At 73.4% G+C, this 56724-nt stretch carries 52 protein-coding genes (2 of these 52 running past the window's edge); 28 read left to right on the plus strand and 24 right to left on the minus strand.

Annotated elements, in window-relative coordinates; genetic code table 11:
- A protein-coding gene (locus SLAV_RS35345) for a response regulator transcription factor (protein WP_051840980.1) crosses the window boundary here: on the minus strand, positions 1 to 680 show its 5' portion. The gene continues 70 nt to the left of window position 1, outside the view; 680 of the gene's 750 nt are visible here — the first part of the coding sequence; it begins with the start codon at positions 678 to 680; its stop codon lies off the left edge, out of view.
- A 49-nt stretch (positions 681 to 729) separates the two neighbouring features.
- Positions 730 to 2172: an MFS transporter gene (locus SLAV_RS35350; RefSeq protein WP_234333618.1), complete on the minus strand. Its 1443-nt coding sequence runs from the start codon at positions 2170 to 2172 to the stop codon at positions 730 to 732.
- A 276-nt stretch (positions 2173 to 2448) separates the two neighbouring features.
- Here SLAV_RS35350 and SLAV_RS35355 point away from each other — a divergent pair, with 276 nt between their 5' ends.
- From SLAV_RS35355 to SLAV_RS35370, 4 genes are all read left to right on the plus strand, one after another.
- On the plus strand, positions 2449 to 2853 hold the full coding sequence (locus tag SLAV_RS35355) for a hypothetical protein (RefSeq protein ID WP_030230203.1): 405 nt from the start codon (positions 2449 to 2451) through the stop codon (positions 2851 to 2853).
- A gap of 62 nt (positions 2854 to 2915) precedes the next feature.
- On the plus strand, positions 2916 to 3557 hold the full coding sequence (locus SLAV_RS35360) for a TetR/AcrR family transcriptional regulator (RefSeq protein WP_037687359.1): 642 nt from the start codon (positions 2916 to 2918) through the stop codon (positions 3555 to 3557).
- The gene (locus tag SLAV_RS35365; RefSeq protein ID WP_051840982.1) at positions 3557 to 4945 is read left to right on the plus strand and encodes a carotenoid oxygenase family protein; all 1389 of its coding nucleotides are present in this window, start codon (positions 3557 to 3559) and stop codon (positions 4943 to 4945) included. The genes SLAV_RS35360 and SLAV_RS35365 overlap by 1 nt, the downstream gene beginning before the upstream one ends.
- A 76-nt stretch (positions 4946 to 5021) precedes the next feature.
- Positions 5022 to 6146: a PP2C family protein-serine/threonine phosphatase gene (locus SLAV_RS35370; RefSeq protein WP_030230211.1), complete on the plus strand. Its 1125-nt coding sequence runs from the start codon at positions 5022 to 5024 to the stop codon at positions 6144 to 6146.
- A gap of 151 nt (positions 6147 to 6297) precedes the next feature.
- On the opposite strand, the gene argG is transcribed toward SLAV_RS35370, so the two are convergent.
- Together argG and SLAV_RS35380 are read right to left on the minus strand one after the other, a co-directional pair.
- Positions 6298 to 7746, minus strand: a complete 1449-nt coding sequence (gene argG / locus SLAV_RS35375; RefSeq protein ID WP_030230241.1) for an argininosuccinate synthase — start codon at positions 7744 to 7746, stop codon at positions 6298 to 6300.
- A 223-nt stretch (positions 7747 to 7969) separates the two neighbouring features.
- A complete protein-coding gene (locus SLAV_RS35380) occupies positions 7970 to 8272 on the minus strand; it encodes a muconolactone Delta-isomerase family protein (protein WP_030230250.1) in 303 nt (100 codons plus the stop codon).
- A gap of 287 nt (positions 8273 to 8559) precedes the next feature.
- Here SLAV_RS35380 and SLAV_RS35385 point away from each other — a divergent pair, with 287 nt between their 5' ends.
- Together SLAV_RS35385 and SLAV_RS35390 are read left to right on the plus strand one after the other, a co-directional pair.
- Entirely contained in the window at positions 8560 to 9624 is a 1065-nt protein-coding gene (locus tag SLAV_RS35385) for a chitinase (RefSeq protein WP_030230253.1), read from the plus strand.
- Between the two features lie 73 nt (positions 9625 to 9697).
- Entirely contained in the window at positions 9698 to 12223 is a 2526-nt protein-coding gene (locus SLAV_RS35390) for a bifunctional serine/threonine protein kinase/MFS transporter (RefSeq protein WP_051840983.1), read from the plus strand.
- A gap of 16 nt (positions 12224 to 12239) precedes the next feature.
- Here SLAV_RS35390 and SLAV_RS35395 read toward each other — a convergent pair whose 3' ends face one another.
- On the minus strand, positions 12240 to 12896 hold the full coding sequence (locus SLAV_RS35395) for a TetR/AcrR family transcriptional regulator (protein ID WP_030230258.1): 657 nt from the start codon (positions 12894 to 12896) through the stop codon (positions 12240 to 12242).
- 70 nt (positions 12897 to 12966) lie between these two features.
- Here SLAV_RS35395 and SLAV_RS35400 point away from each other — a divergent pair, with 70 nt between their 5' ends.
- The 4 genes from SLAV_RS35400 (at position 12967) to SLAV_RS35415 (ending at position 17686) form a co-directional block, all read left to right on the plus strand.
- Complete coding sequence (locus tag SLAV_RS35400; RefSeq protein ID WP_037687362.1) at positions 12967 to 14376, plus strand: FAD-dependent monooxygenase; 1410 nt, start codon at positions 12967 to 12969, stop codon at positions 14374 to 14376.
- 76 nt (positions 14377 to 14452) lie between these two features.
- Positions 14453 to 14938, plus strand: coding sequence for a DUF6328 family protein (locus SLAV_RS35405; protein ID WP_030230264.1), 486 nt, complete (start codon positions 14453 to 14455; stop codon positions 14936 to 14938).
- A gap of 88 nt (positions 14939 to 15026) precedes the next feature.
- Positions 15027 to 16643, plus strand: a complete 1617-nt coding sequence (locus SLAV_RS35410; protein WP_030230267.1) for an outer membrane protein assembly factor BamB family protein — start codon at positions 15027 to 15029, stop codon at positions 16641 to 16643.
- Positions 16640 to 17686: an alpha/beta hydrolase gene (locus SLAV_RS35415; protein WP_051840984.1), complete on the plus strand. Its 1047-nt coding sequence runs from the start codon at positions 16640 to 16642 to the stop codon at positions 17684 to 17686. The genes SLAV_RS35410 and SLAV_RS35415 overlap by 4 nt, the downstream gene beginning before the upstream one ends.
- A 96-nt stretch (positions 17687 to 17782) precedes the next feature.
- On the opposite strand, the gene SLAV_RS35420 is transcribed toward SLAV_RS35415, so the two are convergent.
- From SLAV_RS35420 to cseB, 5 genes are all read right to left on the minus strand, one after another.
- A complete protein-coding gene (locus SLAV_RS35420) occupies positions 17783 to 18028 on the minus strand; it encodes a hypothetical protein (protein ID WP_199922170.1) in 246 nt (81 codons plus the stop codon).
- Positions 18029 to 18198: 170 nt separating this feature from the next.
- Complete coding sequence (locus tag SLAV_RS35425) at positions 18199 to 20748, minus strand: FtsX-like permease family protein (RefSeq protein WP_030230285.1); 2550 nt, start codon at positions 20746 to 20748, stop codon at positions 18199 to 18201.
- A gap of 73 nt (positions 20749 to 20821) precedes the next feature.
- On the minus strand, positions 20822 to 21619 hold the full coding sequence (locus SLAV_RS35430) for an ABC transporter ATP-binding protein (RefSeq protein WP_030230287.1): 798 nt from the start codon (positions 21617 to 21619) through the stop codon (positions 20822 to 20824).
- A 116-nt stretch (positions 21620 to 21735) separates the two neighbouring features.
- Positions 21736 to 23007 carry a HAMP domain-containing sensor histidine kinase gene (locus SLAV_RS35435; protein ID WP_234333619.1) on the minus strand — a complete coding sequence of 424 codons (1272 nt, stop codon included), beginning with the start codon at positions 23005 to 23007 and terminating at the stop codon, positions 21736 to 21738.
- Between the two features lie 5 nt (positions 23008 to 23012).
- A complete protein-coding gene (gene cseB, locus SLAV_RS35440) occupies positions 23013 to 23765 on the minus strand; it encodes a two-component system response regulator CseB (protein ID WP_030230292.1) in 753 nt (250 codons plus the stop codon).
- A 282-nt stretch (positions 23766 to 24047) separates the two neighbouring features.
- Here cseB and SLAV_RS35445 point away from each other — a divergent pair, with 282 nt between their 5' ends.
- On the plus strand, positions 24048 to 24293 hold the full coding sequence (locus tag SLAV_RS35445; protein WP_037687365.1) for a hypothetical protein: 246 nt from the start codon (positions 24048 to 24050) through the stop codon (positions 24291 to 24293).
- Positions 24290 to 25234 (plus strand): ATP-grasp domain-containing protein, encoded by a 945-nt coding sequence (locus SLAV_RS35450; RefSeq protein WP_030230295.1) that lies wholly within the window; start codon positions 24290 to 24292, stop codon positions 25232 to 25234. Before SLAV_RS35445 ends, SLAV_RS35450 begins: the two co-directional genes overlap by 4 nt.
- Positions 25235 to 25312: 78 nt before the next feature.
- Here the strand turns inward: SLAV_RS35450 and SLAV_RS35455 are convergent, their stop codons facing one another.
- Entirely contained in the window at positions 25313 to 25789 is a 477-nt protein-coding gene (locus tag SLAV_RS35455; RefSeq protein ID WP_030230296.1) for a lamin tail domain-containing protein, read from the minus strand.
- 214 nt (positions 25790 to 26003) lie between these two features.
- Between SLAV_RS35455 and SLAV_RS35460 the strand changes: the two genes are divergently transcribed.
- From SLAV_RS35460 to SLAV_RS35470, 3 genes are all read left to right on the plus strand, one after another.
- Positions 26004 to 26960 carry a GlxA family transcriptional regulator gene (locus SLAV_RS35460; protein ID WP_030230299.1) on the plus strand — a complete coding sequence of 319 codons (957 nt, stop codon included), beginning with the start codon at positions 26004 to 26006 and terminating at the stop codon, positions 26958 to 26960.
- A 111-nt stretch (positions 26961 to 27071) separates the two neighbouring features.
- A complete protein-coding gene (gap, locus tag SLAV_RS35465; RefSeq protein ID WP_030230308.1) occupies positions 27072 to 28070 on the plus strand; it encodes a type I glyceraldehyde-3-phosphate dehydrogenase in 999 nt (332 codons plus the stop codon).
- Positions 28071 to 28254: 184 nt separating this feature from the next.
- Positions 28255 to 28668: a nuclear transport factor 2 family protein gene (locus SLAV_RS35470; RefSeq protein WP_030230311.1), complete on the plus strand. Its 414-nt coding sequence runs from the start codon at positions 28255 to 28257 to the stop codon at positions 28666 to 28668.
- An 18-nt stretch (positions 28669 to 28686) separates the two neighbouring features.
- On the opposite strand, the gene SLAV_RS35475 is transcribed toward SLAV_RS35470, so the two are convergent.
- The 3 genes from SLAV_RS35475 to SLAV_RS35485 form a co-directional block, all read right to left on the minus strand.
- Positions 28687 to 28902 carry a hypothetical protein gene (locus SLAV_RS35475; RefSeq protein ID WP_030230313.1) on the minus strand — a complete coding sequence of 72 codons (216 nt, stop codon included), beginning with the start codon at positions 28900 to 28902 and terminating at the stop codon, positions 28687 to 28689.
- Positions 28903 to 28975: 73 nt separating this feature from the next.
- The gene (locus tag SLAV_RS35480; RefSeq protein ID WP_051840985.1) at positions 28976 to 29689 is read right to left on the minus strand and encodes a dioxygenase family protein; all 714 of its coding nucleotides are present in this window, start codon (positions 29687 to 29689) and stop codon (positions 28976 to 28978) included.
- A gap of 127 nt (positions 29690 to 29816) precedes the next feature.
- The gene (locus SLAV_RS35485; protein ID WP_030230317.1) at positions 29817 to 30650 is read right to left on the minus strand and encodes a class I SAM-dependent methyltransferase; all 834 of its coding nucleotides are present in this window, start codon (positions 30648 to 30650) and stop codon (positions 29817 to 29819) included.
- A gap of 143 nt (positions 30651 to 30793) precedes the next feature.
- On the opposite strand from SLAV_RS35485, the gene SLAV_RS35490 reads away from it, so the two are divergent.
- Positions 30794 to 31777, plus strand: coding sequence for an LLM class flavin-dependent oxidoreductase (locus tag SLAV_RS35490; protein ID WP_030230318.1), 984 nt, complete (start codon positions 30794 to 30796; stop codon positions 31775 to 31777).
- On the opposite strand, the gene SLAV_RS35495 is transcribed toward SLAV_RS35490, so the two are convergent.
- A complete protein-coding gene (locus tag SLAV_RS35495; protein ID WP_030230321.1) occupies positions 31746 to 32399 on the minus strand; it encodes a DUF4232 domain-containing protein in 654 nt (217 codons plus the stop codon). The two genes, SLAV_RS35490 and SLAV_RS35495, sit on opposite strands and share 32 nt — an antisense overlap.
- A 217-nt stretch (positions 32400 to 32616) precedes the next feature.
- Between SLAV_RS35495 and SLAV_RS35500 the strand changes: the two genes are divergently transcribed.
- Entirely contained in the window at positions 32617 to 33228 is a 612-nt protein-coding gene (locus SLAV_RS35500; protein ID WP_030230323.1) for a 2'-5' RNA ligase family protein, read from the plus strand.
- A 28-nt stretch (positions 33229 to 33256) separates the two neighbouring features.
- Here the strand turns inward: SLAV_RS35500 and SLAV_RS35505 are convergent, their stop codons facing one another.
- Positions 33257 to 33904, minus strand: coding sequence for a class I SAM-dependent methyltransferase (locus tag SLAV_RS35505; RefSeq protein WP_030230325.1), 648 nt, complete (start codon positions 33902 to 33904; stop codon positions 33257 to 33259).
- Between the two features lie 187 nt (positions 33905 to 34091).
- On the opposite strand from SLAV_RS35505, the gene SLAV_RS41225 reads away from it, so the two are divergent.
- From SLAV_RS41225 to SLAV_RS35520, 3 genes are all read left to right on the plus strand, one after another.
- The gene (locus SLAV_RS41225; protein ID WP_037687367.1) at positions 34092 to 34598 is read left to right on the plus strand and encodes a hypothetical protein; all 507 of its coding nucleotides are present in this window, start codon (positions 34092 to 34094) and stop codon (positions 34596 to 34598) included.
- 470 nt (positions 34599 to 35068) lie between these two features.
- Positions 35069 to 35665, plus strand: a complete 597-nt coding sequence (locus SLAV_RS35515) for a hypothetical protein (protein ID WP_158740680.1) — start codon at positions 35069 to 35071, stop codon at positions 35663 to 35665.
- A gap of 52 nt (positions 35666 to 35717) precedes the next feature.
- Positions 35718 to 36401 (plus strand): M15 family metallopeptidase, encoded by a 684-nt coding sequence (locus SLAV_RS35520; protein WP_030230330.1) that lies wholly within the window; start codon positions 35718 to 35720, stop codon positions 36399 to 36401.
- 26 nt (positions 36402 to 36427) lie between these two features.
- On the opposite strand, the gene SLAV_RS35525 is transcribed toward SLAV_RS35520, so the two are convergent.
- The 3 genes from SLAV_RS35525 to SLAV_RS42745 all read right to left on the minus strand — a co-directional run bounded on the left by SLAV_RS35525 (position 36428) and on the right by SLAV_RS42745 (position 41642).
- Complete coding sequence (locus tag SLAV_RS35525) at positions 36428 to 37591, minus strand: serine hydrolase domain-containing protein (RefSeq protein ID WP_030230331.1); 1164 nt, start codon at positions 37589 to 37591, stop codon at positions 36428 to 36430.
- 218 nt (positions 37592 to 37809) lie between these two features.
- Positions 37810 to 39087 (minus strand): MFS transporter, encoded by a 1278-nt coding sequence (locus SLAV_RS35530; RefSeq protein WP_030230336.1) that lies wholly within the window; start codon positions 39085 to 39087, stop codon positions 37810 to 37812.
- Positions 39084 to 41642, minus strand: a complete 2559-nt coding sequence (locus tag SLAV_RS42745; RefSeq protein ID WP_234333620.1) for an ATP-grasp domain-containing protein — start codon at positions 41640 to 41642, stop codon at positions 39084 to 39086. Before SLAV_RS42745 ends, SLAV_RS35530 begins: the two co-directional genes overlap by 4 nt.
- 295 nt (positions 41643 to 41937) lie before the next feature.
- Between SLAV_RS42745 and SLAV_RS35545 the strand changes: the two genes are divergently transcribed.
- The gene (locus tag SLAV_RS35545) at positions 41938 to 42825 is read left to right on the plus strand and encodes a TIGR03619 family F420-dependent LLM class oxidoreductase (RefSeq protein WP_030230339.1); all 888 of its coding nucleotides are present in this window, start codon (positions 41938 to 41940) and stop codon (positions 42823 to 42825) included.
- An 89-nt stretch (positions 42826 to 42914) separates the two neighbouring features.
- Complete coding sequence (locus tag SLAV_RS35550) at positions 42915 to 44909, plus strand: PE-PGRS family protein (RefSeq protein WP_100661134.1); 1995 nt, start codon at positions 42915 to 42917, stop codon at positions 44907 to 44909.
- A 34-nt stretch (positions 44910 to 44943) separates the two neighbouring features.
- Here the strand turns inward: SLAV_RS35550 and SLAV_RS35555 are convergent, their stop codons facing one another.
- Entirely contained in the window at positions 44944 to 45549 is a 606-nt protein-coding gene (locus SLAV_RS35555; protein WP_030230351.1) for a TetR/AcrR family transcriptional regulator, read from the minus strand.
- 89 nt (positions 45550 to 45638) lie between these two features.
- Between SLAV_RS35555 and SLAV_RS35560 the strand changes: the two genes are divergently transcribed.
- Positions 45639 to 46505: a class I SAM-dependent methyltransferase gene (locus tag SLAV_RS35560; protein WP_030230354.1), complete on the plus strand. Its 867-nt coding sequence runs from the start codon at positions 45639 to 45641 to the stop codon at positions 46503 to 46505.
- 98 nt (positions 46506 to 46603) lie between these two features.
- On the opposite strand, the gene SLAV_RS35565 is transcribed toward SLAV_RS35560, so the two are convergent.
- From SLAV_RS35565 to SLAV_RS35580, 4 genes are all read right to left on the minus strand, one after another.
- On the minus strand, positions 46604 to 46963 hold the full coding sequence (locus SLAV_RS35565; RefSeq protein WP_078950345.1) for a subtilase-type protease inhibitor: 360 nt from the start codon (positions 46961 to 46963) through the stop codon (positions 46604 to 46606).
- A gap of 393 nt (positions 46964 to 47356) precedes the next feature.
- The gene (locus tag SLAV_RS35570; protein ID WP_030230360.1) at positions 47357 to 47917 is read right to left on the minus strand and encodes a DinB family protein; all 561 of its coding nucleotides are present in this window, start codon (positions 47915 to 47917) and stop codon (positions 47357 to 47359) included.
- A gap of 98 nt (positions 47918 to 48015) precedes the next feature.
- On the minus strand, positions 48016 to 48399 hold the full coding sequence (locus SLAV_RS35575) for an ArsR/SmtB family transcription factor (RefSeq protein WP_030230363.1): 384 nt from the start codon (positions 48397 to 48399) through the stop codon (positions 48016 to 48018).
- A 220-nt stretch (positions 48400 to 48619) separates the two neighbouring features.
- Entirely contained in the window at positions 48620 to 48994 is a 375-nt protein-coding gene (locus SLAV_RS35580; RefSeq protein ID WP_030230365.1) for a hypothetical protein, read from the minus strand.
- 298 nt (positions 48995 to 49292) lie between these two features.
- Here SLAV_RS35580 and SLAV_RS35585 point away from each other — a divergent pair, with 298 nt between their 5' ends.
- The 5 genes from SLAV_RS35585 to SLAV_RS35605 form a co-directional block, all read left to right on the plus strand.
- A complete protein-coding gene (locus SLAV_RS35585; RefSeq protein WP_030230368.1) occupies positions 49293 to 50867 on the plus strand; it encodes a purple acid phosphatase family protein in 1575 nt (524 codons plus the stop codon).
- A gap of 444 nt (positions 50868 to 51311) precedes the next feature.
- Positions 51312 to 51836: a hypothetical protein gene (locus SLAV_RS35590; protein WP_030230369.1), complete on the plus strand. Its 525-nt coding sequence runs from the start codon at positions 51312 to 51314 to the stop codon at positions 51834 to 51836.
- A 412-nt stretch (positions 51837 to 52248) separates the two neighbouring features.
- Complete coding sequence (locus SLAV_RS35595; protein WP_030230371.1) at positions 52249 to 54393, plus strand: hypothetical protein; 2145 nt, start codon at positions 52249 to 52251, stop codon at positions 54391 to 54393.
- Between the two features lie 106 nt (positions 54394 to 54499).
- Complete coding sequence (gene pelF / locus SLAV_RS35600; protein ID WP_078950346.1) at positions 54500 to 56188, plus strand: GT4 family glycosyltransferase PelF; 1689 nt, start codon at positions 54500 to 54502, stop codon at positions 56186 to 56188.
- On the plus strand, positions 56185 to 56724 hold the start of the coding sequence (locus tag SLAV_RS35605) for a hypothetical protein (RefSeq protein WP_030230376.1). It continues 915 nt past the right edge of the window; 540 of the gene's 1455 nt are visible here — the first part of the coding sequence; its start codon is at positions 56185 to 56187; the stop codon falls past the right edge of the window. The genes pelF and SLAV_RS35605 overlap by 4 nt, the downstream gene beginning before the upstream one ends.

Consider the following 56724-nt stretch of genomic DNA (forward strand, 5'->3'; position numbering starts at 1 on the left):
AGCCGGTACCCGTACCCGCGGACGGTGCGCACCAGCCCGGAGCGGCCGGTCTTGGCGCGGATGCCCGCCACGTGGACGTCCAGGGAGCGGGAGGCACCGAGGAAGGCGTCCCCCCAGATCCGGTCCATGATCTCCTCGCGGGAGTGCACCTCGTCCGGGCGTGCGGCCAGGAAGGCCAGTACGTCGAACTCGCGCCGGGTCAGCCGGACTTCCGTCCCCGCCACCGTCACCGTCCGGCCCGCCGGATCCACCTCGACGTCCCCGGCGCGTACGGGACCGTCGCGGTGCTCGCCGTGCCCGGCCCCGGCGTCCGGGCGGCCGGTGCGCCGGTCCGTGCGGCGGCGTACGGTGTCGATGCGCGCCATCAGCTCGGCCATCCGGAACGGCTTGACGACGTAGTCGTCGGCGCCGGCCCGCAGACCCTGGAGGACGTCGCGTTCCTCGCAGCGCGCGGTCACCACGATCAGCGGCGCGTCGCAGACGGTGCGCAGCCGCCGCAGGAGTTCCAGTCCGTCCAGGTCGGGCAGGCCGAGGTCGAGCAGGACGAACTCGGCCTCGCGCAGGTGCAGCAGGGCGTCCAGGGCCCGGCCGACCCGTCGGACGGTGTGGCCGCGCTGGGCGAGGGCGGTGCCGAGGGCCTGGGCCATCCGGTCGTCGTCCTCGACGAGAAGCGCGTGCACCGCCCGTTCCCCCTCGTCCGATGACCCGTGCCGTGGCCGGGACAGCAGCCTACGGGAGCGGCCGTCCCGGGGGCACCGGCGCGTGTCGGTGTGCGGCCTCCACCGCTGGGGCCGGGGACGCCCCGGTGTCCGGGCGGGCGTCGGCCTCGGCCTCGGCGCGGCTGAGCGCGGTATCGCGGGTGTCGGGCATCAGGACGTAGGTCACGAGGGAGACCAGGGCGCACCCGGAGACGTACCAGAAGAACAACTTCTCGTGGCCGCCGCTCTTGAACCACAGCGCCACGTACTCGGCCGTGCCGCCGAAGAGCGCGTTGGCGATGGCGTACGGCAGCGCCACGCCCAGGGCCCGGACCCGGGTCGGGAACAGCTCCGCCTTCACGGCGGCGTTGATGGAGGTGTAGCCGGTGACGATCACCAGCGCCAGGAGGGACAGACCCAGGGCGGACCAGTACGAGGACGCCGACCCGAGCGCGGTCATGATCGGGTAGGTGCCGACGGTGCAGCCCACGGCGAAGGTGATCAGCAGGGGGCGCCGCCCGATCCGGTCGGACAGCATCCCGGCGAAGGGCTGCAGCACGGCGAAGAGGGTGAGCGCGGTGAAGCTGACGAGGGTGGCGGTCGTCTTCGCCATGCCGGCGCTGCCGACCAGGTACTTGGTGAGGTAGGTGGTGTACGTGTAGTAGGCCACGGTCCCGCCGAGCGTGAGGGCCATGACCAATCCGGCCTGCCGCCGGTGCTGCCACAGGACCTTGAGGGTGCCCCGGGTGCTGTCGTCGCCCGCGTCGGCCCCCTCCGCCGCCTGCTCGGTGAAGGCGTCGGTCTCCTGCAGGCGCCGCCGGATCCAGAAGACGACGACGGCGAACAGCGCGCCGAGGACGAAGGGGATCCGCCACCCCCAGCTCTCCAGCTGGGCGGTGGTCAGCGTGTGCTGCATCGTGATCAGGATGCCCAGCCCGAGCAGTTGGCCGCAGGTCATCGACACGTACTGGAACGAGGAGCCCAGGCCGCGCCGGTTCCGGGCGGAGGCCTCGGTGAGGTAGGTGGCGCTGGCGGCGTACTCGCCGCCGATGCTCATGCCCTGGAGCAGACGCGCGAGCAGCAGCACCAGGGCGCCGAAATAGCCGGCCTGTCCGTACGTCGGGGCGACGGCGATGAGCAGGGCGGCCACCGACATCATGGTGACGGTGAGCGTGAGCGCGCTCTTGCGTCCGTGCCGGTCGGCGGCGCGGCCGAGGACCCATCCGCCGACGGGGCGCATGAGGAAGCCGACGGCGAAGATCCCGGCCGTGTTCATCAGCTGCGTGGTCGGGTTGTCGCCGGGGAAGAAGGAGTCGGCGAAGTAGATCGCGAAGCTGGCGTAGACGAACCAGTCGTACCACTCCACGAGGTTCCCGAGGGAACCGCCGATCAGGGCCGTACGCCGCTTCCGGCGTTCGTCGGCGGGCTGCGGCAGCGGCGGGGGCGGAGCGGGGACGGCGGTGGACGAGGACATGAGGCCTCCGGTCGGAGGTCCCCGGCAGGGGACGGATGAGGGGACGGGGGAGGGGACGGGGGAGGGGACGGGGAGGGCCCCGGCGGTGGGGGTGCCCAGAGCATGCGTCCACGGCCGCCCCCGTACAACGTCCGGCCCGCAGATCTAACGTCCCGCTAAGAAAGACGGCACCGGATCTGCACATTCGCGGCAGGATCCCCTTCGGCCTCACATTCCGGGGGCCCGCCTCGTCGGACCTGCGAGACACCGACGAAGGATCGACGAGGGGACCGGACCATGGCCATACAGACGACGACAGGACGAAGAGGCCCCACGTTCGTGCGGACGGCGATCGCCCTGCAGACCGCGGCCGTCCTCTTCCAGGCGGCCACCGCCGGACTGTTGCTCGCCACGTCGTACGGCGAACTGCTGCACGGTGTCGGAGCGCGCGTGATGTACGGCGCGTCGATGCTGTACGTGCTGGCCGCGGTCCTGGCCTGGAAGCCGGGCGGCGGTCCCGCGCGCCCCGTCCTGTACGCGTCCGGATTCCTCGTCCTGGCCTCGGTGCAGGTGGTGCTGGGCATCGCGCGCGTTCCGTCGGTCCATGTCCCCCTGGGCGTCATGATGTTCGGCCTGAGCCTGCTGGACCTGGGCCGGGTCGTGACGGACCGTCCGGCGGGGCGGGCCGCGCCCCGTCCGTAGCGACCGCACGGGATCGGACGGTGTGCTGGTAACAGCGTTACCTCTGGGTTATGTTGTTACCCATGACCACGCTCTATCAGGACGCCCTCCGGGCCGGCCAGGAAGCCGCACGGACCGCCGTCCTCGACCGCGCCATCGGGCTGCTGGTCGAGGAGGGGACCGCCGCGCTGACCATCCGGCGGATCGCCACCGAGATCGGCACCTCGACCAAGGTCCTCTACACGATGTTCGGCGGGAAGGAGGGCCTGGCCGACGCCCTGTACCGGGAGGGCTTCGCACGGTTGCGCCGGGCCCAGGAACAAGTCCCCCGGACCGGGGACCCGTTGGCCCACCTGAACGACCTCGCCGCGGCCTACCGGGAACACGCCCTGGCCGAACCGGCCTACTACCGCGTCATGTTCGAACGGGCCATCCCCCACTACACCCCCGGTGCCGAGGCCCTCGCCCTCGCCGGGACCGCCTTCGACGCCTCGGTCGCCGCCGTCGCCGCCTGCATCGGGTCCGGGGTCTTCCGGCCGGACACCGACGCCCACGAGATCTCGGAACTGCTCTGGGCCGCCGCGCACGGCGCCGTGAGCCTCGAACTCGCGGGCCACTTCCCGCCCGACACCGCCGCCCGCCGGTACGCCACCCTCATGACCGCGCTCGGCCAGGCCTTCCTCGCCGCGCCGGCCCCGCCCACCGACCGGGAACGGACCCCCTGATGACCAACCGCTACCTCTCGGGGAGCTTCGCGCCCGTCACCGAGGAGACCACCGCCCACGACCTGCCCGTCACCGGCCGCATACCCGGCCACCTCAGCGGCCGCTACCTGCGCACCGGCCCCAACCCGCTGGGCATCGAGGACGCCGCCGCGCACCTGTGGACCCTCGGCGAAGGCATGGTCCACGGAGTCCGCATCCGCGACGGCCGCGCCGAGTGGTACCGCAACCGCTGGGTCCGCTCCGCCTCCGTCGCCGACCGGCTCGGCGAACCGCGCCGCGGCGGCCCCGTGGACGAGCGGACGGACTTCGCCCCGAACGTCCAGGTGGCAGGCCTGGCCGGCCGCACCTTCGCGCTCATCGAAGGCGGGTTACGCCCGTACGAACTCACCTACGACCTGGACACGCTCGGCCCCTGCGACCTCGGCGCGACCCCCGAGGGCTACAACGCCAACGCCCACTCCCTCTTCGACCCGCGCACCCGCGAGCTCCACTCGCTCGCCTTCCGCTACGGCTCCGAACACGTCCAGCACATCGTGATGGACGAGACCGGCACGGTGCTCCGCGCCACCACCGTGCACACCCCCGGCAGCCCCTACATGCACGACTTCGCGCTCACCGACCACCACGTGATCCTCTTCGACGCCCCCGTGGTCTTCAGCGCGGCCCACCTCGCCACCGGGGTCCCCTTCTCCTGGGACGACACCCACCCGGCGCGGGTGGGCGTGATGCCCCGCGCGGGCGGCCCGGTGCGCTGGTTCCCCGTGACCCCGGGCCTGGTCGGCCACACCCTCAACGCCCACGAAAACGGGACGGACATCGTCGTCGACCTCGTCCGCCACCCCGAGGGCTTCGACATCCGCGACTTCGGCACCAGCCGTCCCACCCTCGACCGCTGGACCGTCGACCTCGCCGCCGGGACGGTCCGCGAGGAGCGGCTGGACGACCGCACCCAGGAGTTCCCCCGCGTCAACTCCCGCTTCACCGGGCTCCCTTACCGGTACGGCTACGCCGCCGCGGTCGAGCTGTACGCACCGCCGGCCGGACCCGGGGACCCGCGTCCGGACGAGGGCTTCAGCAACGCGCTCCTCAAACACGACCTGTCCCGCGGCACCACCGAGGCGCACGAGTTCGGGCGCTTCGCCGCGGTCGGCGAAGGCGTGTTCGTCCCTGCGGAGACCCCCATGGCCGAGGACGACGGCTACGTGATGGCGTACGTCCACAGCCCGGAGCGCGGCGCCGCCGACCTGGTGATCCTCTCCGCCCAGGACTTCACCGGAGAACCGCTCGCCCGCATCCACCTGCCCGTGCGCGTCCCCCTCGGCCTGCACGGCAACTGGGTCCCGGACGAGGGACCGGCCGTACGGCCGCCCGGGGGCGTACGCGGCTGACCCAAAGGGCGGGCTCCCCGGCGCGGACTCCGGCGGTGCCACTCGGCCCCCGGCCGGGGCGGTGTATGCAGGAGGGATGGACCTTGGGCGCCCGCGTGCGAGCAGTCATCCGGCAGGGGAGCAGGGCCACGCGCTGCTGGCGGTCCCGCTCGCGCTGATCACCATCGTGACCGTGGTCGACATCCTGGCCCCGCCCGAGGTGCACCTCGGGCCCTTCCTGGTGGCCGCCCCGGCCATCACGGCGTCGTTCGCCGGCCCCTGGACCACCGCGGCCGTCGGCGCCGTCGCCGTCGTCGCCCAGGGGGTGACGGCGATCGTGCGCAGCAGCCTGACCGACCTGAACCACACCTTCCAGATCGTCGCCCTCATCCTGATCTCCGTGATCGTGACGCTCTTCGCCCACCTGCGCGAGGTCCACGAGAAGGAGCTGATCCAGTTGCGCTCGGTCGCCGAGACCGCACAGCAGGTGGTGCTGCGGCCGCTCCCGGAGCGGATCGGCCCGCTGCGCCTGGCCTCCGTCTACCTGGCCGCCGAGGCCGAGGCCCAGATCGGGGGAGACCTGTACGCCGTCGCCCGCACGGCCCTCGGGACGCGAGTGATCATCGGTGATGTCCGGGGCAAGGGGCTGGAAGCCGTCGGGGACGCCGCGCTCGTCCTCGGCGCGTTCCGCGCCTCCGCCCACCAGGAGGCCGACCTGTCCGACCTGGTCGCCTACCTGGACGGGTCCGTGGCCCCGGACCCGGCGGGCCCACAGGTGTCCGACGGTTCCCCGGGCGACCCCGGCGAAGGGTTCGTGACCGCCGCCGTACTGGACCTCCCCGACCACGAGCGGGTCCTGCACCTGATCAACTGCGGCCATCCGCCACCGCTGCTGTTCCGCGGCACCCGGGTCACCTCGCTGGAGGTGGAGCATCCGGCACCGCCCCTGGGCCTGGCCGGGCTGGTCGAAGGGCGGGCGACCGCGCAGACCTTCCCGCTGGCGCCGGGGGACATCGTCCTGCTCTACACGGACGGGGTCATGGAGGCCCGCGACCGGAACGGGACCTTCTACCCGCTGGCGGAGCGGGCCGCGGCCTGGACCGGGGCGGACCCGCACGCCCTGCTGGACTACCTGCGCGACGACCTGCTCGGTCACGCGGCCGGCGGGGTCCTGGGTGACGACGCGGCTATGGTCGCCCTCCAGCGGCTCGGGCCGCTCTGAGGCGGCCGCGCGGACGGCCGATGGCGCGCAGGGTGCCCCGGACGGCCCCGGAACGGCCGCCGCCCCGGCGGAACGAAGTCCACCGGGGCAGCGGCCACGGACCCGCGCACGGCGGCCGGCCGGCCGTACGGAGCCGGCCGGCCTTCCGCGGTCAGTCCGTGCCGGACTCCATCGCGGCGCGGTCCAGCATCGTCTCCTCGTCGGTGGCCTCGCCACGGGAGGCGATCGCCTCGGCACCGCCCTCGTCCATGGCGCCGATCAGCCCGGTCGCGGCCGCCTGTGCGGCGCCGATCGGTGTCGGGTGGGGAGTGCCGACCAGGCCGAGCCCCACGTACTGCTCCAGGCGGGCGCGGGAGTCGGCGATGTCCAGGTTGCGCATGGTGAGCTGGCCGATCCGGTCCACCGGGCCGAACGCCGAGTCCTCGGTCCGCTCCATGGAGAGCTTGTCCGGGTGGTAGCTGAACGCCGGGCCCGTGGTGTCGAGGATCGAGTAGTCCTCGCCGCGCCGCAGCCGCAGCGTCACCTCGCCGGTGACGGCCGTGCCGACCCAGCGCTGCAGCGACTCGCGGATCATCAGCGCCTGCGGGTCCAGCCAGCGGCCCTCGTACATGAGCCGGCCGAGGCGCCGGCCCTCGTTGTGGTACGCGGCCAGGGTGTCCTCGTTGTGGATCGCGTTGACGAGGCGCTCGTAGACGATGTGCAGCAGCGCCATGCCGGGCGCCTCGTAGATGCCGCGGCTCTTGGCCTCGATGATCCGGTTCTCGATCTGGTCGGACATGCCCAGACCGTGCCGGCCGCCGATCGCGTTGGCCTCCATCACGAGGTCGACGGCGGAGGCGAACTCCTTGCCGTTGATGGAGACCGGGCGGCCCTGCTCGAAGCCGACCGTCACGTCCTCCGTGGCGATCTCCACCGACGGGTCCCAGAACCGCACGCCCATGATCGGGTCGACGGTCTCGATGCCGGTGTCGAGGTGCTCCAGCGTCTTGGCCTCGTGCGTGGCGCCCCAGATGTTGGCGTCCGTGGAGTACGCCTTCTCCGTCGAGTCCCGGTACGGCAGCCCGTGCGCGAGCAGCCACTCGGACATCTCCTTGCGGCCGCCGAGCTCGGTGACGAAGTCGGCGTCCAGCCAGGGCTTGTAGATCCGCAGGTGCGGGTTGGCGAGCAGCCCGTACCGGTAGAACCGCTCGATGTCGTTGCCCTTGAAGGTGGAGCCGTCGCCCCAGATCTGCACCCCGTCCTCAAGCATCGCGCGCACCAGCAGCGTGCCGGTCACGGCACGTCCCAGCGGCGTGGTGTTGAAGTACGGGCGCCCGCCCGACCGGATGTGGAACGCACCGCACGCGAGCGCCGCCAGGCCCTCCTCGACGAGGGCGGCACGGCAGTCGACGAGCCGGGTGATCTCGGCGCCGTACGCGGAGGCGCGGCTGGGCACGGAGGCGATGTCGGGCTCGTCGTACTGGCCGATGTCGGCGGTGTACGTGCAGGGGACGGCGCCCTTGTCGCGCATCCAGGCGACGGCGACCGAGGTGTCGAGCCCGCCGGAGAAGGCGATGCCGACGCGCTCGCCGGCGGGAAGGGACGTGAGGACTTTAGACATGGGAAGATTATGCAACACCACGCATGGTCATGCAACGCGGCGTCGGGATGGACTTTCCGCGACCGGGCCGCGGGAGCCGCCCCCGCCCCGAAACCACCTGGTCGCAGGCCTGGACCTGCCGGGTGGTCGCACGTCTGTCCCACCGCCCGCCGCGACGCGGCCCGCCGGCGGTCCGGGGCGGCGCGGTCGTCTGGCCCTCCTGAGCCCGGGGCGGGCCCGGGGCTCACTGCGCGGACGCGGGCCTTCCGGGGTCGTTGGGGTGCGACTCGACCGGGGTGACGACATGGGTCATCCACGCCCGCAGCGGCAGCGTGCCGAGCACCTCCTCCCGCAGCGCGGCCTCGTCGGAGGCCCGCCACAGGCCGATGCTCCGCAGCTCACCGACCGGGCGCCACAGTCGTACGAGGTGTCCCGCGGCGGCCAGCTCCCGTGCGCGGACCGCTTCGGCGGCGCGCCGCTCGTCCACGACGGCCGGGTCGGTGCCCTCGGGGATGGTGGTGGTGATCTCGACCAGGAACTCGCGCATGCTCCCTCTTCCTCCGCAGGGCCGACGGCCGACAGGTTATGGCCGCTCCGGCCGGCGTGCGGGGAGGCGGGTACCGGCCGTCCGGGGGAGCGCGGTGCGCGTCGAGGCCGCCCGACAGCCGTCCCGCTCGTCCCGCCCCGTCCGGCGCCAAGACCCTTGACGGATGGTCTGGACCAACTTTACGTTGTGGCGCACCGGCTCACCCCCGCTCCTCCCCCCGCCCGGTCCCGTCCTCCCGCCGCGGCGCCCAGGGCGCCCGCGCGGAAGCGGCACGAAGGGAGCACTCCATGATCCGCCGGACCATCCGCCTGCTCGGCGCGGGACTCGCGGCCGCGCTCCTCGCGCAGTTACCCGCCGCCGCGGCGACCCCGCCACCCGCCGCACCCGCCGCGGCCGACACCTGCCCGGTCAAGTCCAGGCCCACGGGCAAGGTCCTCCAGGGCTACTGGGAGAACTGGGACGGTTCGGCCAACGGGGTCCACCCGCCCCTCGGCTGGATACCGATCACCGACGCCCGCATCCGCGCCCACGGCTACAACGTCGTCAACGCGGCCTTCCCGGTCATCCGTTCCGACGGGACCGTCCTGTGGGAGGACGGCATGGACAGCACCGTGAAGGTGCCGACCCCCGCCGAGATGTGCCAGGCCAAACAGGACGGCCTCACCGTGCTGATGTCCATCGGCGGCGCGGCCGCCGGCATCGACCTCGGCTCCAGCGCCGTCGCGGACCGGTTCGTCGCGACGATCGTGCCCATCCTCCAGAAGTACAACTTCGACGGCATCGACATCGACATCGAGACCGGCCTCGTCGGCTCCGGCTCCATCGCCCAGCTGTCCGCGTCCCAGGCCAACCTGATCCGCATGATCGACGGCGTGCTGGCCCGCATGCCGGCCGGCTTCGGCCTGACGATGGCCCCCGAGACGGCGTACGTCACCGGCGGCAGCGTGGCCTACGGCTCGATCTGGGGCGCGTACCTCCCCGTCGTGAAGAAGTACGCGGACAACGGCCGGCTGTGGTGGCTGAACATGCAGTACTACAACGGCAGCATGTACGGCTGTTCCGGGGACTCCTACTCCGCCGGCACCGTCGCGGGCTTCAAGGCGCAGACGGACTGCCTCGACCGCGGTCTGGTCGTCCAGAACACCACCGTCAGGGTGCCGTACGACAAGCAGGTGCCGGGGCTGCCGGCCCAACCGGGAGCGGGCGGTGGCTACATGACGCCGAGTCTGGTGTCCCAGGCGTGGAACCCCTACGGAGGCCGGCTCAAGGGGCTGATGACCTGGTCGCTCAACTGGGACGGATCCCGGAACTGGACCTTCGGCGACAACGTCCGGGCGCTGCAAGGCCGTTGACCGCACGCCCCCTCGGGCGCGACATTCGCCCGAGGGGGCACCCACTGTTGGAGAGTTGCACTATCTTACTTCTGTGGAGCAGCTGACCGACGAAGATCCGGCGCGCATCGGCCCGTACCGTCTGATCGCCCGGCTGGGCGCGGGCGGGATGGGCCTGGTCTACCTGGGGCGTTCCGAAGCCGGACGCACCGTCGCCGTCAAGGTCGTACAGGCCGAGTACGCCGGGCACCCGGAGTTCCGCCGGCGCTTCGCCCGCGAGGTGGCGGCCGCGCGCAAGGTGGGCGGGAGCTGGACGGCGGCGGTCCTCGACGCCGATCCGGAGGCCGCGGTGCCCTGGGTCGCGACGCAGTACGTGCCGGGACCCGATCTGCACACGGTGGTCGCCAGGGACTTCGGGCCGCTGCCGGAACACTCGGTCCGCACTCTCGCCAACCGGCTCGCCCTCGCCCTCGGGGCCGTGCACGCGGCGGGCCTGATCCACCGCGACCTGAAGCCGTCCAACGTCCTCGTCACCGTCGACGGCCCCCGGGTCATCGACTTCGGCATCGCCCGCGCGATGGACAGCCTGGGCGGGGACAGCCTGCACACGCGCACCGGCATGCTGATCGGCTCTCCGGGCTTCATGTCCCCGGAACAGGTCCGCGGTCTCGCGCTCACCCCCGCCAGCGACGTCTTCTGCCTGGGCGCCGTCCTCGTCTACGCCGCCACGGGCAGGTTCCTCTTCGGCGCCCGGGACACCGGCCTCAACGTCCACCTGTTCCGGGTGGCCGAGGAGGAGGCGGACCTGACCGGTGTACCGCAACCGCTGGCCGAACTCGTGGGCGCCTGCCTGCACAAGGACCCGGCCCGGCGGCCCTCCCCGGCGGAGGTGGCCGCCCGTACGGAGCCGGACCCCGCGACGGACCCGGCGACGGAGTGGCTGCCGGGCCCGGTGCTGGCCCAACTCGGGCGCCACGCAGCCCGGTTGCTGGACTACGCCCCCGCGCAGCGCGCCGGGGCCCCGGACCGGCCCCCGGCCGCCGTCACCCCCGCCGCGCCGCCACCCGTGCCCGACCCGCGGGCGCGGTCCCCGCACACGCCTCCCGCGTACGCCCCGACCCTCCCGGCCCCGGCCGGCCCTTCGCCCGGATTCGGCCCGGCGCCGAGCCCCGCCCCGAGCCCGGCCCCGAGCCCGAGCCCGAGCCCGAGCCCCGCCGTCGTTCCTTCGCCGGCCGCGACCACGACCCCCGCGCGGAACCAGGCGCCCCCGCCCGCCGGACGGCGCCGGAGCCTGGTGGTGGCGGCGGTGGCGCAGCTGGTGGTGGTACTCGACGACGTGATGTTCAGGTCGGCCGGGCCTATGGTCCAGGCCGACACGCACCTCTCCTCCGACGGCATGTACCAGCTCTTCGGCGTCTACCTCCTCGTCCTCGGCGGGCTGCTCCCGCTCGGCGGACGCGTCGCGGACCTCGTGGGCCGCAGACGGGTCATGGCCGTCGCACTGGCCCTGTTCGCCGCGGCGGCCGTGGTCGGCGGTTCGTCCGAGGCGCCGTCCGTGCTGATCTGGGCCCGCGCCGTGCAGGGCGCCGCCGCCGCGTTCCTGCTGCCCGCCTCGCTCGCCCTGGTGGTCACGGGTTCCACCGACCCCACGGCGCGCCGCCGGGCCCTCGGGGTCTACGCCGCGGTCGTCGGCAGTGGTACCGCGCTCGGGGTGATGCTGATGGCACTGCTGATCGCGCAGCTCCACTGGCGCGTGGCCCTGTACGCCGCCGCCCTGACCGCAGTGATCGCGGCCGGCGCCGTACTCGGCCTGCCGGCGGACCGTGCGGGCGGCTCCGGTGACCGGCTCGACGTGCCGGGCGTGCTGCTCAGCTCCGGCGGGCTCGTCGCCTTCACCTTCGCCTTCGGTGAGCTGAGCCGGCGCCACGGGTTCGAGCCTCCCGTCGCCGTCTCACTGGCGCTCAGCGCCGTCCTGCTCGCGGCCTTCCTGATACGGCAGACCCGGATTCCGGATCCCCTCCTGCCGCCGCACTTCTTCCGGACCCCGGGCCGCACGGGCTGCCTCGTCACCTCGGTCCTGGCGGGCGCGGGCCTGCTCGCCGTCGTACCGGCGGTCTTCTCCTACGCGGCCCCCGGCCCCGGCCTCATGCTGCTGGTCGGGGCCGTCACCATCGGTTCGACCCAGGTCTCCGCGCGCCTGCTGGACCGCGTCGCGCCCCGCGTGCTGATCGTCGCAGGCCTGCTGGCCGTCACGCTCGGCCTGTTCCTCCTCTCCGGGCTCGGGGACAGCAAGGGCATCGGCCCGGTGCTGCCCGGCGTGCTCCTCGCCGGCTCGGGCGTCGGCGTGGCCCTCGTCCCCGTCCTCGCCGTCATGACCGCCGCCGTCCCCGGGAAGCACTCCGGCGCGGCCTCGGGGGCACTGGCCGCGGGGCAGCACATGGGCGTCGTACTCGGCACGGTGCTGCTCGGCGGCTTCGTCCAGTCCGCCGACCGGCTACGGGACTTCCCTCTCATCGTCTGGTGGGTGTGCGGATTCCTGCTGCTCGCGGCCCTGGTCGCCGGGCTGACGATCAGGGGCCGGGCGCCCGCTGCGGCCGGGGGAGTGCCGGTCCGCCCCTGACCGGGCGGGAGTGCGGTCAGCCGATGCCGTAGCGGGCCGCGATTCCGGCCAGGACCAGCTCCAGACCCTCCTCGAAGCCCTCGTCGTAGTCCTGGAACAGGTCGGCGCCGGCCGTCGCGGCGAGCGGGTAGTCGGCCAGCCGGGCGGCGCGCTCCTCGATGTCGTAGCCCTCCCGGCGCTGCCCCGGCAGGGGCTCCACGCCCTGTTCCTCGGTGACGAACCCCAGGGTGAAGAAGTAGACCGTGGAGGTGGCGCGGACCGCCTGGGGCGGGGTGAAGCCCGCCTCGGTGAGGGCGCGCAGGTTCGCCTCCATCTGGACCGCGTGTTCGGTGCCCGTGAAGCGGGAACCGCTGAAGACCTTCGCCCCGTCGCGGTACCCCAGCAGGGCCGCGCGCAGGCACCTGTTGCCCGCCAGGAGCCGCTCCCGCCACGTGGCGCCGGGGGCGAGCCGCGCGTCGGCGTCCGCGGCCATCCGGCGGTACATCTCCGTGGCCATCTCGTCGAGCAGCTCCTGTTTGCCCTTGAAGTGCCAGTACAGGGCGGGCGCCTGGACGTTCAGCTCCTTGGCGATGGCGCGCAGGGTGAGGCCGTCGAGGCCGGTCTCGTCGAGGAGCCGCAGCGCGGTATCCACGATCTGCCTCTTGTCGAGTCTGGGAGCTTTCCGGGTCGTCACGCTTGACAGCTTAACAGTGTTAAGGCAATTCTTCGGGGAGACGGAACTTAACAGCGTTAAGGAGAATGCCATGTACGACGTACTGGTCATCGGTGCGGGCCCCACCGGTCTCGCCCTCGCCGTGGACCTGGCGCGGCGCGGTGTGCGGGCCCTCGTCGTGGAACGGGCCGGGGGCCTCTTCCCCGGCTCCCGCGGCAAGGGCGTCCAGCCCCGTACCCGGGAGGTCCTCGACGACCTGGGCGTGGGCGAGGCGATCGCCGCGGCCGGCGGCCCCTACCCGGTCGCGATGGTCTGGCAGGACGGCGTGCGCCGGGGCGAGCACCAGATGTTCGACGACAGCGAGGAGCCCGGGGACTCGCCGTACCGCGAGCCCTGGATGGTCCCGCAGTGGCGCACGCAGGAGATCCTCGCCGCCCGCCTCGCGGAACTGGGCGGAGAGGTCGCCTTCGGCCGCGAGCTGGTGGGCATCACCCAGGACGGGGAAGGGGTGACGGCCGTTTTCGCCTCGGGCCCGGCGCTGCGCGCCCGCTACGCCGTCGCCGCCGACGGCGGCCGCTCCACCGTCCGGCGCGCGCTCGGCATCGCCATGGCGGGTGAGACCGTGGACCCCCGACCCGTGCTGGTCGCCGACGTCCGCGTCGAAGGCCTGGACCGCGAGAACTGGCACGTCTTCCCGGCCGCCGACGGTGCCGGGTTCCTCGCGCTCTGCCCGCTCGCCGGGACGCGGGACTTCCAGCTCACGGCCCAGTTCCCGGAAGGCGCGGACATCGACCTCTCCGTCGACGGAATCCGGGCCGTGCTCGCCGCCCGCTCGCACCTCGCCCCCGAAGCGGTGACGCAGGTGCTCTGGGCCTCGGACTTCCGGCCGCGCGCCGCGCTGGCCGACGGCTTCCGGCAGGGGCGGATCTTCCTGGCCGGGGACGCCGGGCACGTCCACTCGCCCGCGGGCGGCCAGGGACTCAACACCAGCGTCCAGGACGCGTACAACCTGGGCTGGAAGCTCGGCGCCGTACTGGGGGGCCGCGCGCCCGACTCCCTCCTGGACACCTACGAGGAGGAACGGCGGCCCGTCGCCGCCGAGATGCTCGGCCTGTCCACCCGGATCCACCGGGGAGAGGCCCGGCGCGGTGCGGCCACGCGGCAACTGGGCCTGGGCTACCGGGAGTCCTCCCTGGCGGTGGAGACCCGTACGGACCTGCCCGAGGACGCGGTGCGGGCGGGCGACCGCGCGCCGGACGGCGACGCGGGCGACGGCGCACGGCTCTTCGACGCGTTCCGGGGCCCGCACTGGACCCTGCTGGCCGTGGGCGCCGCCCCCGGAGCCGCCCTGCCGGCCCTGCCCACCGCCCGCACGGTGCGGGCGCCGTCGCAGGCGGCGTACGGGGACGGCCTCTACCTCGTCCGCCCCGACGGCTACGTCGGCTGGGCGGGCACCACGGCCGCCGGAGCCGCGTGGTACGCGGACCGGACCGGCCTGTAGGGCCCCGGTCCGCCCCCGCGCATGCGGGGCCCGCTCGCGGGTAGGCGCGCGGTGACGGGCGTTCCAGGGAGGCGTCATGCCCCACGACACCAGGGCCGGGCGGAACGAGAGCGTGGAAGAGCGCGCGGACCGGCAGTGGCAGGACCTCCTCCAGGAGATCCGCGTCGCCCAGACCGGCGTCCAGATCCTCTTCGGCTTCCTGCTCACGGTCGTCTTCACCCCCGTCTTCGCGGGTCTCCCGCAGACCGATAAGACGATCTACATCGTCACCGTGGTGCTGGGGTCGCTGGCGACAGGCGCGCTCATCGGCCCGGTGGCCTTCCACCGCATCGTCGCGGGCCGGCGGATCAAACCCGAGGCGGTCGTGTGGGCCGGGCGCCTGATCGCCACGGGCCTCGTCCTGCTCCTGGCCACCTGCACGGCGGCGCTCCTGCTCGTCCTGCGGGTCGCCACCCACAACGCCCTCGTGCCCTGGATCGTGGGCGGCGTGCTGGCCTGGTACCTGCTGTGCTGGTTCGTCCTGCCCCTGTGGGCGCGGATCCGCCACACCTCCGAGCGGTGAGCGGTGCGGGGCCGGGCGGAATCCGTTGGCGGTCCGTCCCGGGCGTGGGGATCATGGACGATCACCCACCGTCCCGGGAGGACCCCGCATGCCCCCTGAGCCGTTCGTCCGCCGCGTGCTCGGCGACCGTCCGTTCGCCGAGATCGGAGAACCGGCCCTGGCCCTCGTCCACGAGAGCTCGCGGCTGGTCGCCGTGGGCGGGGACGTGGGCTCCGTCCAGTGGCGCGGCGGCGCGATCGCGACCTCCCGCTGGACGGGGCACCGGATCGGGATCTACGAGCGGGACGGACTGCGCTGCCGCCACCTCACCCGGTCCCGGTACCCGGTGCGCTCGCTCGCCTTCCACCCCGTCCTCCCCCTCCTGGCCGCCGGAACGGGCCGCTACGACGGCGGTTTCCTCTTCGAGGGCGAACTGCTCCTGATCGACACCGCAACCGGCGCCGTGGTGTCCGCGCTGAGCGACGCGCGGGAAGTGCTCGGCGTGGAGTGGCTCGGCGCCACGGCGCTGCGCCTGGTGCTGGCACCCACGGACGACTGGGACAACCGTCTCGCGCACCGGCAGGGCCACGTGACCGTGGTCGACCGCCCCGACTGGAGCGCGGTCGGGAAGGGGGCGATCGGCTCCGACGAGCTGGCCGCCCCCGCGGAGCCGGCCGCCCGGACCGACCGTGGCGGGGAGGCCCGCGCGCTCCTGACGGAGCTCGCGGCGGCGGCCGGCCGAACCTGGTCCGTACGCCGCCGGGTGTGGGCCGTCGAAGCCCTGGAGGACGGCCGCGCCCTGGCTGCCCTGGACGGGGTCCGTGCGGAGTCGTGGCTCCCGTCGGGGGAGCGGCAGTGGGCGGTCGAGGACGAGGTGGGCGGGCGCCAGCTCCTCCCGGCCCCCGACGGGACCTCCCTGTGGACCAACGCCGAACGCGGCCACCTGCGCGCGGGACGCGGGGAGCATCCGTCCCCCGAGAGCGCCCGGATCGCCCGGATCGCCCTGGAGACGGGGCGGGTGCTGGAGACCGTGGTCCCGGACGCGCCCGCGGTCCTGCTCGCGGGGGGCTCCCGGACGGTCCTGCGGATCCTGGACGGCCCCCGGAAGCCTCCCGCACGGCTGGTGCTGCTGGATCGGACCGGTCCGGTTGACGGACCGGAGGCCGGCGGGTTCGACGTGTTCAACCATCCCTTCCCGGTCCGGCGCGCGAGCGCCGCGTACGCCCTGGTGGGTACGGACCCGGGCGAGCCGCACCGGGACAAGTGGGTCATGGCGGTGAGCGCCGACGGGACACCGCGCCGGCTCTTCCCGCACTCCTGGGAACCGCAGGAGCACCACTTCGGCGGCCCCGCGGCCGAGATCGGCCCGTCCCTGGTGTACGCGGGCGAGGTCCACGACGGCCAGGGCATACGGCCCGGGGGAGCCTACGTCGTACGGCGGTCCCTGGACGGGGACGTGCGTTGGCAGTACCGCACCGACCACCCCGCGACCGCCCTCGACACCGACGGCGAGACGGTCTACGTGGCCTACAACTCCGGCGCGCTGGTGGCACTGGACGCCGAGGACGGTTCCGTGCGGTGGCACCGCGCACTGGAGGTCGGCGGCGCACCCACCGTGGCGCTGTCCCTCGTCCTGGCACCGCAGGGCCACCTGCTCGTCGGCACCGTCGACGGCCGCGTCCTGGAGTGCGAGGCCTCCCCCGCGGGACGGCGGGACCCCGCATGAGCGCCGGCGGCGGGCCGTACGGGCCCGGCCCCCTCACGGGTCCGGGTCCGGCCGCGCCCCCCTTCGACCCCGAACTGGGCGCGGCCCTGGCGGCCTTGGGGGACGCCGTGCGGGAGCCGTTCACCCCGCAGAACCTCGTGGCCCGGCAGGAGCGGGACGCCGCCGTCCGGCCCCGGCCGTCGCTGCGGGACCTGCGGGCCGACGGCCGCTTCGAGGTGGACGAGCTGCGCGTGCCCGGAGCGGCGGGCGACCCCGACGTGACGCTGGTGAGCGCCCGCCCGGCAGGGGCCGCGGGCCCGCTGCCCCTGCTCTACTACATGCACGGCGGCGGCATGATCATGGGCAACGCGTGGTCCGTGCTCCCGCAACTGCTGCGCGCGTGGGCCCTCCCGCTGGGGCTGGCCGTCATCTCGGTCGACTACCGGCTGGCGCCCGGGGCGCGCTACCCCGGACCGCTGGAGGACTGCTACGCCGGCCTCGTCTGGGCGGCCGCGCACGCCGCCGGGCTGGGCATCGACGCGGACCGCATCGTGATCGGCGGCAAGAGCGCCGGGGGCGGACTCGCCGCGGCGCTCGCCCTCCTCACCCGGGACCGGGGCGGGCCCGCCCCGATCGGGCAACTGCTCCTGTGCCCCATGCTCGACGACCGCGACCGGACCTTCTCCAGCCGTCAGATGGCCGGCGTCGACACCTGGGACCGCACCTCCAACGCCACCGCCTGGCAGGCGGTCCTGGGCGACCGGCACGGCGCCGCCGATCTGCCGGCCTACGCGGCTCCCGCCCGGGCCACCGACCTGTCCGGGCTGCCCCCGGCCTACGTCGAGGTCGGCTCGGCCGAGACCTTCAGGGACGAGGACGTGGCCTACGCCAACGCGATCTGGCAGGCCGGCGGCCAGGCCGAACTGCACGTGTGGCCGGGGGCCTTCCACGGCTTCGACACCCTCGCCCCCCGGGCGGCCCTCAGCCGGGACGCCCGCGAGGCCAGGACCCGCTGGCTGCGCCGTACCCTCGCGCGGCACGCACCGGCGCCCGAAGGGGCGTAGACCACCGCCGGTCCGCGGGGGCGCACGCGGCGGGGCCCGCACGCCGCGGGGGCGGCCGACGTGGTGGTCGGCCGCCCCCGCGGTGGTGCCTGAGCGTCAGTGGGCGCCGAGGTGGGCGAAGTCGGCCCACTCCTTCTCGCCCTCCTTCGCGCAGGTCGAGGTGTAGGCGGGGCCGAACGCGGCCGGGATGGCGGCGGCCGACGAGCAGGTGGACGCGAAGGCGGCGTGGCCGCCGGAGAACTGCTCCAGGTCGACGCCGTCGTTCGCCAGGGCGGCGCCGGCCCCGCCCAGCAGGATGCCGGCGGCCAGGACAGAGGCGGTCAGGGCGGAACGCATACGCATGACTACTCCTACAAGATCTCTGGATGACGCGCCTGAGAGGTGGCGTGTCGGCCCTTCAACATCGGCGGGGGGCAACGGGAAACGGCATGTCACTCCAATGCCGGGCACACCCGGAACGCCGCCGCGTCCGAGGCCGCCGTACGGGACCTTGCGGGAGTTGGGGCGAATGGTTACTGCACCGCCGTCGCGGCCGCAATGTCGGTCCGGGCGGCCCTGCGGGCCGGCCAGACCGAGGCGAGCAGCGCGCCCACCAGCGCGATGAGCACGCCGACGGCCAGCCGCCCCCAGGGAAGGACCAGCGCGTAGCCCGCCACGCTCTCCTGGAGGGTGCGTCCGAGCGCCCACCCCAGGAAGACGCCCAGGGCCGTGCCGAGCGTCGCGCCGAGCCCGCCGAGGAGCAGGGCCTCCAGGCGGATCATGCGGCTCACCCCGGAGCGGTCGACGCCGAGGGCGCGCAGCGTGCCGATCTCCTTGTGGCGTTCGAGGACGGACATCGCGAGGGTGTTCGCGATGCCCAGCGCGGCGATGGCCAGGGCCATGCTGAGCAGCGCGTAGAACACGTTGAGCTGTTCGCCGATGTCCCCGCTGTCCTGGGCGCGGATGCCTGCCTGGTCGAGTACGGCCAGGGCGGGGTTGTCCCCGAGGGCGCGGGTGACCTCGCCCAGGGAGGCCCGGCCCGGTCCGCCGGGCGTGTCGACGAGGACGCCGGCGGTGCTCGGGGCGGAGTCGTACCGGGCCACGAGGGAGTCGGGCGCGGTGATGCTGGGGAGCAGGTTGCTCTGCTCGTCCGCCCGGTAGACGGCGCCGATGGTGACGCTCCCGCGCTTGCCGTCCTGCCGCTCCAGGGGGAGGGTCTGGCCGACGCGCCAGCCGGCCGGCCCGGCCTTGAAGTCGGCCACGGCGATCCGGCCCTCGGCGAGCGAGTCCAGGGAGCCCTCGATCACGTCGTACCGCAGGAGCCCGCCGATGGTGGCCGGGTCCACGCCGGTCAGGACGGAGGGGACACCGCCCAGGCGGTACCCGGTGGACTGGTCGAGCGGACTGGACCGGACGCCCGGAAGCCCCTTGAGGGGGGCCGCGGTGTCCGGGGTCATCCGCATGCCGCCCTCGGCGGGCTTCACCAGGTAGTCGGCGGTGAAGTCGTGGGTGGTCGCGCGGTCGAGGTAGCGGGCGGCGGAGGCGCCGAGGACGGACAGGCCCGAGGCCAGGGTGAGCGCGATGGCGAGCGCCGCCGCCGTGGCACCCGTACGCCGCGGATCGCGCACGGTGTTGCGGGCCGCGAGGGTGCCGTGCACCGGGTGGAGGCGGGTCAGCAGCGGCCGCAGCAAGGCCGTGAACGGCCGGGCCAGCAAGGGGATCAGGCCGATCGCACCGGTCAGCGCCAGGGCCGCGCCGACGCCGATGACCGTCCGCGAGTCCCGCCCCGGGGAGAGGGCCCCGTACGCGGCCGCCCCGACACCGGCGAGCAGCAGCGCGGCGCACAGGCCGGTGCGCAGGGAGCCCGTCCGGGCAGGCTGCGCGGGTTCGGCCGCGCCGAGCGCCGCGACGGGCGGGATCGCCATCGCCCGGCGGATCGGGAGCCAGGCGGCGACCATGGGCAGGACGGTTCCGACCAGCAGGGACGTGAGCACGGTGCCCGGGGTGAGGACCAGCGGGGCGGCCGGGGCGTCGTCGGCGGCGAAGACCGTCCGGAGCAGGGCCGCGACCCCGGTGCCGGCGGCGAGACCGGCCGCCGAGGCGAGCGCGCCGACGAGGAGCGACTCGGTCAGCAGGACGCGGCGCACCTGCCGGCGGGTGGCGCCGACGGCCCGCATCAGGGCCAGCTCCCTGGTGCGCCGGGAGACCAGCATCGTGAAGGTGTTGGAGATGAGGAAGGTGGCGGTGAACAGCGCGACGGCGGCGAACCCGACGAGGATCTGGCTCATGGTGTCGCTGTCGTTGGTGGCGAGGTTCGCCTGGATCCGGGCGAGTTGGGCCCCGGTGGCCGCGCCGGTGCCCGGGGGCAGCGCCGACTCGACCCGGCCGAGGAGGTCCCGCACGCCGGTGCCGGGCGCCGCCGTCAGGTCGGCCTTCGCGTAACGGCCGGGCCGCAGGAAGAGCCGCTGGGCGGTGGCGTCGGTGAACAGCGTCAGGCTGCCCCCGGCGGGCCGCGCGGTCCCGTCGGTGCGGAAGATCCCGCTGAGCGTGTACGAGGCGGCGCCCTGGTTCGTGCCGACGCGCACGGTGTCACCGACGCGGTAGCCGCCCTTCGCGGCCGTGGTCTCGTCGAGGGCGATCGCGTCGTCGCGGGTCGGGCCGGACCCCCGGGTGAACCGGTAGGCCGGGTCCGTGCCGTGGGCGCCCGGTGCGAAGTTGGCGCCCTTGTGGGACGGGCCGTGGCCGAGGAGGCGCCCGTCGCGGTCGGCGACGGCGGCGAAGCCGTCGACCCGTCCGGTGGCGGCGGCGACGCCGGCGACCTTGGCCAGGGCGGCGACCGTGGCGGCGTCGACACCGGGCGGACCGTCGCCGGCCACGGCGGCGCCGCCGCGGGAGTCGTCGGGGAAGACGCTGACGGCGATGCGCCCGTATCCGTCGGTCGCCCGGGCCGTGGCGGCGCGGTTCGCGCTGTCGCCGTAGATCAGGCTGCCGGAGATGAAGGTGACGCCCAGCATGACCGCGAACGCGGTCATCAGCAGGCGGGCCTTGTGCGCGAGGACGTTGCGCAAGGCGGTACGGAACATGGGTGCGGATCCTGGGGGGCGGGCTCGGCGGACGCGAGCGGGTGGCTGGTGCGGAGCGGGGGAGGGGGACGGATCAGCCGGTGTGCGCACGGGTGTCGAACGCCTTCATCCGGTCCAGGACGCGTTCGGGGGTGGGACGGGCCATCTCGTCGACGAGGCGGCCGTCGGAGAGGAAGACCACGCGGTCGGCGTACCCGGCGGCGACCGGGTCGTGGGTGACCATGACCACCGTCTGACCCAGCTCGGTCACCGAATCGCGCAGGAAGCCGAGGACCTCCGCCCCGGCCCGGGAGTCGAGGTTCCCGGTGGGCTCGTCACCGAAGACGATGGCGGGGCGGGAGACCAGCGCCCGGGCCACGGCGACGCGTTGCTGCTGCCCGCCGGACAGCTGCCCGGGCCGGTGGCCCAGGCGCTGGGAGAGGCCGACCATCGACACCACGCGGTCCAGCCACTGAGGGTCGGGCCGCCGTCCCGCGATGGTCAGCGGCAGCGTGATGTTCTCCAGCGCGGTCAGGGTCGGCAGCAGGTTGAACGCCTGGAAGATGAACCCGACGCGGTCGCGGCGCAGCCGCGTGAGCTGCCCGTCGTCCAGGTCCCCGAGTTCGGTCGTGCCGATGCGGACGGAACCGGAGCTGAAGGAGTCGAGCCCGGCCGCGCAGTGCATCAGGGTGGACTTGCCGCAGCCGGACGGACCCATGATGGCCGTGAACTCGCCCTCCCGGAAGGAGACGCTGACGCGGTCCAGGGCGACGACGCGGGTGTCGCCGTCGCCGTAGACCTTCGACAGGTCGGTGGTGGCGGCCGCGACGGCGGCCCCGGTCGTCGGGCGCGGAGCGAGCGGGTCGGACGGGAAACGGGGGACGGCGGTCACGGGGACTCCTCTTCGGTGCGCTGCGGTGCGCTTCGAAGGGTGTCCGGCGAACGTATCGGCGCCCGGGCGGCCGGGTACGGGCCGCCGCTCCGTCGTGTATCGGTTGTGCAGCGGCGCTACGGCAGGCGCAGCGTGGCGACGGCGCCGCCGTCCGGGGCGTTGTCCAGCCGCAGTTCGGCATCCAGCAGCCGGGCCTGGCCCAGGGCGATGGTCAGCCCCAGGCCGTGCCCGGAGCCGCGCTCCGCGGCACCCGTGTGGAAGCGGCGGGGGCCGCCGAGGAGGATGTCACGGGGGAACCCGGGGCCGTGGTCGCGCACGACGACGGTACGGCCCTCGACGGTGACCTCCACCGGGGCGGCTCCGTGCCGGTGGGCGTTGATCACGAGGTTGCCGACGATCCGTTCGAGGCGGCGCGGATCGGTCTCCACCGTCTGCGCCGTCTCCACCGCTCGGGCCGCCGCCCCGGGTCCGGTCACGGTGACACGGGCGTCGAGGCCCGTGCGGGCCACGGCCTCCGCGACGACCGCCCCGAGCGGCACGTGGGCGCGCACCGGCCGTTCGGCGCCGGCGTCCAGCCTGGAGATCTCCAGCAGGTCCTCGACCAGCCCGCGCAGGTCGCGCACCCGGGCCCGGAGCAGATCCTCCGTCTCCCCGGGCGGGAGCAGGTCGACGGCCGCCAGCAGGCCGCCGACCGGGGTGCGCAGTTCGTGGGCGACGTCCGCGGTGAACTGGCGCTCGGTGCGCAGGCGCCGGCTGAGGCTGTCGGCCATGAGGTCGACGGTGGCGGCGATGTCGGCCACCTCGTCCCGGCCCTTGGTGGGGCCCGTCCGGGCGTCGAGGTCACCGGCGGAGATCCGGCCCGCCGTCTCGGAGACCCGCCGCAGCCGGCGGGCGAGCAGCCCGGCCCCGTACACCGCCACGGGTGTGGCCGCCACCAGGGCGGCCAGCGAGGCCACCGTCATGGTCACGTCGAGGCGTTGCAGGTCGTGGAGCTCCGGGCCCATGTTCACCTGGACGGCCAGCACCCGGCCGCCGGGACCGTCGGTCCGTACGGCCGCCCAGACGCTGGGGCCCAGGTTGCCGTCGACGCGCCCGTCGTACGCCGTGTGCCGGGAGGTGTCGGTGAGCCGGCGCAGGGAGGCGGGAAGCCCGGCCGGATCGAGATCGGCGCCGTTCGTCAGGGTTCCGGTGCGCCGGTGGACTTCCATGGCGGCGTAGAGCGAGTTGAGGGCCTGTGCCTCGGCCCGGCCGCGGATGTCCCGCGCGGTCCACACGTGCACGAGCGCGCCCACCGCGGCGGCGACCAGGCAGGCCGTGGCCGCGGCCAGCGCGGCGATCTTCCAGCGCAGGGACACGCGGTCCGGCCGCGGCCGGGGGAACGGGCGCACCGGCCTCAGCGCCTGAACTTGTAGCCGAAGCCGCGCACCGTCTCGATCCGGTCCCGGCCCACCTTGCCCCGCAGCCGCTGCACGCAGAGGTCGACCACCCGGCTGTCGCCGTCCCATCCGTAGTCCCAGACCTCGCGCAGGAGGGTGTGCCGGTCCAGCACGATGCCCGGATGGGCGGCGAACTCCAGCAGCAGTTTCAGCTCGGTCGGGGTCAGCGCCACCGGGCTTCCGGCGAGGGACACCTCCAGTCCGGCGGTGTCGATGGTCAGGTCCCCGAAGACCAGTGAGCGCCCGTCGGAGGCCGGGGTCCCGGTGTCCGGGGGCGACGCGGGCCGGGGTGCGGGCGGCGGCGCGGGCGCGTAGGTCGCCCGCCGCAGCAGGGAACGGATCCGCGCCACGAGGACGTAGGTGTCCACGGGCTTGACCACGTAGTCGTCGGCCCCGGCCTCCAGACCGGCGACGACGTCGAGCCCGTCACCGCGGGCGGACATCATCAGGACCGGCACCAGGCTGGTCTCCCGGACCCTGCGGCAGAGCCCGATCCCGTCGAGGCCGGGCAGCATCACGTCCAGGATCAGCAGGTCGAAGTCCGCGTCGCGGAAGAGCTCCAGCGCGGTCAGCCCGTCGGCGGCGGTCCGCACGCGGTAGCCGTAGCGTTCCAGGGCGACGGCGAAGGACCGGCGCATGAGCTCGTCGTCCTCCACCAGCAGCACGCGCACGGGAGGCGCGGGGGCGGGAGCCGGGGTGGACACGGACACGGGCGGACGACTCCTGTCGGGACGGATGCGGTCGGCGACCGGGAGGGGCGACCTGAAGGGAACGATAGGCCAGACACCGGAGGTGGTCCGCGCATCGCACGGCGGACGGAACCGATCGATGGACGACCAAGCGTTCCCCGATACACACCCGATACAGAACCCCGCCGGAACACCGTCTCCGGATACGCGGTCACATTCCGTCCTCCGCCCGGAGTTGCGGGGCCGGGAGGGAGGCATAGGCTGGTTGTGAATGGCCAACTTGTGCTATAGGGAGTGAGGGTGATGACGAAGATCAAGCTCGGCGAACCCGTGGACAAGGCGCGGTTGGACAAGAATCCTCCCCCGGTCGTCATCGAATGCCAGCCCGACTCGTTCATCCGGCTGGAAACGCCGGAGGAACTGCGTGTATGGGAAACAATCGTCCGGCAGACGACCGGTCTGGAGATGTCCGCCAGCGATCTGCGGGCCACCGGTACCGAGGGCTGCTCCTGCGGCTGCTCCGACAAGAGTGATGTCTGCCCCGAATGATTGTCACCGTTTCGCTCAAGGATGACATTCACGCACTCGCGGTCCGGAACGAGGCGCGCAGGCGCGGATACCGGGATTTCCACATAGTCGAGTGTGATCGGCTCAGCGGAAGACAAAGCCTCTCCTGGGATTCTCACGGGAACTCCCCGACCACGCTGCGCACCTCGGACGGGCGGGAAATCGCCCTGGAAGAGACCTCGTTGGTCTGGTGGCGAAGGGTGCGAGCCGCCCAGAAGGCCACGGAGGACAACAAGGACGCATTCGAGCGGAACCTCATCAACAACGATTGCCGCGGGGCGCTCACAGGAATTCTCTGCACGGCCTTCCACGGGCAGTGGATCTCCCATCCCGAGGCGACCGACCGGGCGTCGGACAAGCTGTATCAGATGGCTGTCGCCCAGAAATCGGGATTCCGGGTCCCCAGGACCCTGGTCACGCAGTCGCGCGACGAGGTGGCGGATTTCCTGGGAGAGGTCGGACGCGTCATCGTCAAGCCCGTGGTGGGCACGTCGGGGCCGTTGCTCTTCACCCAGTACCTCGAAGACCCGGCCTCGATCGCGATGGAATCCTTCGAGGCGTGCCCCGCGATCTACCAGGAATACATCGAAGGGGACGAACACGTTCGTCTGAACTGCTTCGGTGACCGCATGTACGCGGCCCTGCTGAAGACCGACAAACTCGACTGGCGCGCGGACCTCACCATTCCGATCTCGGTGTGGCCCGTTCCCGACGAGACGGCGGAGAAGGTGGTGGCGGTCCTGCGGGGGCTCGGCCTGCGCATGGGGGCCATCGACATCAAACTGACCCCGAGCGGGGAGCCGGTCTGGCTCGAAGTGAATCCGCAGGGCCAGTTCCTCTTCCTGGAGCCGCTCCTGCGGATCCCGCTGGCCGGGTACTTCCTGGACTTCCTGCTCGACGAGGCGCGGACGGCCCCCCGCTGACCGCCGGACGGCGGTCGGCGGGAGGCCGGACACGGGCGGCGGCTCGACGCCCCCGGGGGGAGCGGCCGCCGGTGAGGGTCAGCTGTGGTGGCCGCCGCGGCCCCACGACTGCGTGTCCAGGACGTTCCCGCGGTTGTCGCGCAGGGTGGCGGTGTCGCGCTTGTCCCAGATCTGCTGACGGCGGCCCTGGTAGAGGTCGCGCTGGGTGTTGCGGCCCTGGCCGGTGTGGACCTTGACGCTGGAGCGGCCGTCCAGGCGGAAGTCGCTGAAGCGGTAGCGGTTGCCCTCACGGTCGGTCAGGGTGAAGCCCCGCAGGTTGACGCTGTGGCGGCCGGTGTTCTTCACCTCGACCCACTCCCCGTTCAGGGCGCGGTTGGAGCGGTCGTCGCGGCCGGGGCTGTCGTACTGGACGCCGCCGATGACGACCGCCGAGCGCTGGCCCTTGTGGTCGCGTCCGTGGTCGGCGGCGACGGCCGGCAGGGCCGCCGCACCGATGAGGGCGCCCGCGGCCACGAGGGAGGCGACCACGCGACGGGTGGCGAGAGAAGCAGACATGGAGATGACCCCTTCAACAGACAGCCCGGCCCGGTCTCGTGAAAGCCGGACGGGCTCCGAACGGTTCCCGGCGTCCTGCCGAGGAGCCACACTCTGGCGCGCCCGGCTGGCCAAAAGGTGGATCATCCGGCGCGTGTTGCCAAATGCGGATTTATCCATGACTATCCCTTGAAGTCAATAAACATCTAAGCTGCGTTGGCGTACGCTCGTGCCCGTGCCACGTACCCGCCTGCGCCATGTCGCCGTCCTCGTCCTCGAAGGGGCCAAGCCGCTCGACGTCGGCATTCCCGCCCAGGTGTTCTCGACCCGCGCGAGCATGCCGTACGAGGTACGGGTGTGCGGCGCGGCCCCGGGCCTGGTGACCGGTGGCGACGGCCTGTCCTACTACGTCGCGCACGGCCTCGAAGCACTGGTCTGGGCCGACATCGTCTTCGTCCCCGGCTACCGCTTCCCCGACCGCGACGACCCGCCGCCGGCCGTCGTCGACGCGCTGATCGCGGCCCATGCCCGCGGCGCACGGCTCGCCGCCATCTCCACCGGTGCCTTCGCGCTCGCCGCCACGGGACTGCTCGACGGCAAGCGCGCCACGACGCACTGGCACTACGCACGGGCCCTGGCGGCGAAACGTCCGCTGGTGCGGGTCGACGAAAACGTCCTGTTCGTGGACGAGGGCAGCGTGCTCACCTCCGCCGGCGCCGCCTCGGGCATCGACCTGTGCCTGCACGTCCTGCGGGGCGACCTCGGCGTGGCCGCGTCCAACCACGCCGCCCGGCGCCTGGTCGCGGCGCCCTACCGCAGCGGGGGCCAGGCACAGTACGTGCCCCGCAGCGTGCCCGAGGTGCACGGCGAGCGGTTCGCCGCCACCCGCGAATGGGCCCTGCACCGGCTCGGCGAGCCCCTCACCCTGGAGCTCCTCGCGCGGCACGCCGCCGTGTCGGCGCGCACCTTCTCGCGCCGCTTCGCCGAGGACACCGGGTACACGCCGATGCAGTGGGTCATGCGCGCCCGCGTGGACCTGGCCCGCGAGCTGCTGGAGCGATCGGAACGCAGCGTCGAGCAGATCGCCGCCGACGTCGGCCTCGGCACCGGATCCAACCTGCGGCTGCACTTCCAGCGCATCCTCGGCACCACGCCGAGCGAGTACCGGCGCACCTTCACCCGGGGCGAATAGCCGGGCGCGCCGCCGCCCGTGGCGCGATCCTTGCGGACCGTGGCAATCCCGCCGCTGTCACGGCCGCGACCAGCGGGGGAACCTGGTGGCGAACCCGAAAGGACACGCCTCATGACTCGCATCGCCATCAACGGATTCGGCCGCATCGGACGCAACGTGCTGCGCGCGCTGCTCGAACGCGACAGCGACCTCGATGTCGTCGCCGTCAACGACCTCACCGAGCCCGCCACCCTCGCCCGGCTGCTCGCGTACGACACCACGTCGGGCCGCCTCGGCCGCCCGGTGACCGTCGAGGGGAACGTCCTCGTCGTCGACGGCCGCCGCATCACCGTGACGGCCGAGCGCGAGCCGGCGAACCTGCCGTGGGCGGAGCTCGGCGTCGACATCGTGCTGGAGGCGACCGGTCGCTTCACCTCGGCCAAGGCGGCCCGCGCCCACCTCGACGCAGGTGCGAAGAAGGTACTGGTCAGCGCGCCGGCGGACGGCGCCGACATCACGCTCGCCTTCGGGGTGAACACCGACGCGTACGACCCGGACCTGCACACGATCGTCTCGAACGCCTCCTGCACCACCAACGCGCTCGCACCCCTGGCCAAGGTCCTCGACGACCTCGCGGGCATCGAGCACGGCTTCATGACCACGGTGCACGCCTACACGCAGGAGCAGAACCTCCAGGACGGCCCGCACCGGGACCCCCGCCGCGCCCGCGCCGCCGCCGTCAACATCGTGCCGACCACGACGGGCGCGGCCAAGGCGATCGGCCTCGTCCTGCCGAACCTCGACGGCAAGCTGTCCGGCGACTCGATCCGCGTGCCCGTACCCGTCGGATCGATCGTCGAGCTCAATACGACGGTCGCCCGCGACGTGACGCGCGACGAGGTGCTGGACGCCTACCGCGCCGCGGCGCAGGGCCCGCTCGCCGGCGTACTGGAGTACTCGGAGGACCCGCTGGTCTCCTCCGACATCACGGGCAACCCGGCCTCGTCGATCTTCGACTCGGAGCTGACCCGCGTCGACGGCCGCCACATCAAGGTGGTCGCCTGGTACGACAACGAGTGGGGCTTCTCGAACCGCGTCATCGACACGCTGCAGCTGCTCGCCGCGCGCTGACCCGGGGCCGGTGCACGGGGCGCCCGCGGCGGCGGGCGCCCCGGCCGCAGCTGCCACCTGCGGCGACAACGCCCGGTTGTCGAGGCGGTCGGACGGTTGTTGGAACGACGGGAGCCCGTGCGGTGAGCTGTGACCACAGCGGCCCGACGGACCGCGAGACACAGCCACCGAAACGGAGCTCCCCATGACCGCCACCGACCCCAAGGCCGTCGTCACCCGTTACGTCGAAGCGGTGCGCGACGGAGACCTCCCCGCCGTCCGCGACAGCTTCGCGCCCGACGCCACCTGGACCTACCCCGGCGACCTGCCGATCTCCGGCACCCACGAGGGCCGTACCGCCATCCTGGAGGACTTCCTCGGCGCCGTGGGCCCCCTCATCCGCCCCGGCACCACCGTGATCGAGCTGACCCACGCCTTCGCCGACGGAGACCAGGTCCTCGCCGAATGGACCTCGACGGCGACCACGGTCGACGGCGCCGCCTACGCCAACCGCTGCGCCGGGGTGTTCACCGTCCGCGACGGTCGGATCGCCGCGGTGCGCGAGTACGCGGACACCCGGCACACCGCGGACGTGCTCTTCCCCGCACACCGCGGCTGAACCCCGCCGGTCGCGGCACTAGTCTTCGCCCCACTCGTCGGGCGCCCCGCCCAGCCAGCGGATCGGCGGCCAGCCCACCGCGGTCTCCAGACCGGCCGCACGGAACATCTCGACCACGTCGGCGAGCGAGTGCGCCATGCCGAGCGGGCGGTCCTCCCCGTGCACGTGCGCGACCACCGCCCGGCCACCCCCGGGAGCGACCGGATGGACGACGACGTGCAGGCGATCGGGCATGCCCCCAGCGTGCCCGCGCCGGGGCGCCGGGGCACGCCGGACGCTCCGTACGGGCGATCTCCCGCGCCGCCGGTCAGACGATGCCGATGACGAACGAGGCGCGGTAACCGGACCCGTCCCGCACCGGGTCCAGCGTCAGCCGGGCCCCCTTGGACGCGAAGCGGTCGTCGCGGGTGTTGGGATGCGCGGGGGCCTTGCGGCGGGAGTAGGGATCGACCGCGTACACCGTGTTGAGCAGCTCCTCGGGCAGGAACAGCTGGGACGAGACCGCGGTGCGGCGCCCGGGGCGGACCTTGAAGTGCACGTGCGGGGCGATGTGCGCGTACCAGCCCGGCACGATCGTCCGGAACGACACGCGGCCGTCCCCGTCGGTGCTCTGGGTGCCGCGCAGATAGCCGGCGCCGTGCTGCGAGTACAGGCCGGAGGCATCGGCGTGCCAGATGTCGACCGCCACCTTCGCCAGCGGCGCGCACCCCTCGGCGGCCCGTACGACCTGCAGGTCCAGCCGGAGCGGAACGCCCTGGCGGTCCTCCGTGACGTCGGAGCGGATCTGGCTCTTCGGGGTGTAGTACGGGCCCTCCCCGGTCTCGGCGGCGAGCACGCAGTTCGGGGGCGGGCCGGACGGGTTCGGTGTGACGGCCCGTACGGCGGCGGCCCGCCCGGCGGCCGCCTCCGTGCCGTCCCGCCCTCCGGTACACGCCGAGGCCAGACCGGTGAGGGCGGTGGTGCCGACGGCCAGCAGCAGGGTGCGTCGGCGGGTGTCCAGGGGGCGGAGCTCGGGAGTCACGGCGAGCCTTTCGCGAGGTTCGGGGCCATGGGCTCCACCGTGGCGCAGCCGCTCCGCCACCTCTCCCGACACGCCGCCGCACGGCCCCCGCTTACCTCCCCCCGGCCGACCCGGCCGACCCGGCCGCCTACGGGCGGTGGGCCGTGACGACGTAGTAGTCGAGGATCCGCCGCTCGTACGCCCTCAGGAAGTTCCGCGGCCAGGTGTCCGCCGCCCACAGCCTCGACAGCCAGGCGTCCCAGCCGGCCCAGACCCGGTGGCCGATCGACTCGGCCCGTGCCCCCGCGAAACCGGACGCCGTGAGCGCGTCGGTGAGCGCGGACACCGGGCGGGCGATGTCCAGCCCCTTGGCGTAGGTGTCGAGCAGCAGAGCCAGTTCCCCGTCCCGGGCGGGCGCGCCGTCCGTGGTGAAGAAGCTGGCGACGGCGACCCGTCCGCCCGGACGCAGCACGCGCGCCGTCTCCCCGGCGAAGGCGGCCAGATCCGGGAAGTGCTGCGCCGCCTCCACGCTGACGACGGCATCGAACTCGGCGTCCGCGAAGGGCATCCGCTCCGCCGCGCCCCGTACGAATCCCAGCCGTTCCGGTGCTTCGTCCAGGAGGCCCGCGTGCGCCTGGCGGGCCCGTTCCAACTGGGCGGGGTGGATGTCCATGCCGGTGACCCCGGCCGGACGGTACTCGCCCAGGGCCAGCGCACAGCCCATCCCGAGCCCGCAGCCCACTTCCAGGACCCGCCGCCGCTCCAGCGGCCCGGCGGCGTCGAGGACCCGTCGGTAGAGGTCCTGCTGGCTGCGGATCCGCTCCGCCTCGCCGAGCGGGGCCGTCAGGTCGATGCCCTGCCAGTAACCGAAGTTGATGAACCCGCCGGCGAACACCGGCTCCCGGCTCAGGTCCGCGGGCCCGTACGTCTCCCGCACCGCGGGCCGCATGACGGGGAAGGAATCCTTGGCTTCGAATGCCACGCCGTGACACCTCCGGAAAACGTGGAACGCCGCCGAACGTACGGATGCCCCCAGTCTGGCACCACCCGTGCGCCCGCCCGGCCCGATGGCGCGAAAGCGATCATCGATCCGCTGTTCGGACGTGTGATCCCTATGCTGACGCCATGCTCGACATACCTCTTTCGGCGCTGGAAGTCGCGATGGTCCAGACGGACACCCGCGCCCTGGACACCCTGCGGGACACCGCGGCCTTCGCACAGGGATTGGAACGGCTGGGCTACCACCGCCTCTGGTACGCCGAGCACCACCATTCGCCCGCGATCGGAGCCTTCCCGCCGGTCGTGCTGATCGCGCACGCCGCCGCCTCGACCTCGGCCGTCCGTCTCGGCTCCGGCGGCGTACTGGCCCCCAACCACGCCCCGATCATGCTCGCGGAGCAGTTCGGCACGCTTGCCGCCCTGCACGAGGACCGCATCGACCTGGGCATCGGCCGCGGCCCCGGGACCTTCGACGAGGGCATCGCACGGGCACTGCGCCGCGGAGCCGGACCGGTCACCGACGCGGAGTACCGGGACGACGTGGCCGCGACCCTGTCCTTCCTGGTGGACGAGGTCGCCCTGGGCCCGCTGCCGGAGCCGTGGCTGCTGGCCTCCAGCCCGGCGGGCGCCGCTCTCGCCGCCGAGCTCGGTCTGCCGGTGGCGGTGGCGCACCACATCAGGCCGGACAACACCCGGGCGGTCCTGGAGCGTTACCGCGCCGACTTCACCCCGTCCCGCTGGTGCGAGCGGCCCCGAGTGCTGCTGTGCGTGGAGACCGTGTGCGCCGATACGGAGGAGGAGGCCGCCTGGCGCGTCGGACCGATGGACGTCGTCAAGGCCGGGCTCCTCAAGGGGGTGAGCGACCTGCCGTTCCCCACCCCGGAGGCCGCCGCCGCGCACCCCTTCACACCGGAGGAGCGGCAGGCGCTGGCCCACTTCCGGGCACAGCAGGCCGTCGGGACGCCGGAGACCGTCGTACGGCGGCTCGCCGCGCTGGCGGAGGAGACGGGCGCGGACGAGCTGATGCTGACCACGCCCGTCCACGACCTCGGCGACCGCCTCCGCTCCTACGAGCTGGTCAGGAAGGTTTGGCCGAGGAGAACGCGGTGACGGTCACCTTGTCGTCGCACTCCGCGAAAACGCCGTCGTCCATGGCGATCTGGTGCGAGCCCGCCCCCGGGACGCCCAGGACGAGCGTGGGGAAGGCGGCCGGCGTGGCGCCGGACACGCAGTAGCCGTCGGCCTCGCCCTGTACGTTGACGAAGGTCAGCTTGGTCCAGGCGCGGGCGCCCGGGGCCAGGGACACCGCGGTGGCCGTGCCGCTGTGGGTGGTGGCCAGCCGGAGGTTGTGGTCGGGCGAGCCGTTCCCGGCTCCGGCGACCGTCGGGAACCCCTGGAGCGTGCAGGGGTGGGTCGAGGTGTTCGTCACCGGGACGACGACGGCGCCCGTTCCCGTACCGGGCGGCCGGACATCGGCCTGGTGGGCGTCGGAGACCTCGACCTGCCCGGTCGTACAGGCCTTGGTCCCGCCGGAGGGCGTCGGCCCGGCGGGCGGGGAGGCCTTGGGCGTCGCGGAGGGCTTCGACGGGGCCGAGGGCGCCGACGCCGGTGACGAGGGCACGGCGGCCGCGCCGTCCTCGCCGGTCGGCGTGCAGCCCGTCATCAGGGCCGTGACCGTCACCGCCGCCGCCAGCACCGCTGCGGTCCGGGCGACACCTGTCGTGTGGTGCATGAGCGCTCCCCGAGGTCCACGGCCGGTCCCGCACCGGCACGCGTGGCCGGACACGCGCCCGGGCCCCGCCCGGTTCTCCGGGGCACGGGCTTGTGGCGGTTCCGTGACGTGACGCGGACGCGCCCGGCCGGACCCGCCATCGCCGCGGGCGCCCACCCACCTCCCCCGCCGCGCGGCGGGGGAGACCCGGGTCCCCCGACCGGGGCATGATGACGGGGTGAACCCTTCCGCGGCGGCCGGTGGCGGGAGCGGTGTCCCGGGACTCCTCCAGGTGGCTCCCACGCCCCGCACCGCCCTCGTCTGGCTCCCTCCTGCCGGGCTGTGGCCCCCCATCCAGGACATCCGGGCCGAGCACGACCCCCAGATCCGCCGCTGGCCACCGCACGTCAACCTGCTCTTCGGGTTCGTCCCGGAGAGCGACTTCGCGGCCGCGGCCCCGCTGCTGGCCGCGGTGGCCGCGGAGCGGGAGCCCTTCGCCGTCCGTCTCAGCGGAGTGCGTACGTTCAGGCACCGCGCGTACGCCACGGTGTGGCTGGACCCGGCGGCGGCCGGCCCGGGCCCCTGGACGGCGCTCCAGGACGCGCTGGCGGAGCCGTTCCCCCTGTGCCGCGGCCGGTTCCCCCGCTTCACCCCGCACCTGTCGCTCGGCCGCGCCGAGCGGGACCCGCGCGGCCTGGCCGCGGAGTGCGCGGCACGCCTGGGCAGCATGTCGGCGCGGGTCGGCGAGGTCGTCCTGCTCTCCCGACGGGGCGACCGGCCCATGCGGCCCCGGGCCACGATCACCCTGGGCACCGGGGCGGTGGACTGGCACCGCGCCCCGGACACCTGACGGCCCCCTCGTCGTCGCGGAGGCGGCCCTACCGCGCCCGCATCAACAGATGGCCCCGCCGGAACCGTTCGCCCTCGCACGGCTCCCGCAGCATGCGGCCGACCTCCTCGAAACCGGCCTCGCCCGCCAGCGCCGCGAGGTCGTCGATCGGCCAGCGGTAGGCCGTCGTCACCTTGTGGTCGAACGCCTCCACCGGGCCGCCCCCGGACTCGAAGAAGGCGACCAGCAGGGCGCCGCCCGCCGTCAGCACCCGACGGAACTCGGCCAGGTAGGCGGGGACGTGCTCCGGCGGGGCGTGGATGACCGAGTACCAGGACATGACGCCGTCGAGTACGCCGTCGGCGAGGTCCAGGGCGTCCATCGAACCGACGTCGAACCGCATGCCGGGGTACTCCTGACGGGCGAGCCCGATCAGCTCCGACGACAGGTCGATCCCGAACGCGTCCAGCCCCAGACCTCGCAGATGGTCCGTCACATGTCCCGGACCGCAGCCCAGTTCGGCGACGGAGGCCGAACCGGAGGAACCGGTGGCCCGCGCGAGCTCGGCGAACGCCGCGATGAACGAGCGGTCCAGCGGGAGACCGTCGAGCGCGTCGCGGGAGAAATCCGCATAGAGGACGGCGAGGGCGTCGTAGGCGTCCGCGGTCGCACGCAGGTGCGGGGCTGGTCCGGTCACGGGGACCACAGTAGGGGGCCCGGGAGGGCCTGCCTCCGTCTCCGCGACATCTGCTGAAGATTCCACTTCCCGGCACGGCAACCCATATGTACAATTTCTACATATTTATATGAATTTTACCCATCCTTCGTGTGAGTGGTGACGAATCCCCGAGGCAACCGGTGTCCGCGTGCAGGAGATGAGATTCATGAACGTTCCCACTCGCTTCCGCCATCTGGCCGTCGGCGTGGCCACGACGGGCCTGCTGGCCGGGGGCGTGGCCCTCGGAGTCGCCGGCCCCGCCTCGGCCGCGGCGGCGCCCACGTCGGCCGTGCCGTCCTCGTCGGTCACCTCCGTCCCTACCGACGACCATGACAACAACGGCAACGGCAACAACGACGGCAACCGTTACGGCAACAACGACGGCAACGGCAATGGCTACGCCAACCACGACAACAACCGCGACGGAAACCACGACCGAGGCAACCGTCACGACCGCTGCACGTGGGAGCGCGGCCACTGGAGCAAGATCTGGATCAGGGGGCACTACGAGAAGCAGTGGCACGAGGGCAAGTGGCATCCTGGTTACAAGGACCACGACGGCCGATGGCATCCCGGGTGGAAGAGCCACGGCTGGTGGGAGAAGCACTGGGTCCCCGGCCATCAGAGCACCCACTGGGTGAAGGGGCACTGGAACTGCCACGACAAGTGGTGACCGGAGCCCCGATGTGATCCCGGCCCCACCGCGACCCCGACGGTGCGGCGGCAACCGCTCATTCAGGTACAAGACTTGACGGTAGCCAGCCCGCGAGTAGACCCGCAACGCACCGTGCGGAGTACCCCGGGGGTGGACCGGGGGGAAGTGCACCCCGGGCGGGTCACCGCCCGACGGTGTTCATCAGGACGATCGCGGCGATGTCCGCGAGGATGACGGCGACGACGCCGATGATCGTGGCCCAGGCCCTCTGTGAGTCGTCCAGCTGCATGCGGTGCCTCCTGGAGGGGAACGCGCCCTCCCGTCAGGATGCCCCCGTCCCGCGCCCGCCGCAGCCCGGCGCCGCTGGGACAGGACCGTGACACGGACGTGGTGAAGCGTGATCATCCGGGGGGTTAGGGTCACCGAGCCGATCACCGCCGCGAAAGCGGCCGGCCGCACCACGTCATCAACCTCGGGGGATCCACATCGTGTTGAACAACCGCCTGCTCCGAACCGCCGCGCCCGTCGCCCTGGCCGCCCTCGCCCTCACCGGCTGCGGCCCGGACGACGGCGGGCCTCCGGCGGCCGCGTCGAAGGGGACCTTCGCCCAGCCGCTCGCCCTGGGGACCGCGGCGGACGTGACCGAGACGCACTTCCCCGACAGCAAGAAGACCGAGCTGAGCGTCACCCCGGTCTCCGTCGTCAAGGGCGACAAGGCCGCGGTGGAGAAGCTCGGGGTAGGACTGCTGGACGGCAAGACCCCCTACTACGTCACCACCACCTACACCCACAAGGGCGGCGAGGAGGACGCAGGGAGCTTCAACTTCAAGCTGCTGCTCCACGGGACCGACCCGAAGCGCGCCTACTTCTTCGCCCCGTCCTGGGGGGCCAAGTTCGAGCCCTGCCAGGAGGCTTCCGACACCGACCTGCGCCTGATCTCGCGCAAGTCCGTCACCACCTGCGAGATCTACCTGGTTCCGGAGGATGTGCAGCCGACGTTCGTGGGCTTCCAGGGCGACCGCGACGCGGGCAAGCCGAGCAACGAGACCGGCACCGCGCCCGAGGTCGTCTGGAAGGCGGGCTGACGGGCACCCGCTCCGCCGTGCCCGCCGCAGCGGACGGGTCTACGGTGGACGGGTGCGCTACCGCTTCGCAGCCGTGGCACTGACGGTCGCGCTCTGCGGGACCACGCCGTCCTGCGGCGTACCGGAGGCGGCCGCCCCGGGGCTGCGGGCCGTGCCCGATGACCCGGTGGCGGCGCTCTCCGCAGGCGTCTCGGCCGTTCCCGCCGGGAAACTGGGCGCCAGCTACCGGCCCGGCTGCCCCGTGACCCCGGACCGCCTCCGGCTCGTCCGGATGAACCACTGGGGCTTCGACGGCAAGGTCCACCGGGGCGAGCTGATCGTCCACCGCGACGCCGTCGGCCCCCTGCTCCGCGTGTTCGCCCGGGCCTTCGAGGACCGGTTCCCGATCCGGCGGATGCGCGTCACCGCCGAATACGGCGGCAGCGACGAGCGGGCCATGGCCGCGGACAACACCTCCGCCTTCAACTGCCGACGGGTCACCGGCGACCCGGCCCGGCTCTCACGGCACGCCTGGGGCGACGCCGTCGACATCAACCCCGTCGAGAACCCGTACGTCGACCGCTACGGCACGAGCCACCCGCCGAACGGGCGGCCCCACCTCGACCGGGACCGGGCGGGCCCCGGCGTGATCCGCCCGGACGATGCCGTCACCAGGGCCTTCGAGGCGGTGGGCTGGTCCTGGGGCGCCCGCTGGTCCGAGCCGGACTACCAGCACTTCTCGGCGAACGGCGACTGAGGACCGGCCGGGCCCGGAGGCGGCTCTCAGCGGCACAGGGCCGTGTCGACCACGTCCTCGACGTGTTCCATGGCCGCCTTGTCGGTCGGCTGGATGGTCACCGCGATGTCGACGGCCGCCCGCCCGTCCTCCCTGACCCCGCCCCGGGTCTCGTACCCCGGGAAGCTGCCGCCGTGGCCCCAGTAGACCCCGCCGCACGACAGCGGCCTGCTGACGAGGCCCAGTCCGTAGCGCGCGCCGTGGCCGAAGTACTCGGCGGGAACGGTGGTCCGCATCTGGGCGAGCTGGGCGTCCGGGAGGAGGCGGCCCGACAGCAGGGCCGCGTAGAAGCGGTTGAGGTCGGAATTGGTGGAGATCATCTGACCCGCCGCCCAGGCCCAGGAAGGGTCCATTTCCGTGACGTCGCGCAGCGGCGCGCCCGGCGATTCGCGGTGGTAGCCCTGCGGATGCGGTTCGCGGATGCCCGTCTCGCCGGGGGAGGGGAAGTAGGTGTGGCGCAGCCCGGCGCGCCGGATGACGCGCCGCTCCAGTTCCTCGGCGAGGGGGTGTTCGGTGACCTTCTCGACGATCATGCCGGCCAGCACGTAGTTGGTGTTGCTGTACGCCCACTTCTTCCCGGGATCGAAGGCGGCCTTGTGCCGCAGGGCGAAGCCGAGGAGCTCACGGGGCTCGTAGGGCCTGGGCTGGAGATCGTCGTCGAGGTAGTCCGGCAGTCCACTCGTGTGCTGCAGGAGGTGACGGACCGTGATGCGGCTGCCGTCGATGCCCTCGCCGCGGACCAGGCCCGGCAGATAGGTGTCGACCGCAGTGTCGAGGCCGATCTTCCCCTCGCCGACCAGCTGCAGCACGACCACCGCCGTGAACGCCTTGGTGTTGCTGCCGATCCGCACCTGTCCGTTCCGGGGCACCGCCGCGCCGGTCGCAAGGTCGCCGACCCCCGCCGTGTAGGTACGGGTGTGCCCCTCGCGGTCCTCGACGCCGGCCAGCACACCGGGCATGCCGTCGGAGCGCACGAGCGCGGTCAGTCCCTGTTGGACGCTGTCGGGCCGGGCGGCGGCGAAGGCCGCGGGCTGGGCCAGGGCCCCCGCCGTCAGAACGCCGACGGCCACCGCGGCCAGGAGCGGCACGGTCGCCGACCGGCCTCTCCGCCGCCCGCCGCAGTGGTATTCCTGCCCTGACTGTTCACGCACGGCTCAACTCCTGTGGAATCGTCTGGAAACCGGAAAACGTGCCGGGACCAGCATGTCCGTGCACGACGCCCCCGGACGATGCGGCTACCGCCCGGGGGCGGGGTGGGGCTACCCCCCCGGTGGCCCGCCCGAGGGCGTCCGGTACGCCGAGACCCCGCCCGGGCCGTGGGGTCACGGCTGGGACGGGGTCTCGGAGGGCCGGTCCGGCGCGGACGCGCTCAGGTCCGGGCCGGCTCCGCGGAGTGGCCCTGCACCGGCTGCGGCTCCGGCTCCGGGCGGGGACGCGGGTGGACCGCCTCCTGCGGCAGCCTGGACTCCAGGCGCAGGACCCCCAGGGCCGAGACGGTCGCACCCGCCGCCAGCACCACCCACATCGCCGTCGGCGACAGGGTGAGCAGGGCGGTCAGGACGGCCGGCGCCAGGGCGCTGGGCACCGCCCACGAGAGCTGGTAGACCGCGAGGTGGCGGCCCCGGGTCTCCTCCGGAGCGGCCTGCGCGCACAGCGCCGACGCCGTGGCGCCGTGCATCAGCTCGCCCGCCGTGAACAGGGCCGTCGCCACGAACACCCCGACCAGGACGACCGACTTGTCGGCCACCCCGGCGAGGGCCGCGAACACCACGAACGACGACGCGAACACCGCCGCGCCCAGCGCCACCGCACGGGTGCGGCGGAAGGCGACGAGCGCCCGGGTGACCGGGATCTGCAGCAGCGCGATCCCGACCGTGTTGACCGCGTACAGGACGCCCACCAGAGAGGTCGACGCTCCCAGGTCCTGGGTGACGTACGCCGGGATGCCGACGGCCAGCACCGTGTAACCGAACGCCGTCGGCACGTTGAGCAGTGTCAGGGCGAGGAAGGGCCGGTTGCGGGCCACGAGCCGGTAGCCGCCCTTGCGGGAGACCCGGGGGGCCGCGGGGTCCGGTGCCGTCCTGGGAATCGGAATGGAGCCGAAGCACACGGCGGCCAGCACGTACCCCGCGGCCGTGCAGAACACGATCACGTAGTAGAACGCGTCGCTGCCCAGGGCCAGGACGGCACCCGCGATCAGACCACCCACACCCAGACCGGCGTTGCGCAGACTGCGCTGCGCGGCGAGCAGCTTGTCCCGCTCGGTGCCCCGGACGAACTCGGCGATGAAGGACTGGATCGCCGGCGGGTACGAGGTGTCGCCGAGCGCGACCAGGAGGATCACGGCGAACATGCTGACGCCGTTGTCCACCAGCGGGTACGTACAGAACCCGGCCGCCCGCAGCAGGTAGCCGCCGGTGACGACGGCACGGGCCCCGAACCGGTCGATCAGGACGCCCGCCGCCGGGTTGCTGATCAGCCCGATCACGGCGGCGGCGGTCATCAGGGTGCCGACCTGGGTGAGCGGGAGCCCGGTGACGTGGTGGAAGTACAGCAGGGACAGGGGCAGGTACATGCCGGCTCCGGTGGCGTCGACCACCATGCCCAGCATGTAGCGCGTCTTCGCCGACAGGCGGGTACCGGTCATGGCGCGTCCCCGATCTCGCTGTGCTCCCGCACCCACACCCCGAGCTCACGCAGCCGGCGCTCGCACTCCGTGCGGTTCGGCGCGGTGCCCACCGCGGCGGCGAGGAAGTCGGAGGAACCCGAGGCCGGCGCGATGACCTGGCCCTCCTCGGCGTACAGCCAGAACCCGGCGAGCCACGGCTCCTGCGGCTCCTGCGGCAGCGAACGCACCAGACCCGGCTGCTTCATCAGGAGCATCTGTCCCGCCATGCACCGCGGCGCGGGCAGCTCACCGGACTCGGCGCGCTGCCGTACGGCGGCGTGGAGCTCGTGGCCGGCGTCGGCGCGCACCGCGTACTCGCCGAGGTGCACGCCGAACAGCGTCCCGAACACCTCGCGGATCTTCGCGCCGCCGGGCCGGCAGGCGATCTCGCACAGCACCAGCCGGTCGTCGGGGGTGTGGAAGACCTCCATGTGGAAGGCGTAGTCGCGCAGCCGCGAACCCTCGGGGGCGAGCGCGGCGAGGACCTGCTCGGAGAGGTCGAGCAGGCGCGGCGTGATCGGGTCGTCCGGGTCGAGGGTGAGGTCGATGCGCGGACCCGGGTCGGAGGCGAAGGAGGACAGGTCGTACTGGTACTGCGAGGGCCAGGCCATCGCCACCCGCCCGTCCGCCACCAGACCGTCCACGTGGCACATGCGGCCCGGGACGAAGTCCTCCAGGAGGACGTCGTCGCGCTCGCCCGCCCCGTACACCTCCGTCAGGCACTCCTCGAAGGAGGCCTCGTCCTGCAGGATGCGCAGGCCGATCGCGTTGAAGCCCTGACGCTCCTTGAACACGACCGGGAAGCCCTCGGCCGCCGCGAACGTGCGGGCCTCCTCGGCGGTGCGCGCCTGCAGCCAGGACGCGACCTCGATGCCCGCCGCCTGGGCGCGCGTCTTCATCAGTGCCTTGTCGCGGAACGGCAGCACGTCGCCGTACCACGCGCCCGGCAGCCCGAACCGTTCGCGCAGCCGCGCGGCCCGCAGCATGTCCGCCTCGTGCAGCGCCGTCACACCGGTGATCCCGTGCGCGGCGGCCAGTTCGAGCGCGCGGGCGTCGACCTCGTCCGCGTCGAAGTCGTCGAAGATCTCCAGGCGGGTGTAGCCGAGGTCGCCGTCGGGCACCTTCTCCCCGGCGAGTTCGATCTTCTCGCGGGAGCCGAGGACGACGATGTCGCCGGTGTGCTCCGGCAGCCAGGACCGGAACGGGAACGGCTCCAGCGGATTGCGGTGCAGGATCAGCAGGTTCTCGCGCCGCTTGACCTCGGCCGGCCGCGCGAGGTCGGTCCCGCCGTCGGGCCGCGCGAGGGTGATGCGCAGGTGTTCCCGTATCACCTCGGCGCCGCGGCGTATCGCCGCCGTGGTGTCCCCGGCGGAGACGGCGATCAGGCCGAGCCGGTCCCAGTTGTCCTTCAGCGTCCGTACGGCGTCGCCGGGCCGGGCGCTGATGCGGACGTCGATGACGCCCTGCGCACCGCGCGCCTCCTCGACCCCGGCGACGGATTCCACGCGGGTGCCCGGCGTGCCGACCAGGGTGCGCACGGCGGCGCCCCCGCGGGCCGTGGGCCGGTCGGGCAGTTCTTCGGCCAGGCCGAAGGGGTGGGCGAGGGCGAGCATGCTCAGGTCGATGCCGAAGGCGCTCTGCACCAGCTCGGGGATGGCGTCACCGGCGATCCGGTTGTGCCCCTCGATGACGCGCGGGCCCTTGGCGGTGAGACGCACCTCGGTGTGGCAGACCCCGTCGCGGATGCCCATCACGTCCAGGAAGCCGCGCACCGCGTCGCGCGCCGCGTCCTCGTCGGCGGGGGACAGCCGGGCCGGGACGGCGTGGCCGAGCTCGGCGAAGTGGCCGTCCGAGGTGAACTTCTCCGTGATCGTGACGATCACGTGGCGGCCCGCGAAGCTGAAGGACTCGACGCTGAACTCGGGGCCGTCCAGGTACTCCTCCATCAGGAAGTCCTGCAGGACGAACAGCGAGGAGACGCGGTCGGTGCGGGTGCCGGAGAGCCGGACCACCTCGTCCCAGACCCGGTCGGCGTCCTGCGGTCCCTCGACCCGCTGGACACCGATGCTCGCGGTCGCGTCGACGGGCTTGACGATGAAGGGGAAGCCGTACGCGGCGCCGAAGGCGTCGAGGTCCTCGCGGGCGCGCAGGGAGCGGGCCCCCACGGCGTGCGCGGGGTCGTGCTCGGCCACGTAGCGCCGCATGGCGGCCTTGTCGCGGATCCGGGCGGTCACCTCGTAGCCGGTTCCCCCGAGGCCGTACAGATCGTTGATCCGGCCCGCGTTCTCCAGTCCGGGCTCGGTCAGGGAGAGGGCCGCGGCGAAGCCGGGGCTCCGGTGCCAGGCCCGCACCAGGGGCTCGACCAGCGACCAGTCGGTGAAGTCGACGACCTCGACGGCCGCCGCGAGCCGGTTCTGCTCCTCGCTGACCTTGGTGGGGTGTTGGAGCAACAGCACGCTCAGCCCCAGGTCGTGTGCCTTCCGCACGGTCTCGTCGGTCGCACCGACGAGCACCAGGGTGCGCTCGGGGTTCATTCGCTCTCATCTCCCCCTGCGTCAGCAGGGCATCTGGCTCGTACGGACGTCGTGGACGGGAGGATCCGGGGGCGTACGGGACGTGCCGTCGGTCTTCGAAAGGTAACCAGCCGCGGTCGCGCGGGACTCGTGCGCGCCTGGGCCGGACCTCGCGCGGAGATCCGGCCCCGTTCGGGCTCCGCCCGAGAACCCCTCGGGCGCGGCTCGGGGGAGGATCGCGCGGCCCGGATCATGTGGCGCGCGTCACATGTGGCGCCCTTGGGCTCCGGGGCCGCCCCGCGTCCACGATGGGGCCATGGAGATAGGCATCGCACTGCCCCAGTACGGCACCCACGCCCAGGCCGCCCGGATCGCGGGCTTCGCGCGCGACGCGGAGGGCGCCGGGTTCGACTCGTTCTGGGTGGGGGACCGGTCGCTGACCCCGGTCGAGCCCAGCGACCTCTACCCGGGCCACACGCCGAGCAACCCGTACCCGCCCGAGTACCGCACCTTCCTCGACCCGCTCACGGTCCTGACCGTCGCCGCCACCGCGACCACCCGGGCCCGCCTCGGCATGAGCACCCTCAACGCCCCTTGGTATCCGCCCCTGTTGCTGGCCCGCACCCTCACCTCGCTGGACCTGGTCTCCGGCGGACGGCTGGACGTCGGGTTCGGCATCGGGTGGCTCCGGGACGAATACACCGCCGTCAACGCCGACTTCGGCCGGCGCGGGGAACGCCTCGACGAGATCCTCGACGTCCTCCAGGGCATCTGGACGCGGGAGGAGTTCGAGCACGAGGGCCCGCACTGGCGCATCCCGCTCGCCCACGTGGGCCTCCGCCCGGCCCAACGGCCGCACCCTCCCGTCTACTTGGGCGGCTTCTCGCCCGCCGCGATGCGCCGGGTCGGACGCCGGGCCGACGGCTGGGTCGGAGCCGTCCTGCCGCCCGCGGCCCTGGCCGGACTCTGGGACACCGCCCGGCGGGCCGCGGAGGAGGCCGGCCGCGACCCCGGCCTCCTGCGCCGCAGCATCCGCTTCAACCCGAAGCCGGGCGCGTCGTACGAGGAGATCGCGACCGTCCTCGCGGGGATCAGGGACACCGGCGCCGAGGGCTGCTTCGTCGACTACCAGCAGTGCGTGCGCGAGCCGGACGAGGCGCTGGAGCTGGGCATCAAGGTCCTGGAGCTCGTACGGGCCGGCTAGCACCGCGCCACCGGACCCCCTGTTCCCGGAGCCGGCGACCCCTCGGGAGAGGATGGCGGGAAGCACGAGGACAAGGGGGCGCGGGGGACGTGAGGGACGACAGGCTGCGGGACCGCGAGGGGTACGAGGGACTGCTGGCCTCCATGGGGCTGGAGCCCCTGGGGAACTGGTGGCTGCCCGGCATACGGGAGGCCGGCACGGCGCGACGGGTCCTCGCGGTGGCGGCGGCGGACGGCGAACCCGCCTCCGGCCCGGCCGAAGCGGCCGCCCTCCTCCTCGGCGGCGGCCGCGAGTTCCTGCTCGCGTTCGAGGGACCGTGGTCCCCGCGGGGCTGCACGGGCAGGGCGTGGCGCCGGGTCCGGATCGGGTCCGCCGATCCCGTCGCGGCCCTGGCGGGCCTCCTCACCGGGCCGGATCCCGACCCGCGGGGCCTGCTCCTCGCCACCACGGACGGCGAGACCGTCGTACGGGCGGTCTCCGGTCCCGGCGCCGGTGCCGCTCGGCCGCTGGTGCTGACCGGGGTGGGCGCACGGATCGCCGAAGCGGCCGAGGCCGGTGCCCGGCGGGGCGCCGAGGACGCCGCGGCGGCCTGGGACGCCTTCCGGGCGGGCCCCGACCCCGCCCCGGCCGTCCTGGACGCCTGGGCCGAGGCCCTCACCGTCAACCCGGGCACCCCCGACCCCGTCCGCCGGGAGCTGCTGCGCTCCTTCCCCGAGCTGTGGTGGCGGCTCCCGCCGGACGAGCTCGTGGAGATGGCCCTGGCGCATCCGGATCCCAAGGCCACGCTCCGGGCCGTAGAGCTGGGGCGGCGGCTGGCCCCCGACCACTGGGCCCGGCTCCTGCGCGCCGCCGCGACCGAACGCGAACGGTGGCTGCTCGCGATGCTCGCCGTCGACTGGCGGACCGCCCTGGACGAGGAGACCTGCGCCCTGCTGGCCGCCGATCCCTCGGCCCGCGTCCGGGCCGAAGCCGCCCGCCTGCCCGCACTGCCCGGGCACCTGGCCGCCCTGCTGGCCGAGGACCCCGAGGCCGGGATCAGGGCGACGGTGTGCCGGTCCTCCTGGTCCGTACTGCCGGCCGGCCTCCGCCGGGCCCTGCTCACCGACGGGTCGTCCGGGGTGCGGACCGCGGCGCAGCTGCGCCACCACGAGGACCGGACCCTCTCCCGCGAGGCCTTCGTACGGGAGGAGCTGGGCGAGCCGGCCGTCGAGAACTGCCGTCTCGGCCCCGACCTGGTCGAGCACCTCCTCGCCACCGGCGACGCGCGCCTGCGCAGGGCGCTCGCCGCCAATCCCCGCCTCGATCCGGGGAGCGTGGCCCGGCTGGCCGTGGACCCGGACGAGGGCGTGCGGTACACGGTCGCGCTCCGCGCCGACCTCACCGAGGAACAGCGGGCCGCGATCCGGGTGGACGTCGATCCGTCCGACAGGTCCCACACCCTGGCCTGGGTCGCGGACCGGCACGAGGACCCGGAGGCCATGCGCGAGCTCGCCGCCTCCTCGCACGTCCTGGTGCGCCGGAGCGTGGCCCGGGCCCGGAGGCTCCCGCCGGACGTGGTCCGGCGGCTGGCGTGGGACACCGACCGGGTGGTGCAGCTGTTCCTCGCGGAGTCCTGCGAGGACGCCCCCGCCGAGATGCTGCTGCGGGTGTGGACCTGGTGGACCGGCAGCCTGTCGTCCCCCGGCCGCCCCCGTACGCATCCCAACTTCCCCCGGGAGGGCCTGCTGCGGTTCGCGGACGACCCGCACGGACGGATGCGGCGGCTCGCCCTGGACGACCCGGGCTCGACCCCGGAGCTCGCCGCCCGCTTCGCCGGGGACCGGGATCCGGAGGTGCGCCGGCGGGCGGCCGAGGACCCGCGCCTGCCCGTCGCCGACGCGATCCGCCTCACCGAGGACCCGGTCGGCTCCGTACGCGCGGCCGTCCTGCGGCACGGGCCCCTCCCCGCGGCCGTGCTGGCGGCGGCCCTGCTGGACCGGGAGACGGCGCGCGACGCCGCCCGCAACCCGGGCATCCCGCCCCACGTGGTCCGTGCCATGGCGGCCCGCTGCGTCACGTTCGCCGCGTCCGTGCAAAGCGCCTGACGGCGCGACAGGCGGTGGCGTGGGCGGGCCGCGATCAGGCCGGTGGGCCGACCGGTGGGCCGAGGAGGACGGTCACCAGGCGCGCGCTCGTTGCGCGTGAGTCGAAGGGGGCGTGCGGGGAACGCGTCATCAGCAGGTGGTGGACGGTGCCGACGAGCGCGAGTGCGATGGTGTGCGGGTCGGCTCCCTCCGGTACGCGTCCGGCTTCCCGTTCGGCTTCCAGGTAGCCGGCGACCGACTCCTGCATCGCCGCGAATCCCGGCTCGCCCGCCTCCAGCGCCCGCCGCGTGTGCAGGGAAGTGGTGGGCCGGGTCATCGCCAGGCCGACCACCGCCGGGTCCAGGGAATCCAGCAGTGCCACCGCGAAGTCGACGAGGTTGTCCGCGACCGCGCCCCGTCCCACCCGGCCCGCCAGGGCCTCGGCGCCGCGGGCGCTGCGGGCGAAACGGTCCAGCACGAGCGCGGCGACGAACTCGTCCAGCCCCGCGAAGTGCGCGTGCAGGACGCCTTTCGCGCACTGCGCCTCATCGGTGACCGCCCGGCTGGTCAGGGCGGCGGCGCCGTCCCGGGTCACGACCCGTTCGGCGGCGGCGAAGAGCCGCTCGCGCAGGTCGGGGATCGCCACTCCACGCGGAGACATGGAACCTCTTTCCGGAAGGCCGATTGCCAGTATGGGCGTACGCCCATACTCTTTGGGCACTTGCCCATTCTATGGCGTGGAGGCATCCGATGGATCAGGCGAACCGGGCCGACGGCGTGGCGAACAAGGATCAGGAGCGGGCGTGGAACGGCTACGAAGGCGCCTACTGGGCCCGCCACCAGGACCGCTGGGACGCCGTCAACGACGGTTTCAACCAGCCGCTCCTCGACGCCGCCGGGATCGGGCCCCGCGACCGGGTCCTGGACATCGGCTGCGGAGCCGGCCGTACGACCCGCCTCGCCGCCCGCCTGGCGCCGCAGGGGACGGCGGTCGGCCTGGACCTGTCGGTCCCGATGCTCGAACGGGCGCGGGCGAGCGCGGCGCGAGAGCGGACGGCCAACGTTCTGTTCGAGCGGGGTGACGCCCAGGTCCACCCGTTCGCCCCCGGCGACTTCGACGTGGCCCTGAGCCGGTACGGCGTCATGTTCTTCGAGAATCCGCGGGCCGCCTTCGCGAACATGGGGCGCGCCCTGCGCCCCGGCGGCCGCCTGGCCTTCGTCTGCCCTGCGCGGCCCGAGGACAACGACTGGTTCCGGGCGCTCGCCGCCCTGCGCGGGATCCTTCCGGTGGAGGAGTTCGGTGCTCCGGGAGCCCCGGGCATGTTCTCCCTCGCGGCCCCGGGGTGCGCTTCCGGGATCCTGACGGCCTCCGGCTTCGAAGCCGTCGACTCCGTACGCGTGGAGGCGTACGGGGACTGGGGGCGCGACGCCGAGGACGCGGCCGCGTTCCTGCTGGACTCCGGCCCGGGCCGTCACCTCCTCGACCGGGTCGGGTCGACGGAGGCCGACCGGGCCCGCCGGGCCCTCGCCGACGAGCTGGGCCCCTACGAGAGGGGCGGCGCCGTGCGGTTGCGGAGTTCCTGCTGGCTGGTCACCGCGGGGAAGCCCGCGGTGTAGGGGCGTGGCGGAGCGGCGGTGTCGGGCCCGCCTCCGCCTCCGCCCCTCCGTACGACCCCTCCGTACGACCCCTGTGTGCGACCCCTGAGTGCGACCGGTCAGAACGCGAAGACGGGGTTGCCGTTGACCGTCGCGGACATCGCGCAGGCGTTGGAGAAGGTGTGCTTCCAGGCGACGCGGGTGCCCTGCCACACGCCGTCCGCCGTGACGGTGACGGGGGCGTAGTGCATCGGACAGGCCCGGTCCGGGTTCGGCGCGGCCAGCAGCCGGTCGAACGCGCCGTCGGTGGACTTGAGGGCCGCGCACGCGGCCTTGGCGTCGGGGTGGGTGCCCGTGGCGGTCGGCGCGCAGCTGAGGGTGGACGCCCGTAAGACGGTGGCCGCCGCGTCGTCGCCCTGGGCGACGGTGAACACCAGGGCGGAGGGCGCGTACAGGCTGCTGGGGCTGGCCTCGGCCATGCCGGACACTCCGGCCAGGCAGAGGAGGGCGGCGGCAGAGACGGTAGCGATGCGACGCACGACAAGACTCTCTTTCGATTCAAAGGCTGGATGCGATCCTGTGTTTCGGATCCGCTTCCTTACGTGCTTGAGCCTGTCTGATCCGAAGGAGAGACGCACATCGATGACCGATTTACGGACACACCGTCCGCATAACGGCAACCGAATGGTCGTTCGGGCAGCTCAGTCGGGGTGCGCGGACCGAGGGAAGACGTGCGGGCGCCGGGCGCCGTGGCCGGTGAGCTGCTGTCTTTGGCGCACGGGAGTGCTGTCGGCCGCCCGCGATTCACCGGGCGGCCATGCAGCTTGTCCGGATAGTGCGGTCCGCGCCGCCGCCCGCCCGGTGCGCGGGTGTTACTGACCGACCCTTCCGTCGACGCACTCGCGGAGCAGGTCGGCGTGGCCGCAGTGGCGCGCGTACTCCTCGATCCGGTGCACCAGCAGTTCCCGGATCGCGATCTTGTCCTTGCCCACGCGCTCGCCCAGGTCGGGGTGTTCGGCCAGCGCGGCGTCGGTCGCCGCTTGCTCGCGCTCCAGATCGGCGTACGAGGCGTCCACCACGGCCTGGTCGGCGACCGCTCCGTAGAAGTCGGAGTCCCGCGGGCCGTACAGCTTCGGCAGCGGGTCGCCGTCGGTGATCCAGTTGCGCCAGTCCCGTTCCACCTCGGCCAGGTGGCGGACGAGGCCGAGCAGGGACATGGTCGACGGCGGCACCGAGCGGCGGGCCAGTTGTTCCGGGTCCAGGCCCTCGCACTTCATGCGCAGGGTCATGCGGTAGTTCGTCAGGAAGTCCAGCAGCGTCGCGAACTCGCCGTCAGGGCTGGTCCCTTCGCTGTTGCGGGGGTCGTCGTCCGGGTCGGCCCACATGTCGGGGTACACGGTCGCCTGGGTCCATCGTTCGGTTCGGTCGGTCATGGGCCCGATGATCGCCCGCGCTGCTCCCGGGCCGCCACCGAGTTCCGGCGCGGGGCGGCGGCGCGGGCCGAGGGGGACGGACCGTCCCCCCGGCCGTGTCACGAAGCGGCGCTCGCGCCCGTCCCGGTCTCCACGGCCGCACGGCCCGGCCGGGAGTCGCCCTGCCGGAGTTCCGCGAGGAGTTCGCTCTGGCCGGCCAGGAGTTCCGTCAGGATGCGGCGGGCCGCCCTCAGCAGATCGGCGACGTCGCCGCCGGCGAGCGCGTAACTCACCGTCGAGCCGTCGCGGATGGAGACGACGATGCCCGACCGGCGCAGCACGGCGAGCTGCTGGGAGAGGTTGGAGGGCTCGACGTCGATCTCGGCGAGGAGCTCGCGCACGGGCCGCGGACCGTTCTGCAGCAGCTCCAGGACGCGGATGCGGACGGGGTGCCCGAGCATGCGGAAGAACTCGGCCTTCGCCTGGTACAGGGGTACCTGCATTCCCACGCGCGCTCCTGCCATCGCCTGCAACGGCGCTCTTCCGCACCGGCGTTCCGGTCGGACAGCCGTCGTGCCCGTCGTCATGTCCGTCGTGATGTCCGTCGTCATGCCCATCATTGCGCCCGCGGGGCCCACGCCTGCCCGAGTTTGACTGTTTTCAGATATGCCGAGTTGAAGAAATCTTCAACTCGTGGGCATGCGTGGGCCCGGAAGGCCGCGGCTACAGCTCCAGTGCCGCTTCGACGCGCTTCAGCTGGTGACGGGCCATGGCCAGGTTGGAGTTGCCCTTGTCCAGCACGAGGTAGAGGAACAGGCTGTTCATCCCGTTGCCCCCCAGCAGCCTGATGAGGTGGTACTGGCTGCCGAGCGTGATCAGCAGGTCCTCGATCTCGTCCTGCAGCCCCAGCATCTGCATGGTGCGGACCTTCGCCCGGATCACATCGGTGTTGCCCGCGGCGGCGACCATCAGGTCGAGATCCTTGCCGCCGCCGAGGGTGCCCAGCGCCATCCCGCTGGTGTAGTCGACGAGCGCCGCCCCCAGCGCACCCTCGATCGAGGTCATGATCTCCTTCAGGGACACTTCCACATTCGCCATCGGCGCCCGCTCCCTCACTCGCACGTCTGTGACCGGCACCCAAGGCGTAGGCGGTGCCGGACTGTTAGCGGAGCTCACGCTACTGAGCGGGCTCCGCGCCGGGCGGGGAATCGCGGAACTGGCGAAAAACCTCCCCCGTCCCCCGTGCGGGGCACGCACGCCGTTCCGCGGCCTGTCTCCTCCGTGATCTGCGGATCACTCGCGAAGATTCTGGACGTCACATGGGGGTCCGTATCCCCTTCGTTCACCCGGTGGTGGGATTCACGTCGCCCGAGGAGAGGATGTTCGCGCCATGGACCTGGACGTACCAGATTTCGGCATTCCCCAGAAGCTCGCCTCCCGCATGAGCATGGCCGAGCAGCACGACTACCTCCGCACCCGGTTCACCCGGCGCGGCGCACTGCGCGCCGGCGCGGTCACCGCCGCCGTGGCCGGGGTCGGCCTGGGCGCGGGCGCGGCCTCGCCCGCCTACGCGGCCCCGGCCGCCCTGCCGGCCTCCTCCGAACGGCGCGGCGTCGACGGCTCGCTGACCGCCCCCTTCGGCCGTCACCTGCAGTACGGCGCGGACCCGAAGACCCAGATGCGCGTCTCGTGGCAGGTGCCCTTCGCCGTCAGGAAGCCGTACCTGCGCATCGGCACCAGCCCGTGGGCGCTCAGCCGGAAGATCGACGCCGAGGTGCGCCACCTCAGCACCCCCGTCTTCAACGGCGGCAAGATCGCGGCCGCCGAGCAGTTCTACCTGCACGTGGGCCTGGACCGGCTGCGGCCCGGCCAGACGTACTACTACGGCGTCGGCCACGACGGGTTCGACCCGGCCGACCACCGCAACCTCGGCACCCTCGGCACCTTCACCACCGCACCCGCGCGCGCCGAGAACTTCACCTTCACCGCCTTCGGCGACCAGGGCGTCAGCTACCACGCCCTCGCCAACGACGCCGTGCTGCTGGCGCAGAACCCGGCCTTCCACCTCCACGCGGGCGACATCTGCTACGCCGACTCCTCGGGCTCCGGCACCTCCGGAGACACCTACGACGCCCGCGCCTGGGACCAGTTCCTGGCCCAGACCGAGTCGGTGGCCAAGAGCGTGCCGTGGATGGTCACGACGGGCAACCACGACATGGAGGCCTGGTACTCGCCGCAGGGCTACGGCGGCCAGAACGCCCGCTGGTCGCTGCCGGACAACGGCCCCGACCCGGTCAACCAGCCCGGGGTCTACTCCTTCGTGCACGGCAACGTCGGCGTCGTCGCGCTCGACGCCAACGACGTGTCCTACGAGATCCCCGCCAACTTCGGCATCAGCGGCGGCCGGCAGACCGCCTGGCTGGACCGGCGCCTCGGCGAGCTGCGCCACAACCGCGACATCGACTTCATCGTGGTCTTCTTCCACCACTGCGCGTTCTCCACCACCAGCGCGCACGCCTCCGAGGGCGGCGTCCGCGACGCGTGGGTGCCGCTCTTCGAGAAGCACACGGTGGACCTGGTCATCAACGGCCACAACCACGTGTACGAGCGCACCGACGCCATCAAGGCCGGCCGGGTCGGCCGCAAGGTGCCGATCGGCGAGCGCACCGACCCGACCCGCGACGGCATCGTGTACGTCACGGCCGGCGCGGCGGGCCGCTCGCTGTACGCCTTCCCGGTCCCCGACTCGTACGAGGGCCACGTCGCGGACCGCGACAGCGTGGACACCTTCCACTGGGCCAAGGGCGGCGCGAAGGCGACCGAGACGGTCGAGTGGTCGCGGGTCCGGTACACCAACTACTCGTTCCTCGCGGTGGAGGTCGAGACCGGGTCCCGCCCGCGGCTGAAGGTCAGTGCGCTGGCCGAGACGGGGCAGCGCGTCGACCACTTCGAGATCCAGCGCGGCCGGTAGGCCGGTAGGCCGCAGGCGCAGGCGGCCCCAAGCCCCTGCCCACCCCCCCCGACGGGGAGCGGCGGGCAGGGGCCCTCCGGCATGCCCTCGGCGGGGTCCGCAGGACGCGGTCAGGCCCCCCCCCGCACAGGCCCCCGGCACGTGCCGCAGGCCGGATCGCGCCGGGTTGGCCGGGAATACCGGGGCCGCGGCGGGCCGGGAAGCGGCTCCGGGCCCGCCGATGCGTCGGGTGTGAGCCAAAGAGCCGGGCCCCGCCCCACCGCAAGGACCGGTCCCGCCCCACACATTGCGCACGGTGCGTGTGCTGCCGGTATACGGTGTGTGATCTTCCTTCACGCCTTCCCCGCAGGTCCTTCGCAGAAGGGACACTTCCGGCCGATCCGCGGACGCGCCCTTCCGGACGGGGCAGACGGCGTACGTGTGTTCTGTCTAGCCTCCCGGGCCATGAGATCACCTCTGACGGGCCGTCTGGGCCTCGCCGCCGTCCTCGCCCTCGTCCTCGCCGTGTTCGGCCTCGCCCCCGCCGCGAGCGCCGACCCCGCGCCGGCCGCGCTGACGTTCAGCACCAGCAGTGCCACCACCACGCCCGGTGGCACGGTGCAGCTGTCGATGACGCTCACCAACAACAAGAGCTACGACGTCTGGTTCGTCTACCAGACGATAGACCCCACCTGGCTGACCACCCAGCGCCCCGACCTCAAGTACAGCTTCACCGGCTGCTCCCTCGCCACCGCCTCGGGCAGCACCTCCTGCGCGGGCACCGGTCCCGCCAACCTCGGCGGGAACTACGGCGCCACCATCCCGCCCGGCCAGAGCCGCACCGTCACCCTGACCCTCCAGGTCGCCGCCGACTCCGGCTGCAACGGCAACATCGGCTTCTACAGCTACTACTACGCGGAGTTCAGCGACAGCAGCAACGCCACCGGCGGTCCCGTGTACACGCCCGAGACCCGCGTGCTCTGCGCCTGACGAACCGCCCGCCCGCCCCGTCGAGGGCGATGGCCTGAAACAACCTGAGATCGGGTGTTCGATCGGCGTCGACCGTCGGAACCCGGCCGGCGGACCGACACGGTCCGCGGAGGTGCAGCACTCGGGGCCCGGACCAGCGCGCAATCCTCCGCGCGCGTCCGGGCCCTCGCGCACGGAGCGCCCCGAACCCACCCCGGTCCCCTCAAGCGTCCCTTGAGTGCGCCCCCATTGTGCGCCTGCGGTTTTCCGCCGGTTTTCGCGACACCATCACAAACGCTACACAGAGACATCACCATGTGACGCGACGGATGCGTCGACGACTGGCTTCTGAGGGGGCGCCGGCGTCGCGCGAGGGGGTGCGTCCGCTCCGTGCGAGCCGTGCTCACCCCTGCCTGGGAGGGGAATTCACCGCATGAAGCGGACCATTCGCACCGCCGTGCTCACGGTGGGCACGCTCATCGCCGCGTTCGGCTTACCGGCCGGGGCGGCGCACGCCGACGACCCCGCGCCCCGCACCGACCTCCGGGTGCTTGTGGTGAGCGACGGCGGTCCGTCGACCGCCGCCATCGCGGCCGAACTGGACTCGGCGGGAACGCCGTACACCACCGTCGACCTCACCCGGGGCGGGCGCCCCACGATCGACGCCGCCTTCCTCGCCGACACCGTGGACGGCCGGCCGCGCGCCAAGTACCAGGCCGTGGTGATGCCCAACGACAACCCCTTCCCGGCAGGCTCGGCCGAGATGGCGGCCCTGAGCGCCTACGAGCGCACGTACGGCATCCCGCAGGTCGACGCCTACACCTACTCCCGGCCCCAGGTCGGCCTCCAGTACTTCGCCTCCGGCGGCTACGCCGGCAGCCTCGACGGCGTGCGCGCCGGTGTCACCGCGGCCGGCCTCGGCGGCCCCTTCGCCTACCTCGACGGCGCCGTCCCCTTTGAGGACAACTCGCCCACCGTCGGCGAGAGTTACGCCTACCTCGCCCAGCCCGCCCCGGGCGCCGACTTCACCACCTACGTCGACGCGCCCATACCCGGCACGCAGAGACGGGGCTCACTGGTCGGAGAGTACCGGCACGACGGACGGCGCGAACTCGTCGTCACCTTCGTCTACAACCAGTACCAGCAGCAGTTCCGCCTGCTGGCCCGCGGCATCGTCGAGTGGATGACCGGCGGGGTACACCTGGGCGCCTCGCGCAACTACTTCGCCGTCCACGTCGACGACGTCTTCGCCGCCGACGACCGCTGGGACAGCGTCCTCAACTGCACCCCCGGCGACGTGGACTGCGCCAACGGCGCCGGCACCCCGAGCCCGATCCGCATGACCGGCGCCGACGCCACGTACGCCGCCCAGTGGCAGACCGCCCACCGCTTCACCCTCGACATGGTCTACAACGGGGCGGGCAGCCTGGACCAGCGCGAGGACAACAACGGCGCCGACGAGCTCGCCGACACCCTCATCGCCCAACGCGACCGCTTCCGCTGGGTCAACCACACCTACACGCACGCCTACCTCGGCTGCGAACAGGACGTCACCGCCGTGCCCTGGAAGTGCGCCACCCTCCCGGGCGGCGCCACCAAGTGGGTCGGCAGGACGGCCATCAGCGACGAGATCGCACTCAACCGCGTCTGGGGCCAGAGCTCCGGACTGCCCCTGCAGAACGACGAGTTGGTCACCGGCGAGCACTCGGGCATGAAGCTGCTCCCGCAGCAGCCGCAGGACAACCCCAACCTGGCGCTCGCCCTCGCCGACAACGGCGTCAAGTGGCTCGCCTCGGACAACTCCCGCGACCCCGACCAGCGCCCCGTCGGCCCGGCCGCCACCGTCGCCCGCTACCCGATCAACGTCTTCTACAACGCGGGCAAGGCCGTCGAGCAGGCCGACGAGTACAACTGGATCTACACCCGCCGCTCCCAGGGCGGCAGCGGCATCTGCGAGGACCACGCCGACACCACCACCTGCCTGCCCGCTCCGCTGGACACGGCCACCGGGTACGCGCAGTACATCGCGCCGCAGGAGATCCGCACCGCCCTCGGCCACGTCCTCTCCAACGACCCCAAGCCGCACTTCATCCACCAGTCCAACCTCGCCGAGGAGCGCATCGCCTACCCCGTCCTCGACGGCGTCCTCGACGGGTACGACGCCCTCTTCGCGGACAACACCCCCGTGGAGAACCTCCGGATGAAGGACATCGGCGCCGAACTCCAGCGCCGCGCGGCCTGGAAGGACGCCGTCAGGAACGGCCAGGTCACCGCCTACCGCATCGGTGACACCGTCACCGTCCAGGCCCCGAACGGCCTCGCGGTACCCGCGACCCTGCTCGCCGGAAGCCGCCAGGGCACCGCCGCCTTCGGCAGCCCCTACGCGGGCCGGGTCTCCGGCTGGACGGCCTCGGCCGGGACGCCGATCGCCTTCACCCTTCCGGCGTCCGCTGCCGTCACCGGAGCGCGGAACGGAGCCGCCACCTTCGCCCGGCCGGCTCCGCAGACCGCCCCCGCCCCGCGCACCGAGGTCCCCGCGGCGGTGCGCGAAGGCGGCTCCCGGGCCCCCAGGGGCTGACCGACCGGCGCACGTCAGGTCCCGGCCGCCCCTGCGCGGCCGGGACGGCCAGGTCCACCGACCGCGGCCACCACCCCCACATCTTTTCCGGCCGTGGAGCCCACCCATGCACGTTCACCACGGCGCGCGCCGCCCCGGAGCGACGCGTGTCACCCTGCTCACCGAAGGCACCTACCCGCACAGTCACGGCGGCGTCAGCGTCTGGTGCGACCAGCTCGTCCAGGGCATGCCCGACCTCGACTTCGACGTCATCGCGGTCACCGGCACCGGCCGCGAAGCCCTCGCCTGGGACCTGCCCGGGCACGTCCACAGCGTCCGCTCGGTCCCCATGTGGGGCGCCCCGCCGGAAGGCCGGCGGCCCCACGGCCGCGCCGAGCGGCGGCTGGCCGCCGCGTACGAGCGGTTCCTGACGGCGCTCCTCGACCCGCAGGCCGAGGACGGGTTCGCGCCCGCCCTCTACACGATGGCGCGCGCCGCGGCGGACGGGCAGCTGAGCCCGTTCCTGCGCGGCCACCGCGCCATCACCATCCTCGCCGCGGTGTGGAACCGTCCCGGACTGGCCGTCCGCGAGGCCCGTCCGACCCTGCGCGACGCGCTCACCGCCACCACCCTGCTGGAACACGCCCTGCGCCCGCTCGCCGCACCACCGCCGAGCCAGGGCGTCGCGCACGCGGTCAGCGGCGGCGTCGCCGTACTGCCGGGCCTGGCCGGGCTCGAACGCCACGACGTGCCGCTGCTGCTCACCGAGCACGGCGTCTACCTGCGCGAACGCTACATCGGCTACCGCACCGCGCCCTACCGCTGGCCGGTCAAGGCCCTCGTGCTGGGCTTCTTCCGGCTGCTGGCGCAGGAGAGCTACCGCCGGGCCGCCCTGATCACCCCGGGCAACCGCTACAACCGGCTGTGGGAGGAGGAGGGAGGCGCCGCCCCGGAGTCCATACGCACCGTGTACAACGGCGTCGACCCCGCCGCGTTCCCGCCGGCCGGGCCCGAGCCCGAGGTGCCCACGCTGAGCTGGGCCGGCCGGGTCGACCCGATCAAGGACCTGGAGACCCTGATCCGCGCCTTCGACCTGGTCAGGCGTCAGGTACCGGCGGCCCGGCTGCGGCTGTTCGGCGGCACCCCGCGGGGCGGGGAGGCCTACCGGGAGCGGTGCGAGGCACTGGCCGCCGAGCTCGGGCACGCCGACGCCGTCGTCTTCGAGGGCCGCGTCGACGACATCAAGGACGCCTACGCCGCGGGCAACGTCGTGATGCTCTCCAGCATCAGCGAAGGCTTCCCCTTCACCCTCATCGAAGCCATGTCGTGCGGACGGGCCACCGTCTCCACCGACGTGGGCGGCGTACGGGAGGCCGTCGGCGAGGCGGGACTCGTGGTACCGCCACGGGACCCGGCCGCCATGGCCGCCGCCGCCGTGGAACTGCTCGCCGACGCCCCGCGGCGCGCGGCGATGGGCGAGGCGGCCCGGCTGCGGGTGATCGAGCAGTTCACCCTGCGCCAGACCATCGACACCTTCCGCTCCATCTACCTCGAACTGCCCGCCCTCGCCCGGTCCGCCGCGGCCCCGCCCCGCATCGCGGTGGCACCCGTACCCGCGCAGACGTCCACGGCACCCGCCCCCGCACCGGCCGCCGTCCCGGAGCCGGCCGCCGCGCAGACCCCCGTCGCGCAGCCGGCCGCACCGGCGCCGTCGCGTCCGCGCCGCCCCGTACCGTCCTGGGCCAGGACGGACACCCCCGCCGCCGAGGAAAGTGCCGCGTCGGCGGTCTCCGGCACGGGGAGCCTCGCCGGATGAGCGGACCCATGGACCTCGAACCGCGCCGCGGGCAGGACGACACCCTGACGCTCCGGCTGGCCGTGCCCAAACGGCCGGCCACGCGCCGCCGCGCCGACGACCCCGGCCCGCACGGGCCCGCCCGGGGCCACGACGGCGAGGCCGTCACCCCGGGGCTGCGGCCGGCCGGACCGCGCCGGACCGAGGAGGCCGTCAACGAACTGGCCGCCGACATGGCCGACCGCGTCGGACCGGCCGTCCACCCGTACGAGGTGGCCGCGCTGCTGGAGGCGGACGGGCTCTCCGCCGACACCATCCGCCGCCGCTACGGCCACGCCGACATCTTCGCCCTCGCCACGGCGCTGTACGAACGGGTGCCCCGCGTCTTCCCGGAACCGGCCCGCGCGGCCGACCCGTGGCGCCCCGACCACCTGCGCTGCCTGCTGCGCGGAGTGCTGTTCGCCCTCCCCGCCCTCGCCTACCTGCTCACCGCACCGCTGTGGCAACCCGGGAAGCACGCCGCCGCGCTCGTCGTGGCGGGCATCTTCTCCTGGGCG

Source organism: Streptomyces lavendulae subsp. lavendulae, assembly GCF_002803845.1.
In the GTDB taxonomy this organism is placed as follows: Bacteria; Actinomycetota; Actinomycetes; order Streptomycetales; family Streptomycetaceae; genus Streptomyces; species Streptomyces lavendulae.

What these genes read in the sequence shown, in the direction of transcription:
- SLAV_RS35450 (WP_030230295.1), top strand. Translation starts at nt 24,290, where the DNA reads ATGATTGTCACCGTTTCGCTCAAGGATGACATTCACGCACTCGCGGTC.
- SLAV_RS35385 (WP_030230253.1), top strand. Translation starts at nt 8,560, where the DNA reads ATGATCCGCCGGACCATCCGCCTGCTCGGCGCGGGACTCGCGGCCGCG.
- SLAV_RS35565 (WP_078950345.1), bottom strand. Translation starts at nt 46,963, where the DNA reads ATGGCCGAGGCCAGCCCCAGCAGCCTGTACGCGCCCTCCGCCCTGGTG.
- SLAV_RS35445 (WP_037687365.1), top strand. Translation starts at nt 24,048, where the DNA reads ATGACGAAGATCAAGCTCGGCGAACCCGTGGACAAGGCGCGGTTGGAC.
- SLAV_RS35580 (WP_030230365.1), bottom strand. Translation starts at nt 48,994, where the DNA reads ATGGCGAATGTGGAAGTGTCCCTGAAGGAGATCATGACCTCGATCGAG.
- SLAV_RS35400 (WP_037687362.1), top strand. Translation starts at nt 12,967, where the DNA reads ATGTACGACGTACTGGTCATCGGTGCGGGCCCCACCGGTCTCGCCCTC.
- SLAV_RS35560 (WP_030230354.1), top strand. Translation starts at nt 45,639, where the DNA reads ATGGATCAGGCGAACCGGGCCGACGGCGTGGCGAACAAGGATCAGGAG.
- SLAV_RS35455 (WP_030230296.1), bottom strand. Translation starts at nt 25,789, where the DNA reads ATGTCTGCTTCTCTCGCCACCCGTCGCGTGGTCGCCTCCCTCGTGGCC.
- SLAV_RS35495 (WP_030230321.1), bottom strand. Translation starts at nt 32,399, where the DNA reads ATGCACCACACGACAGGTGTCGCCCGGACCGCAGCGGTGCTGGCGGCG.
- SLAV_RS35350 (WP_234333618.1), bottom strand. Translation starts at nt 2,172, where the DNA reads ATGTCCTCGTCCACCGCCGTCCCCGCTCCGCCCCCGCCGCTGCCGCAG.
- SLAV_RS35590 (WP_030230369.1), top strand. Translation starts at nt 51,312, where the DNA reads ATGAGATCACCTCTGACGGGCCGTCTGGGCCTCGCCGCCGTCCTCGCC.
- SLAV_RS35360 (WP_037687359.1), top strand. Translation starts at nt 2,916, where the DNA reads ATGACCACGCTCTATCAGGACGCCCTCCGGGCCGGCCAGGAAGCCGCA.
- SLAV_RS35530 (WP_030230336.1), bottom strand. Translation starts at nt 39,087, where the DNA reads ATGACCGGTACCCGCCTGTCGGCGAAGACGCGCTACATGCTGGGCATG.
- SLAV_RS35575 (WP_030230363.1), bottom strand. Translation starts at nt 48,399, where the DNA reads ATGCAGGTACCCCTGTACCAGGCGAAGGCCGAGTTCTTCCGCATGCTC.
- SLAV_RS35405 (WP_030230264.1), top strand. Translation starts at nt 14,453, where the DNA reads ATGCCCCACGACACCAGGGCCGGGCGGAACGAGAGCGTGGAAGAGCGC.
- SLAV_RS41225 (WP_037687367.1), top strand. Translation starts at nt 34,092, where the DNA reads ATGAACGTTCCCACTCGCTTCCGCCATCTGGCCGTCGGCGTGGCCACG.
- SLAV_RS35370 (WP_030230211.1), top strand. Translation starts at nt 5,022, where the DNA reads ATGGACCTTGGGCGCCCGCGTGCGAGCAGTCATCCGGCAGGGGAGCAG.
- SLAV_RS35470 (WP_030230311.1), top strand. Translation starts at nt 28,255, where the DNA reads ATGACCGCCACCGACCCCAAGGCCGTCGTCACCCGTTACGTCGAAGCG.
- SLAV_RS35570 (WP_030230360.1), bottom strand. Translation starts at nt 47,917, where the DNA reads ATGACCGACCGAACCGAACGATGGACCCAGGCGACCGTGTACCCCGAC.
- SLAV_RS35595 (WP_030230371.1), top strand. Translation starts at nt 52,249, where the DNA reads ATGAAGCGGACCATTCGCACCGCCGTGCTCACGGTGGGCACGCTCATC.
- pelF (WP_078950346.1), top strand. Translation starts at nt 54,500, where the DNA reads ATGCACGTTCACCACGGCGCGCGCCGCCCCGGAGCGACGCGTGTCACC.
- SLAV_RS35490 (WP_030230318.1), top strand. Translation starts at nt 30,794, where the DNA reads ATGCTCGACATACCTCTTTCGGCGCTGGAAGTCGCGATGGTCCAGACG.
- SLAV_RS35380 (WP_030230250.1), bottom strand. Translation starts at nt 8,272, where the DNA reads ATGCGCGAGTTCCTGGTCGAGATCACCACCACCATCCCCGAGGGCACC.
- SLAV_RS35410 (WP_030230267.1), top strand. Translation starts at nt 15,027, where the DNA reads ATGCCCCCTGAGCCGTTCGTCCGCCGCGTGCTCGGCGACCGTCCGTTC.
- SLAV_RS35365 (WP_051840982.1), top strand. Translation starts at nt 3,557, where the DNA reads ATGACCAACCGCTACCTCTCGGGGAGCTTCGCGCCCGTCACCGAGGAG.
- argG (WP_030230241.1), bottom strand. Translation starts at nt 7,746, where the DNA reads ATGTCTAAAGTCCTCACGTCCCTTCCCGCCGGCGAGCGCGTCGGCATC.
- SLAV_RS35555 (WP_030230351.1), bottom strand. Translation starts at nt 45,549, where the DNA reads ATGTCTCCGCGTGGAGTGGCGATCCCCGACCTGCGCGAGCGGCTCTTC.
- SLAV_RS35545 (WP_030230339.1), top strand. Translation starts at nt 41,938, where the DNA reads ATGGAGATAGGCATCGCACTGCCCCAGTACGGCACCCACGCCCAGGCC.
- SLAV_RS35475 (WP_030230313.1), bottom strand. Translation starts at nt 28,902, where the DNA reads ATGCCCGATCGCCTGCACGTCGTCGTCCATCCGGTCGCTCCCGGGGGT.
- SLAV_RS35425 (WP_030230285.1), bottom strand. Translation starts at nt 20,748, where the DNA reads ATGTTCCGTACCGCCTTGCGCAACGTCCTCGCGCACAAGGCCCGCCTG.
- SLAV_RS42745 (WP_234333620.1), bottom strand. Translation starts at nt 41,642, where the DNA reads ATGAACCCCGAGCGCACCCTGGTGCTCGTCGGTGCGACCGACGAGACC.
- gap (WP_030230308.1), top strand. Translation starts at nt 27,072, where the DNA reads ATGACTCGCATCGCCATCAACGGATTCGGCCGCATCGGACGCAACGTG.
- SLAV_RS35355 (WP_030230203.1), top strand. Translation starts at nt 2,449, where the DNA reads ATGGCCATACAGACGACGACAGGACGAAGAGGCCCCACGTTCGTGCGG.
- SLAV_RS35420 (WP_199922170.1), bottom strand. Translation starts at nt 18,028, where the DNA reads ATGCGTATGCGTTCCGCCCTGACCGCCTCTGTCCTGGCCGCCGGCATC.
- SLAV_RS35415 (WP_051840984.1), top strand. Translation starts at nt 16,640, where the DNA reads ATGAGCGCCGGCGGCGGGCCGTACGGGCCCGGCCCCCTCACGGGTCCG.